The organism is Massilia sp. 05N420, assembly GCF_056397205.1.
In genome coordinates this window covers 1-41,489 of the sequence record NZ_JBFTMX010000047.1, presented here as the reverse complement: position 1 = coordinate 41,489, position 41,489 = coordinate 1, and the positions used below count along the sequence as shown (strand labels likewise).

Here is a 41,489-nt window from a genome sequence, read left to right as displayed (position 1 = left end):
CCGGGCAAGAAAGCAATGAAGGAACTGAAGGAGCGCGTGGCCGACGAACTGCTGCCGCGCGCATTCTCGATCCGCAGCAATGTCTGGACCTGGATCGACCCGGTCAACGGCTGGCTGGTGGTCGACGCCGCCAGCCCGTCGAAGGCCGACGACGTCATCAAGCTGCTGCTGAAGGCCGTCGACAAGATGCCGCTGGAATCGCTGCGCGTGCAGCGCTCGCCGGTGGCCGTGATGACTGGCTGGCTGGAATCGGACGAAGCGCCGTACAACTTCACCATCGATCAGGACACCGAACTGCGCGCCACCGGCGAGAGCAAGGCCGCGGTGCGCTACGTCAAGCACTCGCTGGACCCGGAAGATATCCGCCGCCACATCGCCGCCGGCAAGCAGTGCACCCGCCTGGCCATGACCTGGAACAGCCGCGTCTCCTTCGTGCTGACCGAGCAGCTGGCAATCAAGGGCGTCAAGCCGCTGGACGTGATCAAGGAAAACGAAACCATCACCTATAGCGATGACGAGCGTTTCGATAACGACATCATGCTGATGACCGGTGAGCTGTCGAAGCTGATGGCGGATCTGGTTGAGGCGCTGGGCGGGGAAGCCAAGGCGTAAGCAACACCCGCAACCCGCCGTCGTTCCCGACCTGGCCGGCCGCCTTGGCGGGAACGACGGTTGGTCAGCTGACTGTTTTTCACTTGGTCGCCACTTCCTCCGAAGTAGCCGGCTCCTTCCTCCCCTCCGATCCCATCTCCGCCTGTCCGCTGGTATACGTGGCCGCGCCGCGGTTCTGATGCGGCGCCGGCTTGCCCGGCAGCGGCGGCAGGGCCTTCGCCTTTTCCAGGTCGATACCGGCCACCTGCGCCACGCGGCGGCCGTAGTCCTCGTCGCAGTGCCACAGGTGCCAGACCATGCGTAGCTGTATGACTTCAGGACATTTCTTCAGATCGCCGCCGACGTTGTTGACCAGGTCGTCGCGTTCCCAGTCCTGGAAGGACCGGTAACGGTCGCCCGCCTGCTTGTAGTCGGAGGCCGTGTTCGTGGTCTGGTAGCGGCCCAGGTGGCCCTGCACGACCTGGTGGTAGTCCTTCTGCGGCTGCGGCGCTTCCTGCAGGCCGCCCAGCAGGCTGGGCTCGTAGTTGATGTGCTTTTCTTCGCCGCCGCCGTCGACGTAGAAGGCCATCTGGCCGTCGCGCTGGTTGGTGCGGGCGCGGGCCTTTTCCTGGGGCGCATTGATCGGCAGCTGGAGGTAGTTGGGGCCGACGCGGTAGCGCTGGGTGTCCGAATAGGACAGGGTGCGGCCCTGCAGCATCTTGTCATCCGAGAAGTCGACGCCGTCGACCAGTACGCCGGTGCCGAAGGCCGATTGCTCGGTTTCGGCAAACACATTGTCCGGGTTCTTGTTAAGCACCATGCGTCCCAGCGGCAGCAGCGGGAACTGGTCTTCCGGCCAGCGCTTGGTGTCGTCCAGCGGATCGAAGTCGAGCTCGGGATGCTCGCCGTCGAACATCATCTGCACGCAGAATTCCCACTCCGGAAACTCGCCGCGTTCGATCGCCGCGTACAGGTCGCGGGTGGCGTGGCTGGTATCAATGCCCTGGATCTCGGCGGCCTGCTGGCTGGTGAGGTTGCGCACGCCCTGTTTCGGTTGCCAGTGGAACTTCACGAGGTGGGCGATGCCCTGGTCGTTCACCAGTTTATAGGTGTTCACGCCCGAGCCTTCCATCTCGCGGTAGTTGGCCGGGATGCCCCATGGGCTCTTGACCCAGGTAACCATGTGCAGGGCTTCCGGATGACTGCAGATGAAGTCGTAGAAGCGCCACGGCTCCTGCTGGTTGGTGACGGGGTCGGGCTTGAAAGCATGGATCATGTCCGGGAACTTGATCGCATCGCGGATGAAGAAGACCTTCAGGTTATTGCCGACCAGGTCCCAGTTGCCGTCGACGGTCTTGAGCTTGACGGCGAAGCCGCGCGGATCGCGTGCCGTCTCCGGGGATTCCTTGCCGCCGATGACGGTCGAGAAACGCACGAATACCGGGGTCTGCACGCCGGTCTCGTTGAGGACGCGGGCGCGGGTGTACTTGCTGGCCGGCTCGTCGCCGATCTTGCCGTAGGCTTCGAAATAGCCGTGRGCGCCGGTGCCGCGCGCATGCACCACGCGTTCGGGAATGCGTTCGCGGTCGAAGTGGGTGATCTTCTCGATGAACTGGTAGTTTTCCAGCGTGGCCGGGCCGCGCTCGCCGACCGAGCGCAAGGACTGGTTGTCGCGGACGGGATGCCCCTGGCGGGTGGTCAAAGTCGGGCGCTGCTCGCTCATTGCTTCCTCCTGCGTTGGTGGAAGAAGCATTGTAAAAATGGCGGAAAACGCGCAGCGCCCGATAGCCGTCCAGCAATGCTGTCGTGTCAGCGCGCCTCGAACACGCCGGCGGCGCGGTTCTTGGTGACCTTATCCCAGGTGAAAATGGTGCCGTTCATCGCCACGTACACGCCCGGCGGCAGCGTTTGCGCCACGCCGCAGGCGAAGCCGAAGTTGAACAGCGCGTCGGAGTTGGCGATCTCGTAGGGGATCATGGCGCCGGTGAAGACGATGGTCTTGTCGCTCGTGCCCGCGGCCGCGCCCAGCACCTCGGCGGTTTCGCGCATGGTGTCGGTGCCGTGCACAATCACGATCGCCTTCTCGCTGGCGGCCTGGCAGGCGGCCAGGACCTTCTGGCGGTCGGCGTCCTGCATGTCGAGCGAGTCGAGCAGGGAAACCACTTCGAGCGCGGCCGGAATGGTGATGCGCGCGCGCTTGATAACTTCAGGCAAGTGGCTGTCCGCAAAGCCCAGGACACCGTTGAGTTCGTTGTAGTGTTTGTCGAAAGTGCCGCCGGTGGCGATGATCCGCAAAGTCATGATAATGGTTTGGAAACGCAGAAAAATAAGGTGCTTATGATAGCCGCAAACGGGTATGTATCCGCATGTGACTGCGCTAGAATCTTCCGGATCGGATGAGTACATTGATCACATGAAACCCGTCGCTCCAGGCACTGTCATCTTCCATCGCCATCGCGGTTACGGCGTGATTACCCACGTCAACCTGCTGACCGGCTGGATCTCCGCGCGCTTCGGCAACGAAGCGCGCACGCTCGACCTCAACCTCTCCACCGACGAAGTGCAGCACGCCGATGGCGAGGCCATCCTGTTCCGCCGCTCGCCGCCGGACCGCATGCCGCATGCGCGCCTGATGGCGATGGTGCGCGAGCTGCACAAGGCCGGTTACGAAAAGCTCTACCTGCACTCCTGGCCGAAGCCGTCCGGCCTGCACTGGCGCTGGCACCTGTTCGCCGGCCAGCGCGACTGGATGCAGCGGCCCTGGCGCGAAGGCTGGTACGGTTCGGGCGACGTATACAACGGCAATCCGGTGATGGGCTGGGGCGATGCGCCCGGCGCCAGCACGGACGAGCTGATCCACGCGCTGGCGAAGTTCGATCCCGAAGGCCTGGCGCGCGCTCTGGGCCGCGACGACGACCATACCGCCTGGTTCGCCGGCGTCTGCGAGGCCCTGCTGCCGGGTTATATGTACAGCTTTGACATGGCGCCCCAGCCCAAGGGCGGCGGCCTGGTCGAGATGCCGCCGGTGCCCGTGGTGCCGGTGCGCGCCGGCCTGCCGGCCTACGACGGTCCCGTCATCGAGTGGCCGCCGGGCTGGGCCGGCTTGTGGACGCGCCGGCATGAGATGCCGATGCGTAAGCCGAATTTCACCGGCGAACCCGAGTTGCGATAACCTAGGGTGGGCATTCCATGCCCACGCCGACGCATGCGGTCATTTCGCCGACGCGTCCGGATTCAAGATGTTCGTCGCCTTGCCGTTCGCGAAATTGACCACGTTCTCGAACGCCACCCGGAAATACAGCTCGTAGCTATCCTTCTCCACATAGCCCAGGTGCGGCGTCGCCAGCACGGTCGGGATCTTCAGCAGCGGCGACTCGGCCGGCAGCGGCTCGTCGGTGAACACGTCCAGTGCTGCATAGCCCGGGCGGCCGCGCTGCAGCGCGTCTTCCAGCGCATTCTCTTCCACCAGCTCGGCGCGGCTGGTATTCACGAACAGGGCGTCGCGCTTCATGCGCGCCAGGTCGTCCCGGGTGACGATGCCGCGCGTGGCCGCGTTCAGGCGCAGGTGCAGGCTCAGCACGTCGGCCTGCTCGAAGAAGGCTTCGCGCGAGGGCGCCGCCTGGAAGCCGTCGCTGACCGCCGCCGCGCGGCTGGTCTCGCTGCCCCACACCATGACCTGCATCCCGAAGGCCTTGCCGTAGCCGGCCACCATGCGTCCGATCTTGCCGTAGCCCCAGATCGCCAGGGTGCGTCCCTTCAGCGTCCGCCCCAGGCCGTTCAGCTCCGGATTGCTTGACGCCGTCTGCCACAGGCCCTGCTTCAGGTTGTTGGCGTAGGGGACGATCTTGCGGCTCGCGGCCATGATCAGCGCCCAGGTCAGCTCGGCCGGCGCGACCGGCGAGCCGATGCCTTCCGCGATCGCGATGCCGTGCTCGGTCGCGGCCGCCACATCGACGTGGCCCGCCAGCTTGCCGGTCTGCGACAGCAGCTTCAGGTTCGGCAGCTTGGCCAGCAGGGCGCGCGGAAACGCGGTGCGTTCGCGGATCAGGACCAGGGCGTCGAAGGGTGCCAGGCGGATCGCCAGCTGGCCCAGGCCGCGGCTCGAATTGGTGAACACCTTGACCTCGTGTCCGTCCAACAGCTTGAAGCAATCGAGATGGCGGACGGCGTCCTGGTAGTCGTCAAGGATGGCTATTTTCATAATGTTTTCTGTAAATTTCGTACGGGTAAGTAATGAAATAACGCGGATTCAAAAAATGGAGAATAACCTACTACATTGGTCAACCAAATTTCCTACATTTTTGTTATTGAAGCATTTGAAACGCATTTGTGCGGGTGTAGAATCGACCAGAAATAAAGGCCAGCGATGTCTGATTGACATGTTTTGAGACATCGATCGAGGCCAGCAGCCGACACGACCGCCGCATCACGTTACCCCGGCGCCGATCCATTGCCAAATGGATTCTTGAGCGCGGGCCCGGTACCGGGATTCCCTGACGGACGGACCCTCGATGACACCGTTGCCAGCCGCGGCCCTGTGACGCGAAGCCGGTTTTTCGAGGCCCCAAGAATTCTTTATTGGCATTGGAGGTACCTATGAATCAGCCCGTGATGGGCGGCGTTGCCGCTTTGAACGTCCCAGCTTACATCAAGCACAACAAACTCATCAATTGGGTGGCCGAGATCGCGGCCCTGACCAAGCCCGACGCCATCTACTGGTGCGACGGTTCCCAGGACGAGTACGACCGCCTGTGCGCCCTGATGGTCGAAGCCGGCACGATGAAACGCCTGAATCCGGAAAAGCGCCCGAACTCCTACCTCGCATGCTCGGACCCGAGCGACGTCGCGCGCGTCGAGGACCGCACCTTCATCTGCTCGGCAACCAAAGAGCAGGCCGGCCCGACCAATAACTGGACCGACCCGAACGAGATGCGCCAGACCCTGAACGGCCTGTTCGACGGCTGCATGGCCGGCCGCACCATGTACGTGGTGCCGTTCTCGATGGGCCCGCTGGGCTCGCCGATCGCCCACATCGGCGTCGAACTGTCCGACTCGCCCTACGTGGCCGTCAACATGCGCATCATGACCCGCATGGGCCGTGCCGTGTACGACGTGCTGGGCGAGAACGGCGACTTCGTGCCCTGCGTGCACAGCGTCGGCATGCCGCTTGCCGCCGGCCAGCAGGACGTGCGCTGGCCTTGCAACGCCACCAAGTACATCGTCCACTATCCGGAAACCCGCGAGATCTGGTCCTTCGGCTCCGGCTACGGCGGCAACGCGCTGCTGGGCAAGAAATGCTTCGCGCTGCGCATCGCTTCCAACATGGGTTACCAGGAAGCCCAGCAGGGCGGCACCGGCTGGCTGGCCGAGCACATGCTGATCCTGGGCGTCGAATCACCCCAGGGCGACAAGAAATACGTGGCCGCCGCCTTCCCCTCGGCCTGCGGCAAGACCAACTTCGCGATGCTGATCCCGCCCGCCGGTTTCGAAGGCTGGAAGGTCACCACCATCGGCGACGACATCGCCTGGATCAAGCCGGGCGCGGATGGCAAGCTGGTCGCGATCAACCCGGAAGCCGGCTACTTCGGCGTCGCCCCGGGCACCAACGAGAAGACCAACCCCAACTGCATGGCCTCGCTGCGCGAGAACGTCATCTTCACCAACGTCGCCCTGACCGACGACGGCGACGTCTGGTGGGAAGGCATGACCAAGGAAGCTCCTGCCCACCTGATCGACTGGCAGGGCAAGGACTGGACCCCGGCGTCCGGCACCAAGGCCGCCCACCCGAACGCGCGCTTCACCGTGGCCGCGACCCAGAACCCGGTCATCGATCCGGCCTGGGACGATCCGGCCGGCGTGCCGATCTCGGCCTTCATCTTCGGCGGCCGCCGCTCGACCACGGTGCCGCTGGTGACCGAGGCCCGCAACTGGACCGAAGGCGTGTACATGGCCGCGACCATGGGCTCGGAAACCACCGCCGCCGCCGCCGGCCAGATGGGCGTGGTGCGCCGCGATCCCTACGCGATGCTGCCCTTCATCGGCTACAACATGAGCGACTACTTCCAGCACTGGCTGAACCTGGGCAAGAAAATCTCGGCGCAGCCGACGATCTTCTGCGTCAACTGGTTCCGCACCGACGAGAAGGGCAACTTCGTGTGGCCGGGCTACGGCGACAACATGCGCGTGCTGAAGTGGATCCTCGAACGCACCGAAGGCAAGCAGGGCGGCGTCGAGCACATGTTCGGCACCTCGCCGTCGTACGGCGACCTGAACTGGACCGGCATCGACTTCACCGAAGCGCAGTTCCAGCAGATCACCTCGATCGACAAGGACGCCTGGCGCGAAGAATTGAAGCTGCACAGCGAGCTGTTCGACAAGCTGGCTTACCGCCTGCCGCAGGAACTGGTGGCGACCAAGCAGCAGCTGGAGCAGCGCCTGGGCGCATGACGCGATGAGTTAGTGGGGAGACGACGGCCGGTTCACCGAAACCGGCCGCACAAAACGAAAAAGGGACAGGCGAGCGCCTGTCCCTTTTTTCATGCGCGATTGCGCAAGCCCCTCAGCTCCACCCCATCAGGCAGGGCGGCACCAGCAGCAGCAGCGCCAGCACCAGGTAGATCAGCTGCAGCGGGATCATCCACTTGGCCCAGGTCAGCCAGGGCACGCGCGCCAGCGCCAGCACGCCGACCGTGATGCCGGAGGTCGGGATCATGGGCGTCGACAGCTCCCCCAGCTGGAAGGCCAGGATCGCGGTCTGGCGCGACACGCCCACCAGGTCCGCCAGCGGCGCCATGATCGGCATCGTCAGCGCTGCCTGGCCGGTGCCCGAATGGATGAAGAAGTTGATCACCGACTGGATCAGGTACATCTTCTGCGCCGCGAACACCGGATGGCTCGACGCTACCCACGGCATCAGGCCGTGCAGCATGGTGTCGATGATGTGGGCGTCGCGGGCGATGATCATGGTGGCGCGCGCGATCGCGATCACCAGCGCCGTCGGCGCCAGGTCTTTTGCGCCCTGCATGAAGGCCGCCACCCAGCTGTCGGCGCCGAGGCGGCCGACCAGGCCGACGACGATCGCCATCGCCAGGAACAGGGCCGCGATCTCGTCGATGAACCAGTCGTACTTCACCACCCCGATCACCATGGTGCCGAGCGCGATTGCGAAGATCGCCAGCACCGCCGCATGGCGGCCCGTCATCCGGTCGTCGGACGACACGGCCACCGGATGCTCGAGGCGCTTGGCCTGGTCCAGCACGAAGGTCGGGCTCAGCGACGGATTGCGTTTCACGCGCGCGGCGTACCACATCAGGAAGGCGATCGTCACAATCGTCGCCGCCGCCCACACGATCAGGCGGTAGCCCATCCCAGAGAACACCGGCACGCCGGCGATGCCCTGCGCGATGCCGACGTTGAAGGGATTCAGGAAGGCGGCGCCGAAGCCGACCTGGGAGCCGAGGAAGGGGATCGAGACGCCGGTCACGGTGTCGTAGCCGAGCGCCAGTGCCAGCGGAACGAAAATGAGCACGAAGGGGATCACTTCCTCGTTCATGCCGAAGGTGGCGCCGCCCAGCGAGAACAGGGTGACGAACACCGGGATGATGGTCGCGCGCACCAGTGCCGAGTGTTCGTGGGCGCGCGCGATCGAACGGATCGCGGTGTCGATCGCTTCCGTCTTCTGCACCACCGCGAAGGCGCCGCCGACGATCAGCACGAAGCCGATGATCTGCGCCGCCTCGACGAAGCCTTTGATGGGCGCCTTCATCAGCGCCACCAGGCCCTGCGGGGCGCTGGCCACGTAATGGAAGGTGTCCGGGTCGACCAGCTGCTTGCCGCCCACGAGGTGGGTCTCGTACTTCCCGCCGGGGACGAACCAGGTCGCCAGCGCGATCAGGGCGAGGATCGCGAACAGCAGCACGAAGGTATTGGGCATTCGAAGGCGCATGCTTATGGAATCCTCATTGGCTCAGCAGGGAACCGGAACGGAAGGGCGTCGCCCCGGCGATTTTACAGATGTGCATGCCGCGCAGCAGGTGGCGATGGGCGGTCGAGGCGAACAGCAGGCCGCCATGGTGCGCGTGCACGGTCGCGGTGACGCCGGTGACCGGATTGACGATGTCGGCGACGGCTTCGCCGGCAGCGACCTGTTCGCCCAGCGCTTTCAGGAACACCAGCACGCCCGACTGCGGCGCATCCAGGCGCTCGACGGCCGTCAGGGGCGTCGGCGCGCACAACGGCGCGGGCAGGGGGCCCTGCGGGATGTCGAGCAGGCCTTCGCGCGCCAGGTACTGGAGCAGCGCCTGCGCATCCTGCCGGGCGTAGTCGTAGCGCACCTCCATCTCGCCGCGCAGTTCGACCGTGATCGCGGCGCAGGCCGGCGGAATGGGCGTATCCGGGCCGAAGTGCGCGGCCAGGTCCCACCATAGCCGGCTGCAGGCTTCGTCGAAAGGCTCGCCGCCGGACGCATCGGACAGCAGCAGGACGCGCGCGCCGAGCAGCGCCGCCAGCGGCTCGACCCGCCCGGCCAGCGCGCTGCCGGTGTAGACGTGCAGCACGGCTTCGTTATCGCAGTGCAGGTCGAGCACGATGTCGGCGTCGATCGCCATCCCCAGCAGGGTTTTCTTGAGGACCTCGGTATGGTCGGCCGGTTCCCAGCGGGCGACGGCGGCGCGCGCCTCGCTGCGGATCAGGGCGACGTTCGCCCGCGCATCGGCGCCGAGCCTGCCCGCCAGCGCTGGCTTCAGTTCGTCGGCCAGGTGGCGGAAGGCGCGGTTGAAGTTGACGCCGGTGCCGAGGTCGAAGCGCCCGAAGGGCATGCCGTGCACGATTTGCGACAGGCCGACCGGATTCGCGGCCGGCACCAGGACGATCTCGCCGCGCACCCGGCCTTCGGCATCCAGCCGGTCCAGCTCGCGCTTCAGGAAGTGCGCCACCAGCATCGCCGGTACTTCGTCCGCATGCAGGGCGGCCTGGATATAGACCTTCTTGCCGCTGCCCGGGCTGCCGTAGTGGCAGGAAGCGAGCTGGTAGCTGGCGACGCCTGGTTCGGTCGCGATCGGGTGGGTGTGTGCATGCATATGCGGTCTCCTCGGCCGGGTCGGCTGCCCGGCGGATTATGTATGAATTTTTACACAAGGTAAATCCGTGATGGATTATTTTCAAAAATATGTTGAGTTCGTGAATACACCTGGTTTAAATTTGGAAATGTTTATTCATTAACATTGGTCATCATGACTTCAGCCGCTCTGCCCAACGCTTCGCCCGACATCGGCTTCGCCGAGTCTTCGCTTGGCCAGAGCCTGCTGCGCATGCTGGCCGAGGGCTCGGCCTCGAACCGTACGATCGCCGACTACCTGCTGCGCAACCAGGTTCGCGTGACCGCGCTCGGTATCGAAGAACTGGCCGATGCCTGCGCCGTCTCCACCGCCACCATCAGCCGCTTCGCGCGCGATCTCGGCTTCAAGAACTATGCGGCGATGCGCGGCGCGGTGGCGGAGACCCTGCAGTCGGTACTGCAGCCGGTCGAGAAGCTGCGCAGCACGATCGCCCGCAAAGCCTCAGCCGCCTCTCCCGCGCTCGAAAGCCTGAATTACGCGGAGGCGGCCATCACGGCCACCAGCCGTGCGCTGGCAGGTGCCCAGCTCGACCGCATTGGCGCCGTGCTCACCAAGGCCGGTACCGTATATGTGATGGGCTTCGGCCTGTCGTCCTTCCTGGCGGGCGCGCTCGCCATGCACCTGCAGCCCTTCTGTCGTCACGTGGTCGAAGTGGCTGCAAGCGGCGGCACCGAAGTCGCGGCCAGCCACCTGGCGAATATCACCGGCAAGGATGTGCTGGTCGTTGTCTCCCTGCCGCGCTACACGCTGGCCGTCGTTCCGCTCACCCGGTTCGCACGCGACAGCGGCGCGACCGTCGTTTCGATCACGGATTCGCCCGCGTCCCCGCTCGCGGAGCTGGGGCATCACGTGCTGTATGCCCACAGTGCGCACCCCGTGCTGCCCAGTAGCTCGAGCTCCGCACTGGCCGTGATCGAAGCGCTGGCCGTATCGCTGATGACCTCCAACAAAGCCAATGTGGCCAAGGCGGCCCGGCATACCGAAGCCATTGCCGCCTACCTCTACGGCGAACACCAGATTCGTACCGGCAGCATGCAGAAAAAGGAAGGCGCCCGCAGGCGCCGCACAGTGAAACCAAGAGGGAGCACCAATGACTAAGCACACTTCGAGTACCCTTCGGCCCGCCATCCTGGCATCGAGCGTCGCCGCGGCGCTGGGCCTGATGGCGCAACAGGCCTGGGCGCAGGAGCAGGCGCAGGGCCAGACGATGCACCGGGTGGAGATCACCGGTTCGTCGATCAAGCGCATCGATACCGAGACCGCGCTGCCGGTGCAGACGATCACGCGCGAAGAGATCGAGAAGATGGGCGCCACCACCGCCGCCGAACTGGTCAAGAACATCAGCGCCAACACGGCGCCGATCACGGACGGCCCCAGCATCACGGACGGCACCTCGGGCCAGCGCGGCCTGAACGCCGCGAACATGCGCGGCATCGGCGCCTCGTCGACGCTGGTCCTGCTGAACGGCCGCCGCCTGGCCAACTTCGCTTCCCCCGGCGACAACGCCGGCGTCGACCTGAACAACATCCCGGCCGCCGCCATCCAGCGCGTCGAGGTGCTGAAGGACGGCGCTTCGGCGATCTACGGCACCGACGCCATCGGCGGCGTGATCAACTTCATCACGCGCAAGGACTATACCGGCGTCGACCTGGCCGGCTCGCTGGCCGGTACCCAGCACGGCGGTGCCGGCAAGAAGACCGCCAGCATCAGCGCCGGCTTCGGCGACCTGAGCACCGACCGCTTCAATGTGTTCGGCGTGCTCGACGTGCAGCAGCTCGACCGCCTGCGTTCGGGCCAGCGCAGCTTCATCAAGGAACGCGAGCTGGCGACCACCTTGCCGGCCCAGATGTCGAGCAATACCTTCCCGGCGAATATCGACATCTCGGGCGCGCAGCGCGCCGCCCTGATCGCCGCCGGCCTGCTCCCGGCCGGCACCACCTCCAGCCGGGTCAATCCGAGCTCGCCGGGCTGTAACCCGCCCGCCACCGTGTATGCGCCCAAGGGCCCGGGCGGCGTGGCAGGCTGCAGCTACGACTACATGGAAGATACCGAGATCTATCCGGATTCGCGCAAGGTCGGCTTCATCGGCCGCGCGACCTTCCAGCTGGATTCGGAAAACCAGCTGTTCGCGGAACTGGTGCAGAGCGAGGCGAAGACGAAATACGTGCTGTCGCCGAATCCGGTCCGGATCCGCAACCTGCCGGTCAGCATCCTGCCGCAGGCCTATCGCACGGCGCTCTCGGGCGCCGGCCTGCCCACCACCTTCAGCGGCATCCGCTACCGCATGGCGGAAGCCGGCAACCGCAGCAACGAGGTGACCAGTACCGGCCAGCGCCTGGTGCTGGGCGCCACCGGTACCCTGGGGGGCTGGGACTACGACGCGGCCCTGGCGCGCGCCGAGAACCGCGCGGTCGACAAGTACGTCGACGGCTACGTCCTCTACGACAAGTTCGACGCCGCCGTGCGCAACGGCACCGTCAATCCCTTCGCGCCTTCGTCCAAGGCCGGCATCGACCTGATCAACAGCATCAAGATCAACGACGAGGCGCGCAAGGCCAAGGGCATTGCCACTTCGCTGGACGGCAAGATGTCGCGCGCGCTGACCCCGCTCGCCGGCGGCGACCTCGCGATCGCGATCGGCGGCGAACTGCGTCATGAGCACCAGCTGTTCACGCCTTCGGAGCTGCTGAAGTCGAACAATATCGCCGGCGACCGCGACAGCACGGTTCCCGCCGGCCAGCTGCTCGAGGTCGAGACCGCGGACAATACCCGCAAGGTGGCCTCGGTGTTCACCGAAGTGGTGGCGCCGTTCACCAAGGAACTGGAGATGCAGTTCGCGCTGCGCTGGGACCACTACAGCGAAGTCGGCAACACCACCAATCCGAAGATCGGCCTGCGCTGGCAGCCGTCCCAGGCCCTGCTGCTGCGCGCCTCGGCCGGCACCGGCTTCCGCGCGCCCTCGCTGTCGGACCTGAAGCGCCCGACCATCTTCGGCACCACCGCCGGCATCCTGACCGACCCGCAGTGCGTGAAGCAGGAAGGCAGCATCGATACCTGTACCGACCAGTGGAACGTCGAGCGCCGCTCGAATCCKAACCTGAAGCCCGAGAAGTCGCGCCAGTTCACGCTGGGCGTGGTGTTCGAGCCGGTCAAGCGCGCCAGCCTCTCGATCGACTACTGGAACATCGAGAAGAAGGACGTGATCAGCACCCTGGGCGAACAGGTCATCATCGAAAACCCGGCCGCCTACAACGGCAAGTACATCGAGCGCGACGAGGACGGCTTCATCTCCAACATCCTGCTGATGAAGGAGAACCAGGGCCGCCTGAAGACCTCGGGCTTCGACATCGCCGGCGACTGGCGCACCGAGCGCGGCCCCTGGGGACGCTTCGGCATCAACCTGTCCGGCACCTGGGTGCTGAAGTACGACCGCCAGTTCGGCCCGCAGGAACCCTACCGCAGCAACCTGAACGTGTTCCTGAACGACCAGGTGATCCAGAAGTGGCGCCACCGCATCAACTTCGAATGGGACAACGGCCCGGTCACGCTGACCCTGGCGAACCAGTACTCGACCAGCTACACCGACCAGAACACGACCTACGACCCCTACACCGACACGCTGCTGCCGCCGAACCACGTGAAGGCGTATTCGCTGTGGGACCTGACCGGCAGCTGGGCGATCGGCAAGAACCTCAAGCTGCGCGCCGGCATCCTGAACCTGCTCGACAAGGATCCGCCGTTCTCGAACCAGGCCTGGTTCTTCCTGGCCGGCTACGACCCGAGCTACACCGACCCGCGCGGCCGCAGCGGCTTCGTGAGCGTGAACTACTCGTTCAAGTGATGGGTTCCGTATGCTGAAGAGATGGTACTTTGCGCTGGCGATGCTGTCCGCCGGCGCCGGCGGACAGGCGGCCGAACCCGCAGCGCCGGCCGCTGGTGCGCCGGCCACCGTGAAAGGATCGCTGGTCATCATCGGCGGCGGCCTGCGCGCCAACAACGCCGAGGTGTACCAGAAGATCGTCGCGCTGGCGGGCGGCAAGGGAGCGCGCATCGCGGTGTTCCCGACCGCGGCCGGGACGCCGCAGCGGGAAGCCGAGCTCACCGCCGCCAACCTGAAGCGCTACGGCGCCCAGCCCTTCGTGGTGCCGATCGCGCCGCGCCTGGCGGGCACGGACGCACGCAGGGCCGCCGACGATCCGGCCCTGGCGGAGGCGGTGGGCAAGGCCGGCGGCGCCTTCTTCACCGGCGGCGACCAGGCCCGCATCACAGGCGCGCTGCGCCGCGCCGACGGCAGCAACACCGCCGTGCTGGATGCGCTGTGGGCGATGTACCGGAGAGGCGGCGTGATCGCCGGCACCAGCGCCGGCGCCGCCATCATGAGCAGCACCATGTTCTACGATCCGCCGCTGGATGTGCTGCCGTTGCTGAAGCACGGCGTGGTCGACGGCAAGGACGTCGCGCCGGGGCTCGGCTTCGTCGGCGACGACGTCTTCATCGACCAGCACTTCCTGATCCGTGGACGCTTCRCCCGCATGCTGCCGGTGATGCTGGCCAAGGGTTACACGCTGGGACTGGGCATCGACGAGAACACCGCCGCCGTGGTCGGTCCCTCGCGCGACGTGACCATCGTCGGCTACCGCGGCGCACTGGTGCTCGACCTGGCCGGGGCCACCGTCGACAAGGCGAAGCCGGACTTCAACCTGTCGAATGCGCGCATCAGTTACCTGGACAGCGGCGACCGCTTCAACCTCGTCAACCGCGCCTATTCGCCGGGACCGGACAAGGAGCCCTTGAAGAACATCGACCGCGAGCACCGCGAATCGATCTTCACCACCGACATCCTCGGCAACACCTCGGTGGTGAACCTGCTCGAGAAGCTGGTGGACAGCGACCAGCAGCGCGCCGTCGGCATCGCTTTCGACGGACCTGCCAGCAAGTCGCCGGAACGCGGCTTCGAGTTTACGTTTACGCGCGTGCCGGACACCAGGGAATACGCCACCAACCGCGAGGATGCGTATTCGATCTACCGGATCAGGATGGATATCCGGCCGGTCAAGATGCACCAGCCGCTGTACTCGGCCGACTGAGCGCCGGCTAGAAGCCGATGCCGCGCGCCATGGCGGCCGCGAAGATCGGGATCAGCGCGAACACGTGGATCTCGATCAGCAGCTGGCGGCGCACCGCGCCGATCTCCTGCACGGCCGGCACGAAGGCGGCATCGGCCTTCAACACCTTTTGCCACGCCAGGATGCGCAGGGTGGGGCGGATCGACACCAGCCCGACCACGAGGAAGGCGCCGATCTTGGCCCAGAACATCGGATTGTGCAGATAGAAATCCGGTCCCCTGGCGCCGAACCACACCCGCGCGAAGCCGACCACCAGGATCGCCATCGCCAGAGCGCCGTAAACCGCATCGAAGCGCCCCAGCAGCCTGRCCGTGTGCGGCGACATGGCCGCGGGGCGCATCAGCGCCAGTTCGGCCGCCAGCACCGAGGCGATGCCGAACACGATCAGGTGGTGGACCGAGGCCAGCAGGAAGTCGCTCATGGTCTGGATTCTCCGTGTTGTCTGCGGTAGCGCGCCGGCGAGGGCAGGCCGTGGCTGCGGAAGTGGCGCCGCAGCGATTCGGGCGAGCCGAGTCCCGCCAGGTCGGCCACGGCCTCGATGCCGAGCGCCGGCCGGGTCTCCAGCAGCTGCGCGGCGAGCATCACGCGTTCGCGCACCAGCCAGTCCAGCGGGCTGGCGCCGGTGCGTTCCTTGAAGTGGCGCTGGAAGGTGCGCACGCCCATGCGGGCCTGTTCCGCCATCGAGGCCAGCGTGTGCGCGGCGCGCAGGTTTTCTCTTGCCCAGTCCATGGTGCGGGCGATCGGGTCGGTATTCGACTGCGGCAGCGGACGCGCCACCAGCTGCGCCTGGTCGCCGTCGCGGTGGGCCGGGATGACCAGGCGCTGGGCGACCCTGTTCGCGATGCCGGCGCCGAAGTCGCTGCGCACCAGGTGCAGCAGCATGTCGAGGCCGGCCGCCGAGCCGGCCGAGGTGACGATATTCCCATCCTCGACGTACAGCATGCCGTGCTCGATCGCGATGGCCGGGAAATGCGAAGCCAGCCTGTCGAAATAGCGCCAGTGGGTGGTTGCCCTGCGGCCGTCGAGCAGGCCGGCATGCGCCAGCACGAAGGCGCCCGAGCAGATCGAGCACAGGCGCGCGCCGCGTGCGTGGGCGCGGCGCAGGGCGTCAAGCAGCGCCGGAGGGGGTGCTTCGTCCGCGTCGCGCCAGCCGGGGATGACGATGGTGCCGGCGCCGTCGAGGGCATCCAGGCCGTGCGGCGCCTGCACTGTCAGGCCGCCGGCGGCGCGCAGCGGGCCCGGCTCGATGGCGCACACCGCGTAGCTGTACCAGTCCACCTCCAGCTCCGGCCGTTCCAGCGCGAACAGCTCGACCGCGCAGCCGAATTCGAAGGTGCACAGGCGGTCGTAGGCGAGGATGGCGACGTGGTGGGACATGGCCGGATGTTACCAGCTTCTGTCGCCGCGGCCACTGCCGGGTTGTCGAACCCACGGGCACACTGCAGTCTCATTTTGCAAAGGAGATCGAGATGGCTTCAGCAGTGTCAAGCATACCCGCTGCGCCCGGCGAACAGGCGGCCCGGCACTTCGGCACGGCCTTCGAATACGAGACCGATTGCGCCGACGTGCACGAGGCGATGAGCGGCGGCCTGCAGGACTTCGTGCTGTTAGATGTGCGCGGACCCGCGCTGTACGGGCAGGGCCACGTGCCGGGCGCGCTCAATCTGCCGCATGGGAAGATCGTCGAGGCGAAGCTGAAGGAATACCCGACGGAGACCCTGTTCGTGGTGTACTGCGCCGGGCCGCACTGCAATGGCGCCCACCGCGGGGCGCTGCGCCTGGCCAGGCTGGGACGGCCCGTGAAACTGATGATCGGCGGGATCACCGGCTGGCTGGACGAGGGGTACCAGTTAGCGAGATAAGAAGCCTCGTCATTCCCGCGCAGGCGGGAATCCAAGCTTCGGGTGCCTCATAACTTGGGTCCCCGCCTGCGCGGGGACGACGTCCTCTTGGCTTACTGCTTCAGCAGCGGCTTCAGGTACTTGCCGGTCACGCTGGCCTTGTTCTTGGCCACGTCCTCCGGCGTGCCGGTGGCGACGATGGTGCCGCCGCCCGCGCCGCCTTCGGGACCGAGGTCGACGATCCAGTCCGCGGTCTTGACCACGTCCAGGTTGTGCTCGATGATCACGAGCGTGTTGCCCTGGTCGCGCAGGCGGTGGATCACCTTCAGCAGCAGGTCGATGTCGGCGAAGTGCAGGCCGGTGGTCGGTTCATCCAGGATGTACAGCGTGCGGCCGGTGTCGCGCTTGGACAGTTCCAGCGACAGCTTTACGCGCTGCGCCTCGCCACCCGACAGCGTGGTCGCGCTCTGGCCCAGCTTGATGTAGCCGAGGCCCACGTCCAGCAGCGTGTGCAGCTTGCGGGCGATGACCGGCACCGGCTTGAAGAACTCATGCGCGTCCTCGACCGTCATCTCCAGCACTTCGGTGATGTTCTTGCCCTTGTACTGGACTTCCAGCGTCTCGCGGTTGTAGCGCTTGCCGTGGCAGACGTCGCAAGGCACGTAGACGTCCGGCAGGAAGTGCATCTCGACCTTGATCACGCCGTCGCCCTGGCAGGCTTCGCAGCGGCCGCCCTTCACGTTGAACGAGAAGCGGCCGGCCGAGTAGCCGCGTTCCTTCGCGGTCGGCACCGTCGCGAACAGGTCGCGGATCGGGGTGAACACGCCGGTATAGGTGGCCGGGTTCGAACGCGGGGTGCGGCCGATCGGCGCCTGGTCGACCGAGATCACCTTGTCGAAGTGTTCCAGGCCGTGGATCGTCGCGTGCGGCGCCGGCTCGGTCTGCGAGCCGTACAGGTGGCGCGACAGGGCAGGATACAGCGTGTCGTTGACCAGGGTCGACTTGCCCGAGCCGGACACCCCGGTCACGCAGGTCATCAGGCCCACCGGCAGTTCCAGGGTGACGTTCTTCAGGTTGTTGCCGGTCGCGCCGCTAATGTGCAGCATGCGCTCCGGGTCGGCCTCGGTACGCTTCTTCGGCACCTCGATCTTCTTCCGGCCGCTCAGGTAGGCCGCGGTCAGGGACTCCTTGTTCTTCATGATGTCCTTGATCGTTCCCTCGGCGATCACGGCGCCGCCATGCACGCCGGCGCCCGGACCCATGTCGACGATGTAGTCGGCGGTACGGATCGCATCCTCGTCGTGCTCGACCACCAGCACGCTGTTGCCGATGTCGCGCAGGTGCTTGAGGGTCGCGATCAGGCGGTCGTTGTCGCGCTGGTGCAGGCCGATCGAGGGCTCGTCCAGCACGTACATCACGCCGGTCAGGCCGGAGCCGATCTGCGAGGCCAGGCGGATACGCTGGGCTTCGCCGCCCGACAGGGTATCGGCGCTGCGGTCCAGCGACAGGTAGTCGAGGCCGACGTCGTTCAGGAATTTCAGGCGCGCGATGATCTCCTTGATCACGCGCTCGGCGATGTCCTTCTTGGCGCCCGTCAGCTGCAGGCTGTCGAAGTAGGCCAGGCAGTCGCGCAGCGGGGTCCTGGCGACCTCGTAGATGGCGCGTTCCTGCTCGCCGTGGCCGATGCGGACATAGCGCGCTTCGGTGCGCAGGCGCGCGCCGCCGCAGGTCGGGCATTCCTTCTCGTTGATGAACTTGGCCAGCTCCTCCTTCACCGCCATCGAATCGGTCTCGCGGTAGCGGCGCTGCAGGTTGTTGACCACGCCCTCGAAGGTGTGTTCGCGGATCACGGTGCGGCCACGCTCGTTCACATAGGCGAAGGGCACGGTGTTCTTGCCGGAGCCGAACAGGACCGCGTCCTGGGCCGTCTTCGGCAACTGCTCGAAGGGTTTGTCGAGGTCGAAGCCGTAGTGCTGCGCCAGGCTGCTCAGCATCTGGAAGTAGAACTGGTTGCGGCGGTCCCAGCCCTTCACGGCGCCGGAGGCCAGCGACAGGTTGGGGAAGGCGACGATGCGCTTCGGATCGAAGAACTCGATGTGGCCCAGGCCATCGCATTCCTGGCAGGCGCCCATCGGGTTATTGAAGGAGAACAGGCGCGGCTCAAGCTCCTGCAGCGAATAGCCGCAGACATTGCAGGCGAACTTGTTCGAGAAGATGTGTTCCTTGGCGGTGTCCATCTCGTAGGCCACGGCGCGGCCGTCGGCCAGGCGCAGCGCGGTTTCGAAACTTTCGGCCAGGCGCTGCTTGATCTCGGCGTTGACCTTCACGCGGTCGATCACGACGTCGATGGTGTGCTTCTCGGTCTTCTTCAGCTTCGGCAGGTCGTCGACGTCATGGATCCTGGCGTCGCCGGTGCCGCTCTGCACGCGGAAGCGCACGAAGCCCTGGGCCTGCATCGAGGCGAACAGGTCGCTGTGCTCGCCCTTGCGGTTGGCGACCACCGGAGCCAGGATCATCAGCTTGGTCTCTTCCGGCATGGCGAGCACGGCGTCGACCATCTGCGAGACGGTCTGCGCGGTCAGCGGCTCGTGCGAGTGGTCCGGGCAATAGGGCGTGCCGACGCGCGCGTACAGCAGGCGCAGGTAGTCGTGGATCTCGGTGACGGTGCCGACGGTCGAACGCGGGTTGTGCGAGGTCGCTTTCTGTTCGATCGAGATCGCCGGCGACAGGCCTTCGATCAGGTCGACGTCCGGCTTTTCCATCAGCTGCAGGAACTGGCGCGCATAGGCCGACAGCGATTCGACGTAGCGGCGCTGGCCCTCGGCATACAGGGTATCGAAGGCGAGCGAGGATTTGCCGGAGCCCGACAGGCCGGTGATCACGATCAGCTTGTTGCGCGGCAGGTCGAGATTGATGTTCTTGAGGTTGTGCGTGCGGGCGCCGCGGATTCGGATTTCTTCCATCAGGTTTTTGCTGGCTTTCGAATGGTTGAGGGCCGGCGCACGAAGTTCCACGGTGAGCGGGCCAAGCGAGAAGAACTCACTAGTTTACCTGTTTTTATTCACAGTGGTATACGTGGCGTGAATTAACTGTGGCCGCGTTATCTACATGGAATCTCTGGTCTTTCGTATGTGGGCTGCTTCAAGCCCTCTTCAATGACAAAGCGATCAAAATCTCGAAATAAATTCCTGAGACAGGTGGCGTTTTATTAAAAGTATCAAGTGCATAATTACTTTTGGTTTCTATTGGAATGGAATTGAGAGGTCGGCCGGACAGTGAAATACTTTTCGGTTTTCAACGCTTGCCGTCCCCGGCTCATTTCATGAAGATCATCCTGCGCACGCTGTTCCTGGCGACGCTGGCCATCGCACAGGCAGGCTGCAACGGCAGCGGCAAGGGTGCGGTCGGCGCCAGCCCGGTTGCCGGGCCGGCGCGCGTTCCCGCCGGCGCCTTGCCGCAGGCGGCGCCGGCAAGCCACCTGACGCCCTTGTCCGCCATGCCGGGCCTGCCGGCCTGGTCGGCGACGGGCGGCAATGCCGGTCACACGAACCACGTGCCCGCCGCCTTCGACCCGGCAAGATTCACACGCCGTTTCGCCTGGTCCCTGCCTGCCGGCGCATCGGTTTCCCAGGTCCAGCTTGCGCTCGACAAGGGGCAGGCCTTCGCCGTCGTCCAGGACGCCGCCGGGCAATGGACCCTGCGCGCCCTCGACGAAGCGACGGGCAAGGAAAGCTGGGCTGCGGCGCTCGGCAAATTCGACCTCGTCGATCCGCCGGCGGCCCATGACGGCAAGGTGGTGCTGAGCGCCCAGGCCGGCATCGATGGCGATGCCCTCCTGTTCTTCGACCAGCGCACCGGCGCGTTGCTCGACAAGCGGGTCATCCCGAGCCGGCGTGCACCCGGCCACTCGACCGCCGACATGCGCATGGCGCCCGTCATTGCCGACGGCGGCATCTACGTGAACGACCGCGCCGCCGGCAAGCTGCTGGCGAAATTCGACGCCGCGACCCATGAGCTGCTGTGGGAAAGCGAGTGGACCGGCGCGCCGAACCATGCCTTCGCGCCGGCCGTCGACCAGGGCCGGGTCTACGTGGCCTTTTCCGATGGCGGCCTGCTCGGCATGGATGYGAAGACCGGCGCCAAGGTGGTGGATCATCACCGCCAATTCACCGACAGCCCCATGGACGGAATGGTGGCGGATGGCCTGGCGTATGCGCTGTCGCCGAACGGACTCGTGGCGACCGGCATCGCCCAGGGCAGCTTCAAGTGGCAGGGGCCGGTACTGCTGGAGATGGCAGCACCGCCGGGGCCGGTGCTGTACGGCGTCACCGGCAATGCCGTGCTGGCGCTCGACCGCGCCACCGGCAAGACCTTGTGGAGCATGCCGAGACCGGGCCCGGTCTCGGTCTCGCATTCGATCCTGGCCACCAGGAACCTGCTGTTCGTCAGCGGCGAGCCGCAGGGCGGCGCCGGCACGGTTGCGATCGATATCGCGACYCGGAAGGTCGTGTGGTCCTGCCCGGAGGGAGGCCGGCTGTCGCTGTCGCCGAACGGGGTGCTGTACATCACGCCGCTCGGGGGCGAGATTACCGCGGTGAACCTCGAGTAAAAAGCGCTCGGGTAAAGCGACTTACTAGCGCATCGTTACCTCGAGAACTTTGACGGGCGTCTCTTCCAAATGGGGCACTTCGCCCCCATTTTGCCTGTCTGAGCGGATGTCGGATAAACCGGCATGCGCCTGCCTCCGCAGCGTTTAAAAAGTTGCCTGTTAAGCCTAGCAAACAGGCATAATAACGGAGGCAATACCCTTAATTTCCCTGGCACTTAGTCAACACGCAGAGCCAGGGCTCACATCATTCTGAAGGAGTTTCACCATGGCATCAGTCAACAAGGTCATCATCGTCGGCAACCTCGGCCGCGATCCGGAAATCCGCTACATGCCGAGCGGCGACGCCATCGCCAACATCGCTGTGGCCACTTCGTACAAATCCAAGGACCGCAACACCGGCGAACAGAAAGAGCTGACCGAGTGGCACCGCATCTCCTTCTTCGGCCGCCTCGCTGAAATCGTCGGCCAGTACCTGAAGAAAGGTTCCTCGGTCTACGTCGAAGGCCGCCTGCAGACCCGCAAGTACACCGACAAGGACGGCATCGAACGCTACGCCACCGACATCATCGCTGAAAACATGCAGATGCTGGGCGGCCGCCAGGGCATGGGCGGTGGCGACAGCTTCGGTGGTGGCGACAGCTACGGCGGCGGCGGCGACAGCTACGACGCACCGCCGAGCCGTCCGGCGCCGCGCCAGGCCCCGCCGGCACCGGCAGCCCGTCCGCAGCCGAAACCGGCACCGAACTTCTCGGATATGGATGACGACATCCCGTTCTAAACCAGGAAGGTCCCCAAGCGGATTCCTTGTCGAAACGGCGAGCGCCACCCGGCGCTCGCCGTTTTCTTTTGATCTTCCGCATCCCGTTCACCTTCTACTGATTCGACTTGCCATGTCCCTGTTTCGCCCCCTTGCTTTCTCGTTCGCATTCCTGCTGTCCTCCGTCCAAGCGGCCGAGCCGGCCGAGCCGGCCCAGGCTGACCTGCTGATCCGCCATGCGCGCGTGGTCGACGTGGCGCAGGCGCGCGTTCTCGACGACCAGGCCGTGGCCGTGCGCGGCCAGGACATTGTCGCCAGCGGTCCCGACGCCCTCATCGCCGCCGGCTGGCGCGCCACGCGCAACAGCGATGCCGCCGGCCGTTACCTGCTGCCCGGTTTGTGGGATATGCACGTGCATTTCGGCGGTGGTCCCGAACTGATCGAAGAAAACCAGGCCTTGCTGCCGCTGTATGTCGCGCATGGCATCACGACCGTGCGCGACGCCTCGGGCGACTTGCCCGAGCAAGTGCTGGCCTGGCGCGCCGATATCGCGGCAGGCCGCCTGTTCGGGCCGCAGCTGTTCACCTCGGGCGCCAAGATCGAGGGCATCAAGCCGGTCTGGAAGGGCACCCTGGAGGTGGGCAGCCGGGCCGATGCCGACGCCGCGCTGGACCGCCTGCAGCGGCGCGATAAAGTCGACTTCGTCAAGATCACCGACAGCACGCTCGATCCCCAGCTGTTCCTGTACACGCTGGCCCAGGCCAAGGCGCGCCACATGCGCACCTCGGGCCACATCCCGATGGCGCTGACGGTGCGCCAGGCCGTCGATGCCGGCATCAGTTCGATCGAACACCTCGACTACGCCTACAACGCAGGAGTGCGTGATGGCGACAGTATCGCCGCCGATTTTGCGGCTGGCCGCATCACGCGCGCCCAGGCCAGCGCCCGCCTTGCCAAAGGCTTCGACCAGCAAGTGGCGATGGCGTCGTATCGCCAGCTGGCGCAAGCCGGCGTGTTCGTGACGCCGACCCTGAACGGCAGCCGCGTCCTGGCCTTTCTCGACAGCGAAGCGCATGACAAGGACGCCTACCTTGCCTATATCGGTCCGCGCCTGCGCCAGACTTACCAGTGGCGTGTCGACCGCGCGGCCAAGGCCACGCCGGCCGACGTGGCGGCGCGCCACGCCCACTATGAGCAGGTGGCGGCCGTGCTGCCCATGCTGCAACAAGCCGGGGTGACGATCATGGCGGGCACCGATGCGGGCTTCCTCAATTCGTTCAACTATCCCGGCATCGGCCTGCACGATGAGCTGGCCCTGTTCGTCAAACTCGGCCTGACGCCGCCCCAGGCGCTGGCCGCGGCCACGCGCGCGGGACCGGCCTGGTTCGGCAAACTCGATCGCTACGGCGCGGTGGAAGCCGGCAAGGCGGCCGACCTGTTGCTGGTCGAGCGCAATCCGCTGGAGGATATCGGCGCGCTGCGCGAGATCCGCGCCGTGGTGCTGCGCGGTCAATTGCAGGATCGGGCGGCGCTGGACGCCATGCTGGCGCAGACGCGTGCCAAGGTTGCGGCCTGGAACGCGGCGAAGTAAGCAAGGACAGATGATGGAACCGCTGCCGCCGGGCGGAACGACAAGCGCTCGGAGAAGCTGGAGGGGATTCAGCTTGTAGCGGCGGGCAAGCGTGCGATTCGTCGCCGGGCAAAGCCTTACACTGCCGACTTCTCATGAAAGGAGTGTCCATGCCTACCATCCGCACGTCCGGCGCCAATCCGACCGAGCTGTACTACTACGAACAGGGACAAGGAAAACCCGTGGTGCTGATCCACGGCTGGCCGCTCAGCCACCGCATGTGGGAATCGCAGATCACGGCGCTGGCCGAGGCCGGCTACCGCGCGATCGCCTATGACCGCCGCGGCTTCGGCCAGTCCGGCCGTCCGACCGCGGGCTACGACTACGACAGCTTTGCCGCCGACCTGAACGAGCTGATCACCCAGCTCGACTTGCGCGATGTGGCGCTGGCGGGCTTTTCGATGGGCGGCGGCGAGGTGGCGCGCTACATCGGCCGCTACGGCACGGAGCGCGTGTCGAAGGCCATGCTGCTGGGCGCCGTGCCGCCATTCCTGTCAAAGACGGACGACAACCCGGAGGGCGTGRACAAATCCGTGTTCGACGGCATGCTGGAAGGCGTGAGGAAGGACCGTATCGCCTTCCTCGAGGGTTTCTTCCCGAATTTCTACAACCTGCAGCCGGGGCAAGGCCAGGACTTGCTCGCCTTCAGCAAATGGCAGGCCTGGGCGGCATCGCCGCTGGCGACCGAGCAATGCATCCTTGCCTTCGGCACCACGGACTTTCGCGCCGACCTGAAAAAATTCGACATCCCGACCCTGGTCGCCCACGGTGACGCCGACCAGATCGTACCGCTGGCAGTGTCCGGCCAGCGCTCGCACGAGATGATTCCCGGCAGCCGCCTCGAGGTGGTGAAGGGCGCGCCGCACGGCTTTGCCGCGACCCACGCCCAGCAGCTCAACGGGCTGATGCTGGATTTCCTGAAGAGCTGACCGGCGCAGGTCGGTGCAGTGTCCCGGTCGACCTGATCGACCGGGCTGCATCCGCACATTCGTAACGCTGGCAGCAGCTGCGCGTTGCATTCAGTTACAAAATCCCTCCTGCGGAAAACCTGCTCGCATGACACGCGGCGAGGTGGCTTTCACGCGTCCGGCAGCGGCGGGTTCCGCGGCGATTTTTTGCTTTCCAGTCACAAATCGCGGCCATTATGAGGTTTGCGTATGGCTGATATCACGCGTCTTTTTCACGTAATTCACCGCTAAATTCGACTTATTCTCTGTTTCCGAAGAAATTTTCGTTATCGCTTGCATCATTTTGTCTATATCGCGCAACGCTTCGATAAATGCTTACAAATGGAAAGAAATTTTTTTCCGCACGGCAAAGCAAAAGTCTTGTGGAGGGCGTAGAATTCCCTTCCATCAGTTTCCGATAGCCAACTACTTCTGGTTGGCTTTTTGCTTTCAGCTTCCCGAAAACGAATAATGCCGACTCCTTCCCGCACCAGCACCGCCCGAGCCATCGCTCGCACCCCGTCGATCGCGCAGGCTCAGCAATATGCATTGCCCGTCCTGTTCACCCTGTTCGGCGTGATCATGGGTTCCTGGGCCGGCCGCATCCCGGCGATGGCCGAGCGCGTGCACGTTTCGCACTCGGCGCTGTCGATGGTGCTGCTGATGGGCGGCCTGGGCGCCGTCCTGTCCTATCCGATCTCGTCGCGCATGATGGCCTCGCTCGGCGCGCGCAAGACCCTGCTGTTCTCGGGCCTGGCCCTGCTGTGCGTGCTGATCGCCATCGGCGCCGCCCCGACCGTGCCGCTGCTGATGATGGCCGTGCTGAGCCTGGGCATCACCGCCAGCACCTTCGACGTCGCCATCAACTCGGCCGCCACCGCCCGTGAAAAGGCGACCGGCAAGTCGGAACTGTCCAAGCTGCACGGCCTCGGCTGCGCCGGCGGCCTGGCGGGCGCGACCCTGGGCAGCCTGATGGCCAGCCTGCACATCATGCCGGCCACCCACTTCCTGATGCTGGCCGGTCCGCTGGCGGTCGTCCTGTACTACGCCTACACCATGCTGGATGCCGACGACAGTGCCGGCGCCACCGTCGAGAAGAAGAAGTTCACGCTGCCGCGCGGCGAACTGCTGGTGCTGGGCGCGCTGGGCTTCCTGGGTTCGATGGCCGAAGGCAGCATCGCCGACTGGAGCGGCGTGTTCCTGAAAGAGCACTTCGGCGCATCGGACGGCCTGGCACCGCTGGCCCTGTCCTGCTTCTCGGTGATGATGCTGCTGTCGCGCCTGGTCGGCGACAAGCTGAAGGCCCGCTACGGCGCCCGTCCGCTGGTGACCAGCGGTTCGATGCTGGGCGCGGCCGGCCTGTTCTTCGCCGTGCTGTCGCCGAATGCCTACTGCGCACTGTTCGGCTTTGCCGTCGCCGGTCTCGGCATGTCGCTGGTGTTTCCGTTCGTGTTCAGCGCCGCCGGCGGCCAGGGTCCGGCAGCACTGGCCGGCGTGGCCAGCATGGCCTACAGCGGCAGCCTGATGGGTCCGCCGGTGATCGGCGCCATCGCCCAGAGCTTCGGCATGCAGATCGCCATCGCCTACGTCGGCGGCCTGGCAACGCTGATCGCCTGGGTGGCCACCCGCGCCCGCATGCTGAAGTAATCAGGGGCGGTTGCCGCAAGGCGCCGCCCTTTTTTATCCTGGTCTCCACCGTTTGCGCCCCGCCAAGCATGGGGGTGGTCGCGTGAACTCCCCGTATGCCTGGGCACTCCAAACGCTGTCGCCACCGTACAGCAGGGAGTCTTCATGCACAGCACCATCGACGCGGCATCGGTCGCGGCTTTCCACGACCGGCAGTTGCGCAATCCCGACTGGCCCATCTTCGATGACGCCCAATCCGGCGCCTGGACCTGGATCGCCGCCAACCACCGCTACAACGGCCTGCTGTGGCGCGAGGAAGACCGCGCCCGCCGGCTCGACGTGCCGCCCACCGAGATCGCCGCCGGCAAGCGCCTGATCGACCGCTACAACCAGAAGCGCAACGACGCGGTCGAGGCCCTCGACGAACGCCTGCTGCGCGAGTTCGAGCGCATCAGCCGCCGTCCCGGCGCCCGCCTGTCGAGCGAAACCGCGGGGGCGATGATCGACCGCCTGTCGATCCTGGCGCTCAAGATCCACCACATGCGCGCCCAGGCCCGGCGCCACGAAGCCGGGCCAGACCACATGCACGCCTGCGCCTGCAAGCTGGAGCGCCTGGCTGCGCAGCGCGAAGACCTGATGTCCTGCCTCGACAAGCTGCTGGCCGAGGCGCGGGCGGGACAGGCCTTCTTCAAGGTCTACCGCCAGTTCAAGATGTACGACGATCCCAGCCTGAATCCCTGGCTGTACGGGAAGACGCAGGCGGCGGACAAGGCGGCGCAGCGTCACCAGTAAGGCCACATCCCCACGCTGCGCTGGCGGCTCGGTCCGGTGCCGGAAAGCAGGGCGCGCGCATGCTGCAGCACGACGGCGGCGCGCTGGGCGTCCGGGTCCCAGATGCAGCGGTGGCTGTGACGGTCGAGCGGTGCCCAGCGCGCAATGTCGGCCTTGCTGAATACCACCACGCTTTTGAGCCTGAGGCCGGCGGCAATGTGGGACACGCCGGTGTCGTTGCACAGCAGCAGCTGTGCCTTGCGCATCAGCACGGCCATGGCGCCGATCGAGATCGGGGCGGCGGCATCCAGCGGCTTGTGATGCATGTGGGATGCCACTTCTGCCGTCAGGTCGGCTTCGGCGGCCGATCCGGTCAGCACCGGCTGCAGACCGAATTCCGCTGCCAGGCGGTCGCCGACTTCGGCGAATCGCGGCGGCGGCCAGCATTTGTCGCGCTGGCGCGCGCCGGGGTGGATGCAGAAATAGGCGGCGTCCTTCAACTTCTTCGCCAGGCCGCTGGCGTCGAGTTCTTCCTCGTCCTGCTGCGACAGCGGAAACTCCAGGTGCAGCCCGGCCGCCTCGGCGCCGAGTCGCTCCATGAGGCCCAGCAGGCGCTCCGGCTCGGTCCCCGTCTCCGGATAGGGCAGCAGGACGGTGCGGCCGCGGACCACCGCCTCGCCGCGRGAATAGCCGGCCAGCGCTTTGGCGCCGAAGCCGCTGACGATGTCGTTGCTGACGTCGCCGCTGCCGTGCAGCTGGATCGCCAGCCCGAACTCGCGCGCGGACAGGCTGTTGTAGAAGCGCGCCAGGCCGTCGCGCTGCACCGGCTGTTCGGGCAGCAGCGGATGGCCGGGAAAGGGGATGAACTCGTCGACGTAGCCGGTAAAGCGGTCGGCGAACTGCTGCGCCCAGGGCAGGCCGACCAGGGCGATGTGGGCGCGCGGCACGGCCGAGCGCAGCGCCCGCAGGGCCGGCACGGCGCACAGCATGTCGCCCAGCTGGAGCGCGCGGAACACGACGACGGATGGCGGGTCGAGGCGGTGCAGGAATGGACGGCGGATCATCGTTTCCTCCTTCTGCATGTGCGCCGTAACGGTCCAGCGAAGGTTTGGAGCATGATGAGCCGGGAATAGTTCTGCGCCGCCAAGCGAGGGATATCAGGGCATGGTCATCGAAGCCGTGCGTGTCGCGGTATGATCGGGTTATCTCGTTACCGGATACCACCATGCTCCAGACGCCCGCCTCGTTCACGCCCCTGATGGCGCCCCCGCAGGACCCGCAGCAAGCGGATGACGCGCTGTCGTTCATCTTTCATGCAGGCCGCCTGCTGGTGCGCGAAGCCGACCTGGCCCTGCCCGACCGCGCCGCCGTCGCCAGCCTGGCTCTCGACCCGCAAGCCCTGCAGCCGGTCGGCCTGCTGGACGGCCGCTATTGCCAGGCCGGCTGGGTCGAGGACGAAGCGCGCGCGCCCCAGGGCTATGGCTGGCGCGGCCTGCGTTCGCTGTTCGCGGAGTTCGACGAGACCTTGCTGGGGGTGGCCGCACGGGCGGCCCAAGTAGCCGAATGGGCGCGCACCCACCGCTTCTGCGGCGCCTGCGGCAGTGCCACCTTCCGCATGGCGGGGGAACGTTGTTTCAAGTGCACGAACTGCGGCCACATGGCCTATCCGCGCATCTCGCCGGCGATGATGGTGCTGATCCGCAAGGGGGATTCCTTCCTGCTGGCCCTGCACACGCAGTCGCCCTCGAAGCGCTTCGTGCCGCTCGCCGGCTTCCTGGAGGCCGGCGAATCGATCGAGGAGGCGGTGCACCGCGAAGTGTTCGAGGAAGTCGGCCTGCGCGTGCACAACCTGCGCTATTTCGGCAGCCAGTCCTGGCCCTTCCCGCATTCGCTGATGATCGCGTTTACCGCGGATTACCTGGACGGCGAGATCCGTACCGATCCCAACGAGATCATGGAGGCGCGTTGGTTCGGTCCGGACGACGAGTGGCCGGAGCGCGTGCCGCACGTGTCGGTGTCGAGCGTGCTGGTGGATGCGCACCGGCCTTCCGGGCGCTGAGTTAATTCAAGGTAGCGGTACCGGCGTCGCCGCCACTTTCCCCTCGATCCGCAGCGCCAGCGGCACCTCTTCCGGCCTGGCGCCGGTGGCGCGCATGCGCACCACCCGCTGCATCAGGTCGAACCAGAACGGCGCGCCGAACAGGGCGGTGGTGGCGGTGATCATCCAGCCCGCCGCCTGCAGCGCGAAGTCGGCGTCCAGCACCGGCGGAAATTTCGTCCAGCCGATGGGAAGGGCCATCAGGGCGTCGATCACGGCCGGGTCGAGCGCGCCGGGCACGTCCTTCAGGTGGGCGGCCAGGGCCGGCTGCTGCCACAGGGTGCGGAACAGGTGGATGCTGTCGATATTGAACAGGATCGCCAGCAGCAGTGACAGCAGCAGCGAGATCAGCAGCTGTTTGCGCTTGTAGGCGCCGGACATGCGCGCCATCGCATTGTCGAACCAGCCGGCCAGCATGTCCTGGAACTGCTGCAGGTCGCGCGCGCGGCTAACCATGCCCAGCATGGCGGCCCGCAGCTGCGGGTCGGCGATCGTGTCGATGGCGCTGCGCAGCTGGAGGAAGTCGCCCGGTACCTTCCACAGGCTGTCGACCAGGGCAATCGCAAAATGCGCGGGTTCGATGTAGGATGGTTTCGAGCGCAGCGCGCGCTCGTTCGCGGCGTTGCCGTCGGTATGCGGATTGACCAGAGGATGGGCATACACGGCGCGCGCCAGGCCGTCGAAGGCCGGGTCGTTGAGCATGCTCTTGATGCCCGCCAGCAGGGTGTTGGCGCGCAGGCGGAACAGGGAGGCCAGTGCCTCCTGCAGGGTGGTGACGATCAGGGCCACCGTGCCGTAACAGAAGGTCAGGCCGATGGCGACTTCCAGGACAGTGCTGCCGAGCATGGCTGTTCTCCTAGCAGTGAAAAGGACGTCGACCACGCTAGCGCATCGATGCCAAGGCCGCGTCCATTTCGCTCAAAGAAATAGCCCGCAGTCTGTAGATCGACTGCATTTTCTATATACTCTCGGCAGTCTTCAATTTTAGGGTTAACCATGTCTGACAAAGAAGTCTTCACCGAAAACGACTGGCGCCGCCTGCTGGCCAGCCTCGGCGAAGATCCCAATCGTCCCGGCCTGCACGAGACCCCGGCGCGCGTCGCCAAGGCCTGGAAGCACTGGACTTCCGGCTACGAGCAGGATCCGGTCGAGATCCTCAAGGCCTTCGAAGATGGCGCCGAGGAATACAACGAGCTGATCGTGGTGCGCGGCATCCCGGTCTACAGCCATTGCGAACACCACCTGGCCCCCTTCTTCGGCAAGGCCACCGTCGGCTATCTGCCGAACGGCAAGATCGTCGGCCTGTCGAAGCTGACCCGCCTGGTCGATGTGTTCGCCAAGCGCCTGCAGGTGCAGGAGCGCCTGACGGTCCAGATCGCCAATACGCTGATGGAAGTGCTGGAACCGAAGGCCGTCGGCGTGGTCATCAAGTGCCGCCACATGTGCATGGAAAGCCGCGGCATCCGCACGCCGGGCGAGGAAACCATCACCTCGGCCATGCTGGGCGAACTGCAGCCGAACCTGGGATTGCGCACCGAGTTCCTGGCGCTGGCCCGCGACTGATCTTCCCGGGCGGCCACGCGCCGCCCATTCCTTCCACCGGTCCGATGCGCCATGCCGCGCAGGGCCGCGCTCGCCGTGTATCGCTGTGTAAAAACCGCAGCAGTGTGCGGAATCCCCTGCTACACTGTATTGACAAAACCCCGCCGTTCGACCGCCTGGTCGGCATCGCGAGGCCTTCACGTGCTAGTCGGGAACCGTTCCGTATCACGCGTCTCCAATTGACTTTGTCTGAGGCGAACGACATGAACAGGCCTACATTTCCTAGCGATCTAACGCGCGAGCAGTTCGAGACCGTCCGCGACATGCTTGAGGCGGCGCGCCGCAAGACCAGGCCGCGCAAGCACGACCTGTACGATGTCTTCTGCGCCGTCCTCTACTTCCTGCATACCGGCAGCGCCTGGCGCAGCATGCCGCCCGAGTTCCCTCCCTGGCGTACCGTGCACGAATACTTCACGCAATGGACCATGCTGCGCGACGGCGACCGCACCCTGCTCGAGAGCGCTCTCGAACGCCTCGGCCGCAGCACCGAGATCGCACGCTTGCGCCATCTGACCGGACAACGCTGAAGTAAGCGTGCAAGCAGCGTAAGCGCGTCAGCGAACTTGGTTAAATTTGCGTAATGGTGTGTGAGTTCCCACTGCCGAGCTGATACAGTCGCGTTTTGTCATCCGCGCGTCATGTAGTCATGTTCGAGAACATCAATCTGCTGTGGTTTTCCATGATCAACTCCAACGCCGGCCTGCATGGCTGGCGCCTGGAACTGGCCCTGTTCTGTGCCGAATGGCTGATCCTGCTGGTGCCGATCGGCCTGGTCGGCCTGTGGATGCGCGGGGCGGGCGCGCAGCGCGAAGCGGCGGTGAAGGCGCTGGCCGCGACCGGCTGCGCTTTGGGCATCAATGCCCTGATCGGCCTGCTGTGGTATCACGCGCGGCCCTTCGTTGCCGGCGTCGGCCACAATTTCCTGCACCATGCGCCGGACAGCTCCTTCCCGAGCGACCACGGCACCATCATGTTCACCGTCTCCCTGGTGCTGGCCGCCAGCAGCGTGCCGGCGGCGAAGCGTTTCGGCCGCTCGCTGCTGCCGCTGGCCTTCGTGGTGGCGTGGGCGCGCGTCTTCCTTGGCGTGCACTGGCCGCTGGATATGCTGGGCGCGCTGGCGGTGGCACTGGGCATGACCCTGCTGTTCCAGACGCGCCTGGCGGACAGCGTCTGCGCCTTGCTCACCGTTTCGCTGGGCTCGCTGTACCGCCGCCTGCTGGCCGGTCCGATCGCGCGCGGCTGGCTGCGGCCGTGAGCGTTATTCAAACAGATTGACCGAGGAGATTTACTGAGCGCTGGCGGCCGCGCCTTCCGCGCGTTCGAACACCAGCTTTTTCCTGCCGTCGAAGTGGAATACACCGATCGGCTGGGCCTGCACATTGTCGGCGGGCGGCGGCAGCTGGGTGCAGTTCTGGGTGTCGACCTGCCACATCTCGTCGCCCGAGCGCAGCAGGTAGCTGTCTTCTCCGGTCGAGAACAGTTCGACGTTGAGGTCGGCCATCGGGGTCTTGCCGAGGTCGAACTGGCGCTGGCAGTCCGGCAGCCGCGACGCGATCAGGCGCAGTCCGGCCTGCTTGCTCCAGAAATAATCCTGCGTGACGATCACGGTCAGTGCGTGGTCGCTGCTGTCGATGGCATAGCTGGCCGTTTCGTTGACGCAGCCGGCCAGCAGCAAGGGCGTCGCCAGGATCAGGAGGGAGCGTTTGGTCATGTCAGGAGTATAAAACAAAAATTTCCTAAGTGATTGATTCCTTGGCGGAATAACATCACGCGCGCTCCTCGCTTTCCGGATTTCGGCCATCATGGACCGATGTCAATCAGCTAAAGAAGCGAGCGAAACCATGCCACAAGACGAACACCGGGAAATCGGGCAGGGCGCGCATGCCCTGTCCCCCGCGCCCTATGCGCCGCCGCAGCCGCTGAAGCTGCGCATCAACGGCGCCGAACACCAGCTCCACATCGAACCGCGCGTCACCCTGCTCGACGCCTTGCGCGAAGTCCTGCACCTGACCGGCACCAAGAAGGGCTGCGACCGCGGCCAGTGCGGCGCCTGCACCGTGCTGGTGGACGGCCAGCGCATCAACTCCTGCCTGACCCTGGCCGTGATGCACGACGGCCGCGAGATCGTCACGGTCGAGGGGCTGGGCACGGCCGAACAGCCGCACCCGATGCAGCAGGCCTTCATGGACTGCGACGGCTTCCAGTGCGGCTACTGCACGCCGGGCCAGGTGTGTTCGGCGGTGGCCCTGCTCGACGAGGTCAAGCAGCGCCAGGCCAGCGCCGTCACGGAAGGCGAGCAGCTCGAACCCTCCCTGTTCACCGAGGACGAGATCCGCGAGCGCATGAGCGGCAACCTGTGCCGCTGCGGCGCCTATCCGAACATCGTCAAGGCGATCCACAGCGTCGTGCTGCGCCAGGCCTGAAGGGAAACTTTGCATGCAATCGATCTTCTACGAACGCGCGCGTGACGTGAACCACGCGATCGAGCTGGCGCGCGAGCCCGGCGCGAAATTCATCGGCGGCGGCACCAATCTGCTGGACCTGTACAAAAGCGGCATCGAGAAGCCGGTGCGCCTGGTGGACGTCAGCCGCCTCGCGCTGTCCGCCATCGAGGAACTGCCGGACGGCGGCCTGCGCATCGGCGCGATGGCGAGCAACACGGCGGTCGGCACCGACCCGCTGGTGCGCCGGCGCTACCGGGTGCTGTCCGAAGCCCTGCTGAACGGCGCCACGACCCAGCTGCGCAATATGGCGACGGTGGGCGGCAACCTGCTGCAGCGCACCCGTTGCTATTACTTCACCGACCCCGCCTTCGCCCGCTGCAACAAGCGCGACCCGGGTTCGGGCTGCGATGCCATCGACGGCCATAACCGCATCCACGCCATCCTCGGCGCCAGCCCGCAATGCATCGCGACCCACCCGTCGGACATGGCGGTGGCGCTGGCGGCGCTGGACGCCGTGGTCCACCTGCAGGGACCGGACGGCGAGCGCCAGGTGCCGCTGGTCGACTTCCATCGCCTGCCGGAAGACCGGCCGGACGTCGATACCGTCGTCAAGCCGGGAGAGCTGATCACGGCGGTGGAGCTGCCTTTGACGCCGTTCGCGCGCAACTCGCATTACCTGAAGGTGCGCGATCGCGCCAGCTACGCCTTCGCGCTGGTGTCGGTGGCGGTGGCCGTCGACCTCGACGGCGGCAAACTCCGCGACCTGCGCATCGCGCTGGGCGGCGTGGCCCACAAGCCGTGGCGGGTACCGGATGCGGAAGCCATCCTGCGCGGCCAGGCGCCGAGCGCCGAACTGCTGACGCGCGCCGGCGAGGCGGCGGTTGCCGGCGCCCAGGCGTATGCGCACAACGGCTTCAAGGTCGAACTGGCGCGTCGCGCGGTCGTGCGGGCGCTGCAAACGGTCATCAGGAAAGCAGGAGCTGAGAAAGGAACCGCGGCATGAACGGAATCGGCGCACCCATCAACCGTACCGATGCCTGGGCCAAGGTCAGCGGCGCAGCCCACTACACGGCCGAACACCAGGTCGAGGGACTCACCCACGCCGTGCTGGTGACCAGCACCATCCCCAGCGGCCGGGTAGTCCGCATCGACGACAGCGCGGCCCGCGAAGTGCCCGGCCTGCTGCTGGTGATGACCCCGCAGAACGCCATGCGCCTGCCGAAGGAAACCAGGGACGGCAAGCTGCAGCCGCCGATCGGCCGCCGCCTGACCCTGCTGCAGGAAGACGACGTCTATTACAACAACCAGCCGATCGCGGTGGTCGTGGCCGACACCTACGAGCATGCGCGCGAAGCCGCGGCCCGGCTGCACATCGAGTACGAGAAGAAGGACGCCGTGCTCGACTTCGAACAGGCCAGGCAGAAGCTGCATCCGCCCGAGAAGGTGCTGGCCGAGGAAACGGATACCAGGCGCGGCGACCTGGCGGACGGCTGGCTCGCCTCCAGCGTGCGCCTGGACGCGACCTACACGACGCCGATCGAGCACCACAATCCGCTCGAGACCCACGCCACCATCGCTGAATGGAGCAACAGCGGGGACGGCGACAAACTGACCATCCACGAATCGACCCAGTACATGAAGGGCGTGCAGCGCATCCTTGCCGCCATCTTCGGCATCCCGCCCGACAACGTGACCGCGATCTGCCCCTACACCGGCGGCGGCTTCGGCTCGAAGGGATCGGTGTGGTCGCACGCGCCCCTGACGGCGATGGCGGCGAAGATGCTGGGCCGTCCGGTCAAGCTGTCGCTGGACCGGAACAATATGTTCGGCCCGGTCGGCCAGCGGCCCAACACCGAGCAGCGCTTCCGGCTGGGCGCGACCGAGGACGGCAGCCTGCTGGCCTCCGGCCACGACACCATCGCCTATACCTCGATGATCGAGGACTGGATCGAACCCTGCGGCATCGTCACGCGCATGATGTACGAGAGCCCGCACCAGCAGACCACGCACCGGCTGGCGTGCATGAACCTGGGCACGCCGACCTTCATGCGCGCGCCGGGCGAAGCCAGCGGCACCTTTGCGCTCGAATCCGCGATGGACGAGCTGGCGTATGAGCTGGGCATGGACCCGCTGGCGCTGCGCCTGAAGAACTACACGGAAAAGGACCCGGGCAAGGACCTGCCGTGGTCGAGCAAATCGCTGCGCCAGTGCTACGAAATCGGCGCCGAGCGCTTCGGCTGGAAGGACCGCAAGCCGCAGCCGCGCTCCATGAAGCGCGGGGACAAGCTGGTCGGCTGGGGCATGGCCACCGCGACCTATCCGACCAACCGCTCGGCCGGCGAGTGCTCGGCCAGCCTGCAGCCGGACGGCACGGCGCTGTTCCGTTCCGCCACCCAGGACCTCGGCACCGGCACCTATACCGTGATGACCCAGGTGGCGGCCGACGCCATCGGCCTGAGGGTGGAGCAGGTGCGCTTCGAACTCGGCAACTCGCGGATGCCGGAAGCGCCGGTCTCCGGCGGCTCGACCACGGTGGCCAGCGTGGCGCCCGCGGTGCAGGCGGCCGGCCATGCGCTGCGCCTGAAGCTGGCGGGCATCGCGCTGGCCGACCAGGCCTCGCCCCTGTTCGGCGCAACCGCCGACCGGATCGGCGTCGAGAACGGCGAACTGTATCTGCTGGACGAACCGTCGCGCCGCGAAGCCATGGCCGCCATCGTCGCGCGCCACGGCGAGCCGGTCGAGGTGACGGCGAAGGCCGAACCCGGCGACGAAAAGAAGAAGTATTCGATGCACGCCTTCGGTGCGGTATTCGTCGAGGTGACGGTGGACGAGGCGCTGGGCGAGATCCGCGTGCCGCGCGTGGTCGGCGTCTACGGGGTCGGCAAGCTGATGAACGAGAAGACCGGCTACAGCCAGTTGATGGGCGGCATCGTCTGGGGCATCGGCCTGGCGATGTTCGAGGAAACCCTCATCGACGGCCGCTCCGGACGTGCGGTGAACGGCAACCTGGCCGAGTACCACGTGCCGACCAATGCCGACATCCAGGGCATCGACGTGCAGATCGTCGACGAGGACGACCCGCACGTGAACCCGCTGGGGGCGAAGGGCATCGGCGAGATCGGCATCACCGGTGTGGGGGCGGCGATTGCGAATGCGGTGTTCCACGCTACCGGCAGGCGGGTGCGGGATTTGCCGGTTACGCTGGATAAGCTCCTCTGACCCGTCGTTCCCGCTTTCGCGGGGACGACGGTTTACGCATTAGTGGTGGGCGCCAGCCGCCTGCTGCGCAGCAGCCTCGTGCTCACCCTTGGCTTCCTTGCCTTCGCCATGTCCGCCATGCTTGCCATGGGTATTCTCCCAACCACCTCCCAAAGCCAGGAACAGCTGCACCTGATCCGCCGCCAGCTGCGCATCCGACGCTGCCAGCAGGTTTTCGGCACTGGCCAGGGTACGGTCGGCGTCCAGCGCGGCCAGGAAGTCGGTGCGGCCGTACCGGTAGAGCTTGGCCGTCTGCTGCGAGGCGAGTGCGCTCTGGTCGCGCGAGGAGCGCAGCATGGCGTTGCGGTCGAGTTCACGGGCATACACCGTCAGCGCCGATTCCGTCTCGCGCAGGGCGTTCAGCACCACCGAGTCGAAACGGGCCAGCGCGGCCGCCGTACCGGCATTGGCCTGGGCGATGTGCGCGTGCGCCGAACTGGTCGACGGCAGGCTCCACGAGATCAGCGGGCCGAGCGCGAACTTCCAGGTGTTCGCGTTGCCGAAGTCCTTCATGAAGCCGACCCCGCCGATCGAGGCGCCCAGGGTGATGTTCGGGTACAGCTCCGCGGTGGCGACGCCGATGCGGGCGGTGGCACCGGCCAGCTGGCGTTCGGCCTGGCGCACGTCCGGACGGCGGCGCAGCAGGGCGGCGCCGTCGCCAACGGGAATCGCGGTGGCGACGCGCGGCGGCGTGGTGCACTGCGCCACCTCGGCCGGGAAGGCGCTCGGCACTTCGCCGGTCAGCACGGCCAGGCGGTACAGGGCGGTGCGCTGGCGCGCCATCAGCGGCGGCAGGTTGGCGCGCAACTGGTCGAGCTGGGCGTTGACGCGGCTGGTGTCGATCGCGATGCCGCGGCCGCGCTGCACGCGCTCGGTGGTCAGGTTGGCGAACTTCTGCTGCAGGTCGACCGACTGCTGCGCCACCTTCAGCTGGTAGCCGGCCGAGCAGGCTTCCACATAGGCGCGCGTGGTGTCGGCGGCGACCATCACGTGGGCCAGGTCGGCGGCGGCCTGGGCGGCGTCCTGGTCGGCTTCCACGGCTTCGATGGCGCGGCGGATGCGGCCGAACATGTCGAGCTGGTAGGAGACCTTGATGTCGCCGTCGTAGATGCCGGTGCGCGGCAGCGTTTCGGGGATGCCGATCGATTCGCCGGCGAGGCGGCCATACAGCGGCGCTACGCTGCCTTCGACTTCCGGACGCTTCTTCTCTTCGACCTCTTCCAGCACCGCGTGCGCGCGCTGCAGGTTGGCGGCGGCCACGCGCAGGTCGGCGTTGGCGCTGAAGGCCTTGACGATCAGCTTGTCCAGCACCGGGTCCTGGTACAGGTGCCACCAATCGGCTGGCAGCGGCTCGGACTTGAAGGATTTTTCGGCGGCGCCCATGAAGGGCGCGTTGGCGGCGTCGCGCTTGACCACGGCGTTCTTCGGCACGTGGTAGTCGGGGCCGACCGTGGTACAGGCGGCGACCGCCACCGCCAGCACCGACAGGGTCAGTACTCTTTTAGCAGTGGAGCGGTATCGGTTCATGATCATTCCTTAATGCGTTGCCTTGGCGGCCGGTGCGGCGGCGGCGACGGCCGGCGCCTTCGCGGCAGGCGTTGCCGTGGGCGCCGTGGTGGGCGCTGCGGCGGGAGCGGCCGCAGGCTGGGCCACAGCCGGCAGCACTTTCACGGTCGCGGTCTGGCCCGCCACCAGGCGCACGTTGGCCGGCACCGGATCGAGGGCGACACGCACCGGGATACGCTGGGCCAGGCGCACCCAGTTGAAGGTCGGGTTCACGTTCGGCAGCATGTTGGCGCCGGTGGAGCGGTCGCGGTCGGCGATGCCTTCGGCGAAGCTCTCCACGTGGCCGGAGATCGGCTGGCGCGTGCCCATCAGGGTCACCTCGACCTTGTCGCCGATCTGGATGCCGGGCAGCTTGGTTTCTTCGAAATAGCCTTCGACATAGAAGGTGTTGCGGTCGACCAGGGCCATCACCGGGTGGGACGCGGTGGCGTAGGCGCCTTCGCGCAGGTCGAGGTTGGTGACGATGCCGTCCACCGCCGACACCACGTGCGAGCGCTGCAGGTTCAGCCTGGCGGTATCGCGGTTGACCTCGGCCTGGGCCAGGGCGGCGCGCGCCTGGTCGGTGCGGGTCTGGCCCTGTTCGCGGGTTTCCTGCGAGACCAGGTCGTCGAGCTGGGTATTACGTGTGTTCTCGCGCTGGGCCTGGGACAGCGCGGCCTGGGCCGCGATCACCTGGGCCTCGGCCTGGCGCAGCGCCAGTTCGAAGCGGGCGCGGTCGATCTCGAACAGCGGTTCCCCTAGAGCCACGCGCTGGTTGTCGTGCACGTAGACCTTGGTCACCTGGCCGGTCACGTCCGGCGCCACCTGCACCACATAGGCCTTCACGCGGCCGTCGCGGGTCCAGGGCTCGACCTCGTAATGGCGCCACAGCTGCCAGCCAGCGTAGGCAGCGCCCGCGGCCACCAGCAAAGTGATACCCACCCGGCCGACCGCCGGAAGAAAATTTTTCGAAGCCATGTCAGGACCAGTTACGTGTGAAATACGTCAGTGCGCCAAGCACGATGACGAACAGGGAAAAATCGAACAGTGCCGGGTGCCACACCAGGCGATAGAAGCCGGTGCGGGCCAGGACCAGGTTGAGAAGGCGCGACACCACCAACGCCGCCAGCGTGAGCAGCAGGAGCGGAGGAAGGAAGAGGCCATAGATGCTGACTTCGCCGATCATCGGATCTCCATTGTCAGATTGCAGTCATAAGGGCAGGCTGGTACGGCGCCGCCTGCGGGAACAGGTCGCGCCGGATGCCGGTGAGCGCCGCCAGCGCCTCGCGCTGGGCGCCATCCTGGGCGCCTTCGCAGATGGCGCGCAGCGAGTTGTCGAGGGCGTCGAGCAGCTGCGCTTCGCCATCCCTGTCGACGGCCGGCAGGCGCGCGAAATGCTGCGACAGCTGCGACATCAGGGGGCTCAGGGCGGCGTCGCCGCGGCCGAGCTGGGGACGGGCTTCCTGCAGCAGGGTCATGTTCAGGCCGATGCGCAGGTCGCGCAGCGCGTCGCGCGCCTGCAGGTCCTGGTGGCCGCCGGCCGAGGCCAGGCGCGGGGTCAGCAGGCCGATGCGGTCGACCATGCGCGCCGAGAATTCCGGCAGCGTGGTCTTTTCGCCGCCGCCCAGGCGCGCCAGCTCGCTCCAGCCGGCCTTCAGCAGGCGGCGCGCGGTCCAGGCGGCGCCCACGGTGCGCACCACCCGGGTCGTCACCGCGGCCACGGTCAGGCCCAGCACCTGCGACAGCATCATGTTCATGAAGGACATCATGTCGGCGTTATGGGTATCGACCATGGCCAGGGTGCCGCAGATGCCGAACAGGAAGGGCATGGCGCGCCCGAAGGTGGCCGGACGGGCCAGCAGCACGCCCAGCACCAGGAACATGGGTGCACACACCAGCGCCAGCGCTTCGAAGCCGTGGACGGCGGGCAGCAGCACCAGCAGGTACAGGGCCGAGACCGGGATCGAATAGATGGTCCAGTGCAGGAAGCTCTTGATGAAGGGGACCGGGTCGTCCTGGGTCGAGAAGAAGCAGCACAGCACGGCGCACATCATCGGCGCGGTGGCGCCGCCCGGCCAGCCGGTCAGGATCCAGAAGGCGCAGCAGATCAGCACCGCGAAAGTGGCGGCGAATGCCGACAGCGCGGCCATGCCGTAGTCCAGGTGCAGGGCGCTGGGCGGCACGTTCGGCAGCTTGCGCACTTCGTCCGGCAGGCGGCCGGCGACGCCGGCATCGATGTGCTGGCGCAGGGCGCGCGTCTCGAGGCAGATGTCGACCAGGCGGCGCAGGCGGGCGGCCAGGTTCAGCTCGATCATGCCGGCCCAGCCGAGGTCGCGGTGGACCTTTGGTGCGAGTTCGTCGATGCGGTCGTGCAGCAGCTTGCCCTGCCTGGCGATCACGGTCTCCTTCGGATTGTCGGTGAGCGCGACCACATCCTTCAGCAGCGCGCTCCAGTGCTCCGACACCTTGGTGGCGCCCATGGTGCGCAGCGCGGTCAGGCGGTCTTCGATGCCGGAGACGACCGGCACGAACTGCGCCAGGCGTTCCTGCAGCGCGTTCACCGCCCGCCCGGTCCAGCGCAGGTGCGAGGTATCGAAGGGCAGGTGGGTGCTCATCAGGCGCAGCTCGGTGATGTCGCCGGCCAGCTTGCGGCGGTCGCCGGCGGAACGGGCATCGCCGGCCGGATTCAGGGCGTCGCGGATCCAGTGCTGGGCATCGCGCACCGCATGGTCCAGGCGCGCCAGCAGCACCGGGCCGAAGGGCGCCGGCAGCACCAGGCTGTGGATCAGGGTCGCGCAGGTCACGCCCAGCGTGATCTCTTCCACGCGCGCCAGCGCGATGTCGAAGATGGCGCCCGGGTCGTTCACGGCCGGGAAGGCGATCAGGCCGGCGGTGTAACCGGCCAGCATCAGGAGATAGGAGCGCGGGGTGCGGTCCAGCAGCGAGACGAACAGGCAGCCGCCGATCCACAGCGCCAGCACCAGCGACAGCAGCTCGGGCGAGTTGACCAGGCGCGGCACCACGAAGGTGACCATGGTGCCGCCCAGGATGGTGCCGCCCGCGCGGTACAGGCCCTTGGAACGGGTCGGTCCGGCAAACGGGGCGGCACAGATGTAGGCGGTCATCATCGCCCAGAAAGGTCGTGGCAGTCCGATGCGCATCGAGATGTACACCGCAAGCATCGCTGCCACGAATGATTTGACGGAGAACAGCGCCTCCGACCAGGTGAACAGCTTCATGCGCTCTTGCGTTCGGCGGCTTGGGACAGGGTGAGATTCGTGATGGCGTCGGGCAGCCCGGCCAGCACGCGCAGGCAGGCTTCGACGTCGGCCGGCTCGAAGGCATCGAACAGCTTGCGGCGGAACGGGACCAGGGCCTGGTCCATCAGCTCGGCGGTTTTGTAGCCTTCGTCGGTCAGGCGCAGGATCTTGGCGCGGCGGTCGTTCGGATCGTCGTGGCGCTCCAGCAGGCCGGACTCGATCAGGTGGTCGACCACGCGCACCATCGACGAGGCTTCCAGGCTCAGGG

35 protein-coding genes and 1 pseudogene are annotated in these 41,489 nt (G+C 66.3%); 20 read left to right on the top strand and 16 right to left on the bottom strand.

Translation table 11 applies throughout. From position 1 onward, the window contains the following. Positions 1-612, top strand: a 612-nt coding sequence (locus tag AC1DIX_RS23530) for a recombination-associated protein RdgC (RefSeq protein ID WP_477327839.1), incomplete at its 5' end; no start/stop codon positions are given. 79 nt (positions 613-691) lie between these two features. On the opposite strand, the gene AC1DIX_RS23525 is transcribed toward AC1DIX_RS23530, so the two are convergent. Together AC1DIX_RS23525 and AC1DIX_RS23520 are read right to left on the bottom strand one after the other, a co-directional pair. After that, positions 692-2,314: a catalase gene (locus AC1DIX_RS23525; protein ID WP_477327837.1), complete on the bottom strand. Its 1,623-nt coding sequence runs from the start codon at positions 2,312-2,314 to the stop codon at positions 692-694. Positions 2,315-2,400: 86 nt separating this feature from the next. After that, a complete protein-coding gene (locus tag AC1DIX_RS23520) occupies positions 2,401-2,892 on the bottom strand; it encodes an asparaginase domain-containing protein (RefSeq protein WP_442121215.1) in 492 nt (163 codons plus the stop codon). A gap of 112 nt (positions 2,893-3,004) precedes the next feature. On the opposite strand from AC1DIX_RS23520, the gene AC1DIX_RS23515 reads away from it, so the two are divergent. Beyond that, positions 3,005-3,763 carry an L-asparaginase gene (locus AC1DIX_RS23515; protein WP_442121216.1) on the top strand — a complete coding sequence of 253 codons (759 nt, stop codon included), beginning with the start codon at positions 3,005-3,007 and terminating at the stop codon, positions 3,761-3,763. Between the two features lie 39 nt (positions 3,764-3,802). Here AC1DIX_RS23515 and AC1DIX_RS23510 read toward each other — a convergent pair whose 3' ends face one another. Continuing rightward, complete coding sequence (locus AC1DIX_RS23510; RefSeq protein ID WP_477327835.1) at positions 3,803-4,792, bottom strand: D-2-hydroxyacid dehydrogenase family protein; 990 nt, start codon at positions 4,790-4,792, stop codon at positions 3,803-3,805. Between the two features lie 395 nt (positions 4,793-5,187). On the opposite strand from AC1DIX_RS23510, the gene AC1DIX_RS23505 reads away from it, so the two are divergent. After that, positions 5,188-7,038, top strand: coding sequence for a phosphoenolpyruvate carboxykinase (GTP) (locus AC1DIX_RS23505; protein ID WP_477327833.1), 1,851 nt, complete (start codon positions 5,188-5,190; stop codon positions 7,036-7,038). A gap of 112 nt (positions 7,039-7,150) precedes the next feature. On the opposite strand, the gene AC1DIX_RS23500 is transcribed toward AC1DIX_RS23505, so the two are convergent. Both AC1DIX_RS23500 and AC1DIX_RS23495 read right to left on the bottom strand, forming a co-directional pair. After that, complete coding sequence (locus AC1DIX_RS23500) at positions 7,151-8,524, bottom strand: YfcC family protein (protein ID WP_477327831.1); 1,374 nt, start codon at positions 8,522-8,524, stop codon at positions 7,151-7,153. A gap of 25 nt (positions 8,525-8,549) precedes the next feature. Then, positions 8,550-9,668, bottom strand: a complete 1,119-nt coding sequence (locus AC1DIX_RS23495; RefSeq protein WP_477327829.1) for a succinylglutamate desuccinylase/aspartoacylase family protein — start codon at positions 9,666-9,668, stop codon at positions 8,550-8,552. Between the two features lie 153 nt (positions 9,669-9,821). Between AC1DIX_RS23495 and AC1DIX_RS23490 the strand changes: the two genes are divergently transcribed. Genes AC1DIX_RS23490 through AC1DIX_RS23480 form a run of 3 tightly spaced genes read left to right on the top strand, consistent with a single transcriptional unit; the run spans position 9,822 to position 14,794 of the window. After that, entirely contained in the window at positions 9,822-10,805 is a 984-nt protein-coding gene (locus AC1DIX_RS23490) for a MurR/RpiR family transcriptional regulator (RefSeq protein WP_442121221.1), read from the top strand. Further along, positions 10,798-13,548, top strand: coding sequence for a TonB-dependent receptor (locus tag AC1DIX_RS23485; protein WP_477327827.1), 2,751 nt, complete (start codon positions 10,798-10,800; stop codon positions 13,546-13,548). The genes AC1DIX_RS23490 and AC1DIX_RS23485 overlap by 8 nt, the downstream gene beginning before the upstream one ends. Before the next feature lie 10 nt (positions 13,549-13,558). Next, complete coding sequence (locus AC1DIX_RS23480; protein WP_477327825.1) at positions 13,559-14,794, top strand: cyanophycinase; 1,236 nt, start codon at positions 13,559-13,561, stop codon at positions 14,792-14,794. A 7-nt stretch (positions 14,795-14,801) separates the two neighbouring features. On the opposite strand, the gene AC1DIX_RS23475 is transcribed toward AC1DIX_RS23480, so the two are convergent. Both AC1DIX_RS23475 and ftrA read right to left on the bottom strand, forming a co-directional pair. After that, positions 14,802-15,254 carry a DUF2214 family protein gene (locus AC1DIX_RS23475; protein WP_477327823.1) on the bottom strand — a complete coding sequence of 151 codons (453 nt, stop codon included), beginning with the start codon at positions 15,252-15,254 and terminating at the stop codon, positions 14,802-14,804. Continuing rightward, entirely contained in the window at positions 15,251-16,210 is a 960-nt protein-coding gene (gene ftrA / locus AC1DIX_RS23470; protein WP_477327821.1) for a transcriptional regulator FtrA, read from the bottom strand. Before ftrA ends, AC1DIX_RS23475 begins: the two co-directional genes overlap by 4 nt. Before the next feature lie 92 nt (positions 16,211-16,302). Between ftrA and AC1DIX_RS23465 the strand changes: the two genes are divergently transcribed. Then, positions 16,303-16,695, top strand: coding sequence for a rhodanese-like domain-containing protein (locus AC1DIX_RS23465; protein ID WP_442121226.1), 393 nt, complete (start codon positions 16,303-16,305; stop codon positions 16,693-16,695). Positions 16,696-16,787: 92 nt separating this feature from the next. Here the strand turns inward: AC1DIX_RS23465 and uvrA are convergent, their stop codons facing one another. Next, positions 16,788-19,637, bottom strand: a complete 2,850-nt coding sequence (gene uvrA / locus AC1DIX_RS23460) for an excinuclease ABC subunit UvrA (protein WP_442121227.1) — start codon at positions 19,635-19,637, stop codon at positions 16,788-16,790. A 359-nt stretch (positions 19,638-19,996) separates the two neighbouring features. Here uvrA and AC1DIX_RS23455 point away from each other — a divergent pair, with 359 nt between their 5' ends. The 6 genes from AC1DIX_RS23455 to AC1DIX_RS23430 all read left to right on the top strand — a co-directional run bounded on the left by AC1DIX_RS23455 (position 19,997) and on the right by AC1DIX_RS23430 (position 27,035). Then, positions 19,997-21,283, top strand: coding sequence for a PQQ-like beta-propeller repeat protein (locus AC1DIX_RS23455; RefSeq protein WP_477327820.1), 1,287 nt, complete (start codon positions 19,997-19,999; stop codon positions 21,281-21,283). 265 nt (positions 21,284-21,548) lie between these two features. Next, positions 21,549-22,061: a single-stranded DNA-binding protein gene (gene ssb / locus AC1DIX_RS23450; RefSeq protein WP_442121229.1), complete on the top strand. Its 513-nt coding sequence runs from the start codon at positions 21,549-21,551 to the stop codon at positions 22,059-22,061. A gap of 112 nt (positions 22,062-22,173) precedes the next feature. Beyond that, on the top strand, positions 22,174-23,631 hold the full coding sequence (locus tag AC1DIX_RS23445) for an amidohydrolase family protein (RefSeq protein ID WP_477327818.1): 1,458 nt from the start codon (positions 22,174-22,176) through the stop codon (positions 23,629-23,631). Positions 23,632-23,780: 149 nt separating this feature from the next. After that, entirely contained in the window at positions 23,781-24,599 is an 819-nt protein-coding gene (locus AC1DIX_RS23440; RefSeq protein ID WP_477327816.1) for an alpha/beta fold hydrolase, read from the top strand. A 489-nt stretch (positions 24,600-25,088) separates the two neighbouring features. After that, entirely contained in the window at positions 25,089-26,264 is a 1,176-nt protein-coding gene (locus AC1DIX_RS23435; RefSeq protein WP_477327814.1) for an MFS transporter, read from the top strand. A 144-nt stretch (positions 26,265-26,408) separates the two neighbouring features. Further along, positions 26,409-27,035, top strand: coding sequence for a DUF4254 domain-containing protein (locus AC1DIX_RS23430; RefSeq protein WP_477327812.1), 627 nt, complete (start codon positions 26,409-26,411; stop codon positions 27,033-27,035). Here AC1DIX_RS23430 and AC1DIX_RS23425 read toward each other — a convergent pair. After that, the gene (locus AC1DIX_RS23425) at positions 27,026-28,078 is read right to left on the bottom strand and encodes a glycosyltransferase family 9 protein (protein ID WP_477327810.1); all 1,053 of its coding nucleotides are present in this window, start codon (positions 28,076-28,078) and stop codon (positions 27,026-27,028) included. The genes AC1DIX_RS23430 and AC1DIX_RS23425 overlap by 10 nt on opposite strands. 161 nt (positions 28,079-28,239) lie before the next feature. Here AC1DIX_RS23425 and nudC point away from each other — a divergent pair, with 161 nt between their 5' ends. Beyond that, positions 28,240-29,073, top strand: coding sequence for an NAD(+) diphosphatase (gene nudC / locus AC1DIX_RS23420; RefSeq protein WP_477327808.1), 834 nt, complete (start codon positions 28,240-28,242; stop codon positions 29,071-29,073). A 6-nt stretch (positions 29,074-29,079) separates the two neighbouring features. Here the strand turns inward: nudC and AC1DIX_RS23415 are convergent, their stop codons facing one another. Next, positions 29,080-29,958 carry a hypothetical protein gene (locus AC1DIX_RS23415; RefSeq protein ID WP_442121236.1) on the bottom strand — a complete coding sequence of 293 codons (879 nt, stop codon included), beginning with the start codon at positions 29,956-29,958 and terminating at the stop codon, positions 29,080-29,082. A gap of 150 nt (positions 29,959-30,108) precedes the next feature. On the opposite strand from AC1DIX_RS23415, the gene folE reads away from it, so the two are divergent. The 3 genes and pseudogenes from folE (at position 30,109) to AC1DIX_RS23400 (ending at position 31,969) form a co-directional block, all read left to right on the top strand. Beyond that, positions 30,109-30,675 carry a GTP cyclohydrolase I FolE gene (folE, locus tag AC1DIX_RS23410; protein ID WP_442121237.1) on the top strand — a complete coding sequence of 189 codons (567 nt, stop codon included), beginning with the start codon at positions 30,109-30,111 and terminating at the stop codon, positions 30,673-30,675. A 242-nt stretch (positions 30,676-30,917) separates the two neighbouring features. Next, a pseudogene (locus AC1DIX_RS23405) lies at positions 30,918-31,193 on the top strand (transposase); the annotation flags it as partial. A 167-nt stretch (positions 31,194-31,360) separates the two neighbouring features. Beyond that, positions 31,361-31,969: a phosphatase PAP2 family protein gene (locus AC1DIX_RS23400; protein ID WP_477327806.1), complete on the top strand. Its 609-nt coding sequence runs from the start codon at positions 31,361-31,363 to the stop codon at positions 31,967-31,969. Positions 31,970-31,999: 30 nt separating this feature from the next. On the opposite strand, the gene AC1DIX_RS23395 is transcribed toward AC1DIX_RS23400, so the two are convergent. Further along, entirely contained in the window at positions 32,000-32,425 is a 426-nt protein-coding gene (locus tag AC1DIX_RS23395) for a hypothetical protein (RefSeq protein ID WP_442121239.1), read from the bottom strand. Positions 32,426-32,516: 91 nt separating this feature from the next. Here AC1DIX_RS23395 and AC1DIX_RS23390 point away from each other — a divergent pair, with 91 nt between their 5' ends. The 3 genes from AC1DIX_RS23390 to AC1DIX_RS23380 are packed head-to-tail and all read left to right on the top strand — an operon-like array spanning position 32,517 to position 36,377. Further along, positions 32,517-33,137 (top strand): (2Fe-2S)-binding protein, encoded by a 621-nt coding sequence (locus AC1DIX_RS23390; protein WP_477327804.1) that lies wholly within the window; start codon positions 32,517-32,519, stop codon positions 33,135-33,137. A gap of 13 nt (positions 33,138-33,150) precedes the next feature. After that, complete coding sequence (locus AC1DIX_RS23385; protein ID WP_477327802.1) at positions 33,151-34,161, top strand: FAD binding domain-containing protein; 1,011 nt, start codon at positions 33,151-33,153, stop codon at positions 34,159-34,161. Beyond that, positions 34,158-36,377 carry a xanthine dehydrogenase family protein molybdopterin-binding subunit gene (locus AC1DIX_RS23380; RefSeq protein ID WP_477327800.1) on the top strand — a complete coding sequence of 740 codons (2,220 nt, stop codon included), beginning with the start codon at positions 34,158-34,160 and terminating at the stop codon, positions 36,375-36,377. Before AC1DIX_RS23385 ends, AC1DIX_RS23380 begins: the two co-directional genes overlap by 4 nt. A 39-nt stretch (positions 36,378-36,416) precedes the next feature. On the opposite strand, the gene AC1DIX_RS23375 is transcribed toward AC1DIX_RS23380, so the two are convergent. From AC1DIX_RS23375 to AC1DIX_RS23355, 5 genes are all read right to left on the bottom strand, one after another. Continuing rightward, complete coding sequence (locus AC1DIX_RS23375) at positions 36,417-37,943, bottom strand: efflux transporter outer membrane subunit (RefSeq protein WP_477327798.1); 1,527 nt, start codon at positions 37,941-37,943, stop codon at positions 36,417-36,419. 9 nt (positions 37,944-37,952) lie between these two features. Continuing rightward, on the bottom strand, positions 37,953-38,939 hold the full coding sequence (locus tag AC1DIX_RS23370) for an efflux RND transporter periplasmic adaptor subunit (protein ID WP_477327796.1): 987 nt from the start codon (positions 38,937-38,939) through the stop codon (positions 37,953-37,955). 1 nt (position 38,940) lies between these two features. Beyond that, positions 38,941-39,147: a DUF1656 domain-containing protein gene (locus tag AC1DIX_RS23365; protein WP_442121245.1), complete on the bottom strand. Its 207-nt coding sequence runs from the start codon at positions 39,145-39,147 to the stop codon at positions 38,941-38,943. Between the two features lie 13 nt (positions 39,148-39,160). Continuing rightward, positions 39,161-41,200 carry an FUSC family protein gene (locus AC1DIX_RS23360; RefSeq protein ID WP_477327794.1) on the bottom strand — a complete coding sequence of 680 codons (2,040 nt, stop codon included), beginning with the start codon at positions 41,198-41,200 and terminating at the stop codon, positions 39,161-39,163. Next, the coding region (locus AC1DIX_RS23355; RefSeq protein ID WP_477327792.1) for a MarR family winged helix-turn-helix transcriptional regulator at positions 41,197-41,489 on the bottom strand (293 nt) is incomplete at its 5' end. The genes AC1DIX_RS23360 and AC1DIX_RS23355, both read right to left, overlap by 4 nt.

Bases quoted from the DNA above. Each gene is read 5' to 3' on its own strand.
- AC1DIX_RS23375 (WP_477327798.1), bottom strand. From the start codon at position 37,943: ATGAACCGATACCGCTCCACTGCTAAAAGAGTACTGACCCTGTCGGTG.
- AC1DIX_RS23500 (WP_477327831.1), bottom strand. From the start codon at position 8,524: ATGCCCAATACCTTCGTGCTGCTGTTCGCGATCCTCGCCCTGATCGCG.
- AC1DIX_RS23465 (WP_442121226.1), top strand. From the start codon at position 16,303: ATGGCTTCAGCAGTGTCAAGCATACCCGCTGCGCCCGGCGAACAGGCG.
- nudC (WP_477327808.1), top strand. From the start codon at position 28,240: ATGCTCCAGACGCCCGCCTCGTTCACGCCCCTGATGGCGCCCCCGCAG.
- AC1DIX_RS23490 (WP_442121221.1), top strand. From the start codon at position 9,822: ATGACTTCAGCCGCTCTGCCCAACGCTTCGCCCGACATCGGCTTCGCC.
- AC1DIX_RS23360 (WP_477327794.1), bottom strand. From the start codon at position 41,200: ATGAAGCTGTTCACCTGGTCGGAGGCGCTGTTCTCCGTCAAATCATTC.
- AC1DIX_RS23520 (WP_442121215.1), bottom strand. From the start codon at position 2,892: ATGACTTTGCGGATCATCGCCACCGGCGGCACTTTCGACAAACACTAC.
- folE (WP_442121237.1), top strand. From the start codon at position 30,109: ATGTCTGACAAAGAAGTCTTCACCGAAAACGACTGGCGCCGCCTGCTG.
- AC1DIX_RS23380 (WP_477327800.1), top strand. From the start codon at position 34,158: ATGAACGGAATCGGCGCACCCATCAACCGTACCGATGCCTGGGCCAAG.
- AC1DIX_RS23510 (WP_477327835.1), bottom strand. From the start codon at position 4,792: ATGAAAATAGCCATCCTTGACGACTACCAGGACGCCGTCCGCCATCTC.
- AC1DIX_RS23495 (WP_477327829.1), bottom strand. From the start codon at position 9,668: ATGCATGCACACACCCACCCGATCGCGACCGAACCAGGCGTCGCCAGC.
- AC1DIX_RS23370 (WP_477327796.1), bottom strand. From the start codon at position 38,939: ATGGCTTCGAAAAATTTTCTTCCGGCGGTCGGCCGGGTGGGTATCACT.
- AC1DIX_RS23515 (WP_442121216.1), top strand. From the start codon at position 3,005: ATGAAACCCGTCGCTCCAGGCACTGTCATCTTCCATCGCCATCGCGGT.
- AC1DIX_RS23430 (WP_477327812.1), top strand. From the start codon at position 26,409: ATGCACAGCACCATCGACGCGGCATCGGTCGCGGCTTTCCACGACCGG.
- AC1DIX_RS23445 (WP_477327818.1), top strand. From the start codon at position 22,174: ATGTCCCTGTTTCGCCCCCTTGCTTTCTCGTTCGCATTCCTGCTGTCC.
- ftrA (WP_477327821.1), bottom strand. From the start codon at position 16,210: ATGTCCCACCACGTCGCCATCCTCGCCTACGACCGCCTGTGCACCTTC.
- AC1DIX_RS23505 (WP_477327833.1), top strand. From the start codon at position 5,188: ATGAATCAGCCCGTGATGGGCGGCGTTGCCGCTTTGAACGTCCCAGCT.
- uvrA (WP_442121227.1), bottom strand. From the start codon at position 19,637: ATGGAAGAAATCCGAATCCGCGGCGCCCGCACGCACAACCTCAAGAAC.
- AC1DIX_RS23415 (WP_442121236.1), bottom strand. From the start codon at position 29,958: ATGCTCGGCAGCACTGTCCTGGAAGTCGCCATCGGCCTGACCTTCTGT.
- AC1DIX_RS23400 (WP_477327806.1), top strand. From the start codon at position 31,361: ATGTTCGAGAACATCAATCTGCTGTGGTTTTCCATGATCAACTCCAAC.
- AC1DIX_RS23435 (WP_477327814.1), top strand. From the start codon at position 25,089: ATGCCGACTCCTTCCCGCACCAGCACCGCCCGAGCCATCGCTCGCACC.
- AC1DIX_RS23395 (WP_442121239.1), bottom strand. From the start codon at position 32,425: ATGACCAAACGCTCCCTCCTGATCCTGGCGACGCCCTTGCTGCTGGCC.
- ssb (WP_442121229.1), top strand. From the start codon at position 21,549: ATGGCATCAGTCAACAAGGTCATCATCGTCGGCAACCTCGGCCGCGAT.
- AC1DIX_RS23365 (WP_442121245.1), bottom strand. From the start codon at position 39,147: ATGATCGGCGAAGTCAGCATCTATGGCCTCTTCCTTCCTCCGCTCCTG.
- AC1DIX_RS23390 (WP_477327804.1), top strand. From the start codon at position 32,517: ATGGACCGATGTCAATCAGCTAAAGAAGCGAGCGAAACCATGCCACAA.
- AC1DIX_RS23385 (WP_477327802.1), top strand. From the start codon at position 33,151: ATGCAATCGATCTTCTACGAACGCGCGCGTGACGTGAACCACGCGATC.